At 44.2% G+C, this 57,671-nt stretch carries 42 protein-coding genes, 1 pseudogene and 1 riboswitch (1 of these 44 running past the window's edge); of the genes and pseudogenes, 35 read left to right on the top strand and 8 right to left on the bottom strand.

Annotated features, from left to right (window positions below; all coding sequences use genetic code 11):
* From G337_RS0111620 to G337_RS0111570, 11 genes are all read left to right on the top strand, one after another.
* Positions 1 to 381: the 3' portion of a cytochrome b gene (locus tag G337_RS0111620; RefSeq protein WP_028864034.1), read on the top strand. Its footprint begins 144 nt before the window's first position; only the last 381 of its 525 coding nucleotides appear in the window; its start codon lies beyond the left edge, outside the window; its stop codon occupies positions 379 to 381.
* Between the two features lie 236 nt (positions 382 to 617).
* Entirely contained in the window at positions 618 to 3,464 is a 2,847-nt protein-coding gene (locus G337_RS0111615; RefSeq protein WP_084605347.1) for a cation-transporting P-type ATPase, read from the top strand.
* A gap of 494 nt (positions 3,465 to 3,958) precedes the next feature.
* The gene (locus G337_RS0111610; RefSeq protein ID WP_028864032.1) at positions 3,959 to 4,507 is read left to right on the top strand and encodes a hypothetical protein; all 549 of its coding nucleotides are present in this window, start codon (positions 3,959 to 3,961) and stop codon (positions 4,505 to 4,507) included.
* Between the two features lie 196 nt (positions 4,508 to 4,703).
* Positions 4,704 to 5,276, top strand: a complete 573-nt coding sequence (locus tag G337_RS0111605) for a class I SAM-dependent methyltransferase (RefSeq protein WP_028864031.1) — start codon at positions 4,704 to 4,706, stop codon at positions 5,274 to 5,276.
* 107 nt (positions 5,277 to 5,383) lie between these two features.
* On the top strand, positions 5,384 to 6,250 hold the full coding sequence (locus G337_RS0111600) for a hypothetical protein (RefSeq protein WP_028864030.1): 867 nt from the start codon (positions 5,384 to 5,386) through the stop codon (positions 6,248 to 6,250).
* A 94-nt stretch (positions 6,251 to 6,344) separates the two neighbouring features.
* The gene (locus G337_RS0111595) at positions 6,345 to 6,872 is read left to right on the top strand and encodes a metal-dependent hydrolase (RefSeq protein ID WP_028864029.1); all 528 of its coding nucleotides are present in this window, start codon (positions 6,345 to 6,347) and stop codon (positions 6,870 to 6,872) included.
* Positions 6,873 to 6,946: 74 nt separating this feature from the next.
* Positions 6,947 to 7,510: a hypothetical protein gene (locus G337_RS0111590; RefSeq protein WP_051303188.1), complete on the top strand. Its 564-nt coding sequence runs from the start codon at positions 6,947 to 6,949 to the stop codon at positions 7,508 to 7,510.
* A 178-nt stretch (positions 7,511 to 7,688) separates the two neighbouring features.
* Positions 7,689 to 8,636: a LysR family transcriptional regulator gene (locus G337_RS0111585; RefSeq protein WP_028864027.1), complete on the top strand. Its 948-nt coding sequence runs from the start codon at positions 7,689 to 7,691 to the stop codon at positions 8,634 to 8,636.
* A gap of 250 nt (positions 8,637 to 8,886) precedes the next feature.
* The gene (gene deoC / locus G337_RS0111580; protein WP_028864026.1) at positions 8,887 to 9,663 is read left to right on the top strand and encodes a deoxyribose-phosphate aldolase; all 777 of its coding nucleotides are present in this window, start codon (positions 8,887 to 8,889) and stop codon (positions 9,661 to 9,663) included.
* Between the two features lie 302 nt (positions 9,664 to 9,965).
* Positions 9,966 to 11,297, top strand: a complete 1,332-nt coding sequence (locus G337_RS0111575; protein ID WP_028864025.1) for a hypothetical protein — start codon at positions 9,966 to 9,968, stop codon at positions 11,295 to 11,297.
* A 146-nt stretch (positions 11,298 to 11,443) separates the two neighbouring features.
* Positions 11,444 to 12,571, top strand: coding sequence for an ABC transporter substrate-binding protein (locus G337_RS0111570; protein WP_028864024.1), 1,128 nt, complete (start codon positions 11,444 to 11,446; stop codon positions 12,569 to 12,571).
* Positions 12,572 to 12,668: 97 nt separating this feature from the next.
* On the opposite strand, the gene G337_RS0111565 is transcribed toward G337_RS0111570, so the two are convergent.
* Positions 12,669 to 14,261: an alkaline phosphatase gene (locus G337_RS0111565; protein WP_028864023.1), complete on the bottom strand. Its 1,593-nt coding sequence runs from the start codon at positions 14,259 to 14,261 to the stop codon at positions 12,669 to 12,671.
* 783 nt (positions 14,262 to 15,044) lie between these two features.
* Here G337_RS0111565 and G337_RS0111550 point away from each other — a divergent pair.
* Positions 15,045 to 15,839 (top strand): substrate-binding periplasmic protein, encoded by a 795-nt coding sequence (locus tag G337_RS0111550; RefSeq protein ID WP_028864022.1) that lies wholly within the window; start codon positions 15,045 to 15,047, stop codon positions 15,837 to 15,839.
* An 80-nt stretch (positions 15,840 to 15,919) separates the two neighbouring features.
* Here the strand turns inward: G337_RS0111550 and G337_RS0111545 are convergent, their stop codons facing one another.
* Together G337_RS0111545 and G337_RS0111540 are read right to left on the bottom strand one after the other, a co-directional pair.
* The gene (locus tag G337_RS0111545; protein WP_028864021.1) at positions 15,920 to 16,474 is read right to left on the bottom strand and encodes a zf-TFIIB domain-containing protein; all 555 of its coding nucleotides are present in this window, start codon (positions 16,472 to 16,474) and stop codon (positions 15,920 to 15,922) included.
* A gap of 164 nt (positions 16,475 to 16,638) precedes the next feature.
* Positions 16,639 to 17,514: a LysR family transcriptional regulator gene (locus G337_RS0111540; protein ID WP_028864020.1), complete on the bottom strand. Its 876-nt coding sequence runs from the start codon at positions 17,512 to 17,514 to the stop codon at positions 16,639 to 16,641.
* A gap of 118 nt (positions 17,515 to 17,632) precedes the next feature.
* Here G337_RS0111540 and G337_RS0111535 point away from each other — a divergent pair, with 118 nt between their 5' ends.
* A complete protein-coding gene (locus G337_RS0111535) occupies positions 17,633 to 19,015 on the top strand; it encodes an MATE family efflux transporter (protein WP_051303185.1) in 1,383 nt (460 codons plus the stop codon).
* A gap of 181 nt (positions 19,016 to 19,196) precedes the next feature.
* Positions 19,197 to 19,952 (top strand): type 2 periplasmic-binding domain-containing protein, encoded by a 756-nt coding sequence (locus tag G337_RS0111530; protein WP_028864018.1) that lies wholly within the window; start codon positions 19,197 to 19,199, stop codon positions 19,950 to 19,952.
* Positions 19,953 to 19,979: 27 nt separating this feature from the next.
* On the opposite strand, the gene G337_RS0111525 is transcribed toward G337_RS0111530, so the two are convergent.
* Positions 19,980 to 20,975 carry a D-alanine--D-alanine ligase gene (locus tag G337_RS0111525; RefSeq protein ID WP_028864017.1) on the bottom strand — a complete coding sequence of 332 codons (996 nt, stop codon included), beginning with the start codon at positions 20,973 to 20,975 and terminating at the stop codon, positions 19,980 to 19,982.
* A 260-nt stretch (positions 20,976 to 21,235) separates the two neighbouring features.
* Between G337_RS0111525 and selD the strand changes: the two genes are divergently transcribed.
* Positions 21,236 to 22,303 carry a selenide, water dikinase SelD gene (gene selD, locus G337_RS0111520; protein ID WP_028864016.1) on the top strand — a complete coding sequence of 356 codons (1,068 nt, stop codon included), beginning with the start codon at positions 21,236 to 21,238 and terminating at the stop codon, positions 22,301 to 22,303.
* A 2-nt stretch (positions 22,304 to 22,305) separates the two neighbouring features.
* Complete coding sequence (mnmH, locus tag G337_RS0111515) at positions 22,306 to 23,394, top strand: tRNA 2-selenouridine(34) synthase MnmH (RefSeq protein WP_028864015.1); 1,089 nt, start codon at positions 22,306 to 22,308, stop codon at positions 23,392 to 23,394.
* 56 nt (positions 23,395 to 23,450) lie between these two features.
* On the opposite strand, the gene G337_RS0111510 is transcribed toward mnmH, so the two are convergent.
* Both G337_RS0111510 and G337_RS0111505 read right to left on the bottom strand, forming a co-directional pair.
* Positions 23,451 to 24,029, bottom strand: coding sequence for a cytochrome b (locus tag G337_RS0111510; protein WP_245597659.1), 579 nt, complete (start codon positions 24,027 to 24,029; stop codon positions 23,451 to 23,453).
* Positions 24,030 to 24,577: 548 nt separating this feature from the next.
* Positions 24,578 to 24,829, bottom strand: a complete 252-nt coding sequence (locus G337_RS0111505; protein ID WP_028864013.1) for a hypothetical protein — start codon at positions 24,827 to 24,829, stop codon at positions 24,578 to 24,580.
* A gap of 488 nt (positions 24,830 to 25,317) precedes the next feature.
* Here G337_RS0111505 and G337_RS27710 point away from each other — a divergent pair, with 488 nt between their 5' ends.
* From G337_RS27710 to G337_RS0111415, 17 genes are all read left to right on the top strand, one after another.
* Positions 25,318 to 26,178 carry a hypothetical protein gene (locus G337_RS27710; RefSeq protein ID WP_051303183.1) on the top strand — a complete coding sequence of 287 codons (861 nt, stop codon included), beginning with the start codon at positions 25,318 to 25,320 and terminating at the stop codon, positions 26,176 to 26,178.
* A gap of 151 nt (positions 26,179 to 26,329) precedes the next feature.
* Positions 26,330 to 27,100 (top strand): substrate-binding periplasmic protein, encoded by a 771-nt coding sequence (locus G337_RS0111495; protein ID WP_169719625.1) that lies wholly within the window; start codon positions 26,330 to 26,332, stop codon positions 27,098 to 27,100.
* Between the two features lie 101 nt (positions 27,101 to 27,201).
* Entirely contained in the window at positions 27,202 to 27,972 is a 771-nt protein-coding gene (locus tag G337_RS0111490; protein ID WP_037027372.1) for a substrate-binding periplasmic protein, read from the top strand.
* A gap of 242 nt (positions 27,973 to 28,214) precedes the next feature.
* Positions 28,215 to 28,433, top strand: coding sequence for a hypothetical protein (locus tag G337_RS0111485; RefSeq protein WP_028864010.1), 219 nt, complete (start codon positions 28,215 to 28,217; stop codon positions 28,431 to 28,433).
* Positions 28,434 to 28,822: 389 nt separating this feature from the next.
* Entirely contained in the window at positions 28,823 to 29,602 is a 780-nt protein-coding gene (locus G337_RS0111480; protein ID WP_028864009.1) for a TIGR01458 family HAD-type hydrolase, read from the top strand.
* Between the two features lie 212 nt (positions 29,603 to 29,814).
* A riboswitch (purine riboswitch) is annotated at positions 29,815 to 29,916 on the top strand.
* Between the two features lie 85 nt (positions 29,917 to 30,001).
* Positions 30,002 to 31,327 (top strand): NCS2 family permease, encoded by a 1,326-nt coding sequence (locus G337_RS0111470; protein WP_037027370.1) that lies wholly within the window; start codon positions 30,002 to 30,004, stop codon positions 31,325 to 31,327.
* 14 nt (positions 31,328 to 31,341) lie between these two features.
* Positions 31,342 to 31,905: a xanthine phosphoribosyltransferase gene (locus tag G337_RS0111465; protein ID WP_028864007.1), complete on the top strand. Its 564-nt coding sequence runs from the start codon at positions 31,342 to 31,344 to the stop codon at positions 31,903 to 31,905.
* Between the two features lie 354 nt (positions 31,906 to 32,259).
* Positions 32,260 to 32,460 (top strand): hypothetical protein, encoded by a 201-nt coding sequence (locus G337_RS0111455; protein ID WP_028864006.1) that lies wholly within the window; start codon positions 32,260 to 32,262, stop codon positions 32,458 to 32,460.
* A gap of 219 nt (positions 32,461 to 32,679) precedes the next feature.
* Entirely contained in the window at positions 32,680 to 33,330 is a 651-nt protein-coding gene (elbB, locus tag G337_RS0111450) for an isoprenoid biosynthesis glyoxalase ElbB (protein ID WP_028864005.1), read from the top strand.
* 66 nt (positions 33,331 to 33,396) lie between these two features.
* Positions 33,397 to 34,863 (top strand): glycogen debranching protein, encoded by a 1,467-nt coding sequence (locus G337_RS26120; RefSeq protein WP_245597658.1) that lies wholly within the window; start codon positions 33,397 to 33,399, stop codon positions 34,861 to 34,863.
* 84 nt (positions 34,864 to 34,947) lie between these two features.
* On the top strand, positions 34,948 to 35,484 hold the full coding sequence (locus G337_RS29190; protein ID WP_245597657.1) for a hypothetical protein: 537 nt from the start codon (positions 34,948 to 34,950) through the stop codon (positions 35,482 to 35,484).
* Between the two features lie 231 nt (positions 35,485 to 35,715).
* Positions 35,716 to 36,027, top strand: coding sequence for a two-CW domain-containing protein (locus G337_RS26115; protein ID WP_037027369.1), 312 nt, complete (start codon positions 35,716 to 35,718; stop codon positions 36,025 to 36,027).
* Between the two features lie 271 nt (positions 36,028 to 36,298).
* The gene (locus G337_RS0111435) at positions 36,299 to 37,144 is read left to right on the top strand and encodes a transcriptional regulator (protein ID WP_028864004.1); all 846 of its coding nucleotides are present in this window, start codon (positions 36,299 to 36,301) and stop codon (positions 37,142 to 37,144) included.
* Between the two features lie 13 nt (positions 37,145 to 37,157).
* Complete coding sequence (locus G337_RS0111430; protein WP_245597656.1) at positions 37,158 to 45,398, top strand: type I polyketide synthase; 8,241 nt, start codon at positions 37,158 to 37,160, stop codon at positions 45,396 to 45,398.
* Positions 45,391 to 47,847 (top strand): PfaB family protein, encoded by a 2,457-nt coding sequence (locus G337_RS0111425; protein ID WP_028864002.1) that lies wholly within the window; start codon positions 45,391 to 45,393, stop codon positions 47,845 to 47,847. Before G337_RS0111430 ends, G337_RS0111425 begins: the two co-directional genes overlap by 8 nt.
* 18 nt (positions 47,848 to 47,865) lie before the next feature.
* Entirely contained in the window at positions 47,866 to 53,679 is a 5,814-nt protein-coding gene (locus G337_RS0111420) for a hotdog fold thioesterase (protein WP_028864001.1), read from the top strand.
* Positions 53,680 to 53,770: 91 nt separating this feature from the next.
* Positions 53,771 to 55,366 (top strand): PfaD family polyunsaturated fatty acid/polyketide biosynthesis protein, encoded by a 1,596-nt coding sequence (locus G337_RS0111415; protein WP_028864000.1) that lies wholly within the window; start codon positions 53,771 to 53,773, stop codon positions 55,364 to 55,366.
* Positions 55,367 to 55,432: 66 nt separating this feature from the next.
* Here the strand turns inward: G337_RS0111415 and G337_RS29570 are convergent.
* Together G337_RS29570 and G337_RS29565 are read right to left on the bottom strand one after the other, a co-directional pair.
* A pseudogene (locus tag G337_RS29570) lies at positions 55,433 to 55,724 on the bottom strand (tyrosine-type recombinase/integrase); the annotation flags it as partial.
* Positions 55,706 to 55,969, bottom strand: coding sequence for a site-specific integrase (locus tag G337_RS29565; RefSeq protein ID WP_028863999.1), 264 nt, complete (start codon positions 55,967 to 55,969; stop codon positions 55,706 to 55,708). The gene G337_RS29565 and the pseudogene G337_RS29570, both read right to left, overlap by 19 nt.
* Before the next feature lie 364 nt (positions 55,970 to 56,333).
* Here G337_RS29565 and tolA point away from each other — a divergent pair, with 364 nt between their 5' ends.
* Both tolA and G337_RS0111400 read left to right on the top strand, forming a co-directional pair.
* The gene (gene tolA, locus G337_RS26110) at positions 56,334 to 56,798 is read left to right on the top strand and encodes a cell envelope integrity protein TolA (protein WP_051303182.1); all 465 of its coding nucleotides are present in this window, start codon (positions 56,334 to 56,336) and stop codon (positions 56,796 to 56,798) included.
* A gap of 494 nt (positions 56,799 to 57,292) precedes the next feature.
* Complete coding sequence (locus tag G337_RS0111400; protein ID WP_028863998.1) at positions 57,293 to 57,670, top strand: hypothetical protein; 378 nt, start codon at positions 57,293 to 57,295, stop codon at positions 57,668 to 57,670.
* The last annotated feature ends 1 nt before the right edge of the window (position 57,671 follow it).

Below are 57,671 nucleotides of genomic sequence, written 5' to 3'. Positions count from 1 at the left end.
CTGGGTTTTATTGTTTTAACTGCTGCAGTTTTGAGGCTGTTTTGGCGTATAAAAGAAGGGGCGATATCAAGTGTCTCTGAAATGTCTAAATGGCAGTCTGTTCTTTCAAAGTCTGTTCACTACCTGCTGCTAGCAGCTACTATCGTAATGCCGGCTTCAGGTCTGATGCTGAATATCGGCGGCGGCAGAGCCACTGAGGTATTTGCTATTCAGGTGCTGGCTGCTGGTGAGAAAATTGGATGGTTATCTGGTGTCGCGCATTTTGTACATGTGCAGGCAGTTAATATCATAATCGTCGTTTTTATTCTGCATGTGGCCGGTGCTTTGAAACATGAAATAATTGATAAAGACGGTACGCTTAGTCGTATGTTTGGACGCTAGTTGTGCAGCACGCATAACCAGGTGCTCAGTGGAAAAAGCAAAACTGCAGGCACTAGCTTCTCAGGTACAAAACTTTGAGGCATACATATATTGAATTTTTAAAAAACAGATCGTCGAATTAGCTTTTAATTCATTTCATCCCTTGTTTAGACTGCGTTTGCGTATAACTAAATATGCAGTCTAATATACTGTTATACACTTTAGAATCGAACGTGTTTCAAGAAAAAGGTATTCAGATGAATGACTTTCTTACGTGGGGATTTGATGTGCTGCGCAGTGAACAGCTGATTGTGCCGGCTGTGCTGCTGGTGTCGGTAGTTCTAGTGATTGTTGTTACCCGGGAGTTATATAAATCACAGAAAAAGCCGGGCAATGCTTCACAAGAAGCGCTGTCGAGATCAGAAAACTGGCATATAAAAAGTGCTGAACATGTTTTAGATATACTTGTTACAACTTCTGACGGCCTGTCTAAAGAAGAGGTTTCCAGCAGACTTGTTAAACACGGGGCGAATCGGCTGCCCGATCCGAAGACTCACAGTGTATTAATTCGTTTTTTATGTCAGTTTCATAACGTGCTTATCTATTCACTTCTGGCCGCCAGTTTAGTGACTATGATGCTCGGACACTGGCTTGATGCCAGCGTGATTCTGGCTGTGGTTGTGCTTAACGCCTTGATTGGATTCCTGCAGGAAGGCAAAGCGGAAAACGCTTTGAAAGCAATACGGCAGATGCTTTCTTTAAATGCCGTTGTTATGCGTGAGAGCCGGCAGACAACGATCCCGGCAGAAGATCTTGTACCTGGTGATATTGTACTGCTGCAGTCAGGTGACAAGGTGCCGGCAGACCTGCGTTTATTCCGGGCTAAGGGACTGCAGATTCAGGAGTCGATGCTCACCGGCGAGTCGATGGCGGTGGAAAAGAATATTGAGCCCGCCGCCCGGGAGTCTGTGATCGGCGACCGCCGCTGCATTGCTTTTTCCGGCACCCTTGTTACCCATGGCCAGGGTATGGGAGTAGTGGTTGAGACCGGGGCACAAACCGAGATCGGCCGCATCAGCACACTGGTCGCGGAAGTGCACTCTGTGACAACGCCGCTGCTGCGTCAACTGGCTCAGTTCGGGCGCTGGCTTACTGCTGCCATTGTGGGGCTTGCTGTCATTACTTTTGTTTTCGGCTCGCAGGTTAGAAATTATGCCGCTGCGGAAATGTTTCTTGCTGCGGTAAGTCTGGCGGTAGCTGCAATTCCCGAAGGATTACCTGCCATTATGACTATTACGCTTGCTATTGGTGTACAGCAGATGGCCCGGCGAAATGCCATTATCCGCAGACTGCCTGCAGTTGAGACGCTGGGGGCTGTAACGGTTATCTGCTCAGATAAGACCGGTACTCTGACTCGTAATGAAATGACCGTGCGTACCATTGCCACCGCCTACAGCCAGTTTGAACTCGGCGGCACGGGGTACGATCCCCACGGGGTAATTTCTCCGGCAGACAGAGATGTGCCGGCAGCTGAGAAAAACCTTCTGCTGGAAGTCGTGCGGGCTGCGGTGCTGTGCAATGATGCATCGCTGGAACAAAGCGGCACAGAATGGCTTGTAAATGGTGATCCGATGGAGGGAGCGTTGTTAATAGCTGGTTTAAAGGCCGGACTGGATGTTGAATCTGAGGGTAAATTATACCCGCGTACTGATCTGATACCTTTTGAGTCTGAACACCGTTTTATGGCAACGCTGCATCACAGGCACACTGGTGATGCCTTTATTTTTCTTAAAGGAGCTCCTGAACATGTTTTGCAAATGTGTGCTCAGCAGAGAACCGTTGACGGCGATCGGCCTCTGCAGAGCAGTTACTGGTTGAGCCGTATTGAGGAGATGGCACAGCAGGGGCAGAGGGTATTAGCGATAGCCCTTAAGCCGGTAAGCTATGAACAGGTGGAGCTCAAGTTCAGTGATGTTGAAAATAATCTGATTATGCTGGGCATGTTCGGTTTGATCGATCCGCCTCGCGAAGAAGCCGTTAAAGCGGTGCAGGTCTGTGCCGGGGCCGGCATCCGGGTGAAAATGATCACCGGTGATCATGGCGGTACAGCACGCGCCATTGCCTGTCAGCTTAAGCTGGTGAATGCCGATGATGTACTTACCGGGCAGGAACTTGAACAAATGAGCGAGGATGAGCTGAGGAAGCGGGTGCAGGATGTTGATGTGTATGCCCGGGTAAACCCCGGACATAAACTGCGCTTAGTAAAACTGCTGCAGGAGCAGGACTTGATTGTGGCAATGACCGGTGACGGAGTAAACGATGCTCCGGCTTTGAAGCGTGCCGATGTGGGTACTGCCATGGGGCATAATGGTACGGATGCCGCCAAGGAAGCCGCTGAAATGGTACTGGCCGATGATAATTTCGCATCAATTACACATGCAGTAGAGGAGGGGCGTACGGTATACGATAATATTAAAAAGGCCGTCTTATTTATCCTGCCGACCAATGGCGGTGAAGCTTTGACTATTCTGGCTGCTATTTTATTTGGTTTTCACCAGCTGCCCTTAACACCTGTACAGATACTCTGGGTGAACATGATCACGGCTGTTACCTTAGCTTTGTCGCTGGCATTTGAGCCGCCTGAAAAGAATGTAATGCAGCGTCCGCCGCGTGATGCCAATGAACCTATGCTTACAACTCATTTAATCTGGCGGGTTGTATTTGTCGCCGTGGTTATGATGAGCGGCACATTCGGGCTTTTTATATGGGAGATGGAGCAGGGGGCTAGTGTAGAGTACGCACGAACCGTCGCGGTGAATACACTGGTTATGTTTGAAATTTTTTATTTATTCAATTCTCGTTATATTTCAGACTCGGTACTTAACTGGGCGGGATTAACAGGCAGCCGTTATGTGCTGACAGCTATTGTTGTGCTGCTTATATTTCAGCTTGGCTTTACTTATCTTGCACCAATGCAGACTTTATTCGGCACAACTGCAATTGGTTTTTATGTCTGGCTGCGTATTCTGCTGGTCTCTTCCTCGGTATTATTCCTAGTTGAGCTGGAGAAACACCTGGTGCGCTGTATTGCTAAACAGAGATAAAGGTCTGATGGTGAAAGGTTTTTGTCGCTGGGTGAGCAAGTAGTTAAATAACGAGTGATTTCAGTTATTGTTAATATAGCAGGAGGACGCTTAACGACGGTCATCGTTTCTGTTAAAAACAAAAAGCCCGCAAAAAAACACCAATCTATGCACTGTTGTTTATGACACTATTCTTATCCACTTAACCGGAATTAACTAATGGAGGATCTGTTGACAATATTGAGAAACTAAAAAGTCTACAGTGAACTTTAAATGGCGCCAAAAACTCAATTACCATTTTGTATACACCTCAATAAATAGACTTATCGCTCAATTTAATCAGTTGGTTATTAAAAACATAACTATCTGTTGAACATCAATCAAATATAAATTAACGTGCGTTTCGTTATTAAATAATCAGCCTGAAAATGAGTAATTTCACAGCCTTGATATTTTTAACCAACAGACTCCCTATTTTAGTGGGAGCAATATTTTAAACTCACAAAGGAATGAAAATGAAAGTTATCAAAAGCACATTAGCAATCGCAACATGTTTATATTTAGCAGGATGTGCATCAGGGGCACAATTACAAAATATGGTATATCAGGGAGAACAAAAGGTCTATCCAGCTGAGGTGCAAAATAATTTAGCGTTATCATCGGTTTCTGGTGGTGAAGAAACGAATCCTGTATGGACATCTGAAATAAGTGATGAGGCATTTTCTGGAGCAATTAAACAAAGCCTTCTAAAACAAGGGCTTTTTTCTGATGATGGTAAATATAGTTTAGCAGTGAAAATGGTCGAGATAGATCAACCAAGTTTTGGATTTGATATGACGGTAACAACCAAAGTTCAATATACTCTCACAGAGACACTAAGTGGAGTTGTTGTTTTGGATGAAGCTGTTGTTGCTCCTCACACTGCAACAGTTGGTGATGCTTTTTCTGGTGTAGAAAGACTAAGACTGGCAAATGAAGGTTCAGGTAAAAAAAATATTGAGCTCTTATTAGAAAAACTCGCAGAATTAAAAATTGAAAATAATCAAATCACTTTGGTGCAGTAAAATATAAGTTCCTGTACTTGAGTGTTTACACTTACACTGTTTTTTGAAGGTCTGAAAAACAGTGTTATTGAAACCAATAAAATTAACATTAACGAGATAAATAACACATAAAAGAAATTTCAAGCAGACAAATTACAGCAAGCTGTTTATCGTCAACTAATATCCGCGCATATGCCAAGTCGACAGAGGAAATCTAATGAGTTTCTATAATGACTCTGAGAACGTAGAAAAATATATAGAGATGTGTAAAGACTATGAGGGTAGTAATATCTATCAATCGTTAAAGAAACACCTGAATGATGGAAAAACTATCCTTGAACTTGGCTCCGGCCCTGGTTTTGATATTCCATTTTTAAATGAACATTATCAAGTCACTGGTTCAGATCTATCCGATGAATTTTTAAGACGCTGTAAAAATAAATTTCCAGCTATTTCATTTTTAAAGCTTGATGCGGCAGATATTGATGTCAGAGAGCAATTCGACTGTATATATTCAAATAAGGTGCTTCATCATTTAACGCAAGATGAGCTGGCGTTATCGCTCTTACAGCAAAAGAAGGCTTTATCGACTAATGGAATTATTGCTCATTCCTTTTGGATCGGAGATGAAAGTCAGGAAATGGAAGGTTTGCTTTTTACTTATTATCGTAAAGAACAGCTTATAGAGATTATATCTGAGCATTTTGAAATATTATCGACCATGGACTATCAGGAGTTTGAAGAATCTGACTCATTATTTGTAATAGCACAGTTAAAAGTACAGGGATAACAAGGTGCCGCAAACTGTCTAAAGTCTGTGAGAAGTGTTGTTTATAGGCAATTAACCGGACACGTAACAGTTGATTATGTTTCGCTGCATTGCCTCCTGGAAAATTTATGAAAAGTATTCTAAATATCAGCAACGGTGACTGTGCTGTTGAGATTATGAAAAAGGCAGGTATCCCCGGTATATTCCTGCCTTGGCGCGATGTGCTTCATGAAGGGCCAGTACCAGATAATTTACCGCTGCCGGAGCTGTCAAGAGTACGGGCACAGTTCATTACTGATCGCGGCTGGGGAACGGCTGATGAAATTAGCGAAAGTTTTATACAAAGAGATAATGAACTTAGCGCCTTCAGAGAATACAACAAAGTCATTTTATGGTTTGAACATGATCTTTATGATCAGCAGCAGCTGATACAGATACTGGACTGGTTTCAGCAAAATATCAGTGAAGAAATTGAGCTTTCAATAATCTGTACTGAACAGTATTTAGGCTGCCTTTCCCCTGAAAAATGGTACGGGCTGTTAAATACGGATACTTTAGTGCTGCCGTTTCTGCAGGGGGCTGTTATCAGGATGCTGCAGGAGTATCCAAGCTGTTCAAGCGGATTATCTAGAACTGCTGAACAAGCTCTAAAAGTACTCTCGGATGGTAAAAAGCACCCGGAAACTCTATTTTCCTGCACTCAAAAGCTGGAAGAACGAATATTTTTAGGCGATGCCGGCTTCTGGGAAGTTCTCCATGAATTATTAGAATCTAGTCCGCCTTTAATAACTCTTTCTCAAGGAAAAGAACTAACACTGCCTGCCGGCAAAGAGCTGGAGTTGAGCATCACTTCTGCTGGTTTGAAAGTATTAGCAGGTAAAATGAACTGGCTTGATATTTCACCTCTGGAGCGCTGGTCTGGTGGTGTTCATCTAAAACCCGGTAATCTCTGGTGCTGGGATCCAGGGGCTAACTCAATAGTAAAAAGAGCTTAATAAAAGCAGTAGAGAGGACAAGTTTTCACTTTGTTTGAGTTTTGTTTAGCGCTGCTATATTTGCCTCTTATCGTATTTATTATATGGAGAACACATGCCGTTTACCCCGTTTCATATGGGCCCGGGAATAGTTGTTAAATCACTGCTTCAGGGCAGTTTCAGTTTAATGGTATTCGGCTGGGCGCAGATAGTGATGGATATTCAACCTTTGCTGGTAATGCTTACCGGGGAGGGGCACCTGCATGGTTTTTCGCATACATATATCGGTGCGCTGCTGCTTGCTGTTTTTTCTGCCCTGACTGGAAAGTATTTATCTGAAATCGGCTTATTTATCCTTGCCGTCAACAAAAAGCAGCGGTTAGAAATTCTATGGCGGGTGTCTTTTCTCTCCGCGTTTATCGGTACATTCAGTCATGTGTTACTTGACAGCATTATGCATTCGGATGTTGAGCCGTTTTATCCATTTAGTGCAGATAACCAGTTCCTGGGGTTAATCTCAGTTCAAGCTTTACACAAAGTATGCTTGTACAGCGCCCTTGTCGGCGGCATTCTGTATTTTACCATTAACTGGGCCCTTAAATTTTACCAGGAAAAAAATCGGACAGGGAAAAACAGTTCTTGAACGGATTGGTTTTTAATGCCTGATGAGGCTAAGCAGGTGAGGTTGAATTGACTGGAAGATACGATTGGAATCCAATGCCCCATAAGGTAGACATTAGCTGCCCGTCCTGCGGCGGGCATGCTGTATTCGAATTTGCCGAAGTAGTAAAAATCACTCTAAAAAAGGATGTGCAGTTTTTCGAACAAAGTGAGCTGTTTGACTATTACATGTTTAAAGATTCATGCGGTCATAAACGGCACGGCGCTGTCTATTATGCAAATCTACATGGAGGTTCAACATCCGCTATAAGTGATCTGCCTGAAGGCTATCAATCTGAAAATTGGAAACACTCTAAGTACCTGATCAGAAGTCACGGCACAGATCTAGGCGCATTCTGCTGCGCTCACTGTCAGGCGAGAGAACGCTATATTTTACAATGGCCTGATGATGCTTATTATTCTATTAATTACAAAGGTGAAACGCTCTGGGCGTTCAACCGTGAATCAAGTATCGATTTACGAGACTACATTGCATCGAAACTGCGGAAAACGGAAAATTATAAATGGGCCAATTTTCTGCTGCACGTACCAGCAGTATTTAAAAAACAAAATGCGCGTGACAAGGTAGTAAAACAAATCAACAGGCTGCTGACTCGATAAAAATATAACAGGGCCAATTACGCTATTGCCAGCTGACTGCCGTGAACTGCAGATCCGCTAATAAATATCCCCGCCTGCGTTTGTTTTATCTGTTTAATAATTTGTTTGCTAAGAAGTTGCATCCCTGTCCATAATCTAGTTAACTACGCTTTTTTTAGTGTGAACACAGGCAGTTATAATGAAAGAGTTTTTACAGCATAAAGCCTATCAAATGGTATTTTTTAATGCTTTAGCTACCAGCGACAGCCTGACTAAGGCGGCAGAGATGCTTAAAGTTTCCGTCTCCCATGTGAGTAAGCAGCTTAACAGCCTGGAAGAAGATCTGGGGGTTCAGCTGATCAACCGCAGTACCCGTAACCGCAGTCTGACAGAAGAGGGCAGACGTTATGCGGAATACTGCGCGCAGATCGTCTCCCTTATTCAGGAGGCTGATACGCTGGTGACAGATACCCGGGATGAAATTTCCGGTCATATTCGCCTGGCCTTGTCGCGTTCTTTCGCCACACTGCATATTATTCCTGCCTTAGATAAACTGCAGAAAAAATACCCGCTGCTGACCATAGATGTCAGCCTGTTTGATCATAAAGTTGATATGCTGGCGGAGGAGATTGACCTGTGGTTCACTACCTATGAAGATATCAGCGAAGGTTATGTGGCTCAGCGTATAGCCGATACCCGCTTCCTGCTGCTCGCTTCCCCTGAATACCTGCAGCTTAACGGCACTCCGCAGCATCCGGATGAACTGACCCGGCACAATTGTGTGACTTATCACAGCAAGAGCCGCAGCTGCAATCACTGGTCCTTTGCTCGAGGAGATGAAGAGTTCAGCATCAGTGTATCGGGCAACTACCGTGTCAACCTGGCCGAAGGGGTGAGAGATGCGCTGGTGGCCGGTAAAGGCATAGGTTATCTGGCAAGTTATCTGCTTACCGACGAACTGGAGACGGGTAAGCTGGTGCAGCTTTTACCAGACTGGCGTGCCAATCAAAAAATGCCGGCTTATGCAGTCTATCCGCGCAATAAGCATCTGCCGGCTAGAGTCAGAACGGTTATTCACTTCCTGAAAGACAGCATTGGAAATCCGCCATACTGGGACAAAGCATTAGCCAAGTGGGCGCGGTTTTAACTGCGCGCTGCTTTCTAAGCTGCAGTGTAAATTCATAACGTTTTCTCTATGGAAAAGCTGTTTCAACTAAAAGACTATGGGACAGCTGACTTAAATTATCTATTATAACTTCACATCGCAGGCGGGCCAGACGGACAAAAGATTCTTTCCTCTGAAAAATGCAAGCCTACTGTTATTTTAATAATTTCGGCGTTTATCTGTATTTGGCTGACACCAGAGCAGACTAAACGCCTCTTTGGAGATATGATTCATGAGTGATTTAAAAGCATCTGCACTAAAAGCAATTAGCCTGATTGACCTGACTACGCTTAACGAAAACGATACAGATCAAAATGTAATCGCATTGTGCCATGATGCTAAAACAGCTGTTGGTAATACTGCTGCAATCTGTATCTACCCGCGTTTCATTCCTATTGCACGTAAGACTCTAAAAGAGCAGGGCACACCGGAAATCAAAATTGCGACAGTAACTAACTTCCCGCACGGCAACAGTGACATTGAAATTGCGGTAGCTGAAACAAAAGCTGCTGTTGCTTACGGCGCTGACGAAGTGGATGTTGTTTTCCCTTACCGCACACTTATTGCTGGTGATGAGCAGCTGGGTTTTGAACTGGTTAAACAGTGTAAAGAAGCCTGTGGTGAAGTATTACTTAAAGTGATCATCGAGACCGGCGAGCTGAAAGAAGAGCGCTTAATTAAACGTGCCAGCGAAATCTGTATTGAAGCCGGCGCAGATTTCATCAAAACTTCTACGGGTAAAGTACCAGTTAATGCAACACCAGAAGCTGCTGCAATCATGCTTAATGTAATAAAAGATATGGGTGTTGCCCAGCGCGTAGGTTTCAAACCAGCGGGCGGCGTACGCAGCGCAGAAGATGCTAAAGCATTCCTTGATATGGCTGCCGAAATTCTGGGTCAAGACTGGATTGATGCCGATCATTACCGTTTTGGTGCTTCAAGCCTGTTAACCAGCTTACTTAATACTTTAGAAGTGAGCGAGAAGGTTGCAGATCCAGCTGCATACTAATTAGCTGTAAAGGGGGCCTAAGGCCCTCGTTTTACGGCCGAGGGAAACGGGACCAGAAATGCCGCCTGTTTCCCTTAAACTTCCTATAAATTCAACCTGATACACCAATTCGTAAAATTCATCTCTTAGTCTTCCAAGAGGTTCAAACTGCTGTTCCAGTTTATGCTCTCTGGTTGTTTGAAAAGATTCGTCTTTCCAATTTTTAATCTGCTAATTACCCTGCGAAAAGTAGACACATTGTTTAATTAGGCTTATACCAAAGAAGAGGCTAAAAACAGTTACGGCGGGGGAGTAGTGTAAAAATGAATACGGTTTTTAAAGTTGTTGCTTTTATCTTTTTATTCCTGGTAGTCATTATCATTATTCCGGCTTTTATTCCCGATGAAGAATATACGGAGGGTGTAAAAAACTGGCTGCATCAAGCTAATAACCCGCCTGTCATTCCTGAGCAGTTAAACCGTTTTAATGCTGTTGTCGGGTTTAATGTGGAAGAGGGGAAAGATATGTTAGTGCAGGGCGCATCACTCGTCCATGAAGAAAACACACGTTTGCAGGGACCCCGCAGCTCTGATTATCAGCTGCCCGAACAAAATGACTACTGGACAAATCCTCCTCTCAAGATATCCACACAATTATCGGAAATGTCTTTTTCGGAATTATTTGAGCAGAGCCCGACGCTATGGTTATCAAAAAATGAATCCCGCTATAAGGGGCTGCTCAGCGCTAATCATATTTTACTGGAACGCTTCAGGAAATTAATCACCATTGAACAGTACAGTTACAGTTTGAAGCCCGATATTAACGGGCCGTTTATCCGCTATAGAGCATTAATTGCGGTAAAAAAACTTAATAACCTTTCCATTATTTATGAATATAGTTATGCAGATAAAAGCACGGCACTTAAGCGCCTGCACAGAAATATTACATTTTCTCGATTGATGATGGCGCAGTCGGCAAGCCTGCTTGATAAAATGATTGCTGTGGTATTTCTGGATACGGATCTGAAAACGTACTCTGCCCTGCTGGACTTAAAAACAGATAATGCGCCGTTTAACTCCATTGCTAATTTAAGTGATGCAGAAAGGACGCTGCAAAATGCCTATATAGGTGAGTTTTCAGCATTGTCGACTTCGTTAGATATTGAAAATTTATATTCTTCAGGCGAGCCTGGGATTCTTGAGCAGCTGCTTTATAAATTTTATTTAAAACGTAACAGGCTGGAGAATATGTCCTACGAGAATGTATGGCAGTACAATCTAAAACAAGAGGGGATGAGTTTTGCTGAGCGTAAACAGATGAATAAAAAACGCAGCGAAGCACAAAGATCGTGGTGGGAATATTTTCAGGATCCCCTTGGCTCTATCCTTGTGGATATTGCTATGCCGTTGAACTCTAAACCTTTATCTAGAAGCGACCATATCGATGCAAAAATCTCTCTGGTAAATATTAAAAATGATATTTACTCAAAGGCGCTTAGTACTGCAGAGATTGAAAGTTACATTGAGGATCTTAAAGTGGATATTAATCCGGCTTATACAGGAGCAAGTCTTAGCTGGGATGCAGAAAATAGAGTGCTGTCTTTTTCTATTCCTGGTTATAGTGATGATGAGACTCCAAGCGTAACGCTCAATTAGAACACGAGATCTGCAAAATGAGCAGTGAGACTCAGCTGCATCAGTCATAGAGGTATATACCCAAGCCGCTTGAATCTGCATCTTCAAGTGATTTGGGTATACATTCCTACGCAGGGAAACGCGTTAAGTACAAAAGGAGGAAGGTGATGAAAAATAAACATTATTTCCTGATTTTATGTTGTTTTTTATTGCCGTCTGTCATTTCATCTGGCGCATCTATGAAAGTTACTTTTATTAACCCCGGCGTTTCTGTCGAAAATAATCAGACAGGCAGTTTTTGGTATAATGTCAGTGCTTTTATGAAGGCGGCCGCAAATGATCTGGATATTGATCTTGAAGTGCTCTATGCGGAAAGAAATCATCTTAATCTTGACAGGCTGATGGAAAAAGTTAAGAGCAGAGAGCAAAAGCCTGACTACTTAATCATAGTTAATGAGAAAAATCGCGGTACAGCTCAATTAGAAATCGCAATGGCGGCAGGTATCAAAACATTTATGATGTTGAACGCTCTCACAAAGAGCGAAGAGATTGAAAAAATGGGAGTTCCCAGAGGGAAGCATGCAAACTGGATTGGCTCACTTGTGCCTGATAATTATTATGCTGGTTATCAAGTAGCTAAAACACTTATTGACAAAGCTCTGCAGTCAGACAAAACAGCCAGTGATGGAAAACTGCATATTCTTGGTTATGCCGGTGATTTTGTAACACCGGCTGCAGTACTACGCAATAAAGGATTAAAAGCAGCAGTCTCTGAATACCCTAATGTAGAATTAAAACAACTTCTTGTTGCGCACTGGTCAAAAGAAAAAGCCTACCACAAAACAATCGCGATTTTTGCCCGATACCCTGAATTGAGTGTTATCTGGGCTGCCAATGATCCTATTGCTTTAGGTTCGTTGAATGCATTAGTGAAATTAGGAAAATCGCCTGGAAAAGAGGTATTTGTCGGAGGGGTGAATTGGGACCCTGAAGCATTGCAGGCGATCAAGGAGAATAAACTCAGCATAAGTATGGGGGGGCACTTTATGACCGGCGGCTGGGTCCTGGTACTGCTTTATGATTATCATAACGGCAAGGATTTTGTTGAAGAGGGCGCTGTCCTCGACATGAAGATTTTTGATCCGCTCGATTCTAAAAATATTGATCAATATCTGCAGAAGTTTGCTTCGCAGCAGTGGGATAAAATTGATTTCAGAAAATTCAGCAAGGTACTTAATCCGAATATAATAAAGTACAACTTTTCGGCATCTGCCTTGCTGGAACAAGCACAATGAGTAATGGACTCTGTTTTTAATTCACTGCCGTGCAGAGCGCTGTCTATTGAAGACTTGTGAGCAAGAAACAGCGCAGAGAGTGGGAATAACGAGGTAACTACTCTTTAGTTTTTACAGCCTTAATAAGTAACTTACCGATATCGGTATGGTGGGACAGGCTTGAAAAAGCCGATGTGATATTTTCTGATCCATAAGCGATGACCGCTACCGGTGTATCGGTATGGGTGCCGGTTGACCAGACAATATTCTGCTGTTCACTGAGTGCCCGGCCGATTAAATCTTTGCGGATTTCTTCGCCGTAAACGTAAAAGGCTTTAAAATCATTAACTTTAGGAAAAGTTTTGGCTTTAAGGTAAGAATGTTCAGGATCATGATAGTGGTTTTCTTCATTAGCTAAAATATCTGCAGCTTGTGTCCTGCTAATTTTAAACTCGCTATTAGCATTAACCAGTGCCTGTAATGACTGCGGGGATTTATCTGTTTCAGCAAATGCCGCCATAATATCGGCAAAGCTTTTCTTCTGTGCATAGAGCTTATCTAGAACATCAATAGAGCCGAAGTTAAAATTTGGTTTGTAGTCTTGATTTTTAAAAGCGGTGCCGCTGCGTTTTTCAGCCTTCGGCGTATTTGCACGTGAATAACTAAAACCAAAACCGCCGGTTTCATGGTCGGCTGTGACCACTAATAAAGTGTCGTTACGCTCTTTTATCCAGTCATAAACATACTGCACTGTTTCATCAAATTTAAGCATTTCATGGAGCATGGTACCCGCATCATTATCATGTCCGGCCCAGTCAATTTGACCGCCTTCAACCATTAAAAAGAAACCCTTGGGATTTTCTGCCAGTACATCAAGTGCTTTAGCCGTCATCTCTTTTAAGCTCGGCATAGTACGCGAAGCTGAATGTTTAGTACTGCTGTAAGTTATACCGTCCTGCATGCCGGAATAGGCAAATAAACCGAGTAGTTTTGTGCTTTCGGATGCGGCTAATGTCTGACGGGTATGAACAACTGAATAACCTGCGCTCTGTGCTTCTGTCAGCAGATTTTTTTCATCTTTACGTTTTGATTTGATTTTTATCCTGCCGCCGGTCTGCTCAAGCAGCTGCTGGTAGAGTTCCCCCTTAGCATTGACTGATTTGGGGATCCAGTAACGCAGTCCGCCGGATAACATAACATCAACACGGTTGGCCAGCATATCTTCGGCAATTTTACCTTCGAGTGAACGATGCGGCTGGTGCGAGGCAAAAGCAGCCGGCGTTGCATGTGTCAGACGTGTATCGGAAACCAGGCCGGTAGATTTACCCTGTTTTTTGGCTGTCTCTAAAACGCTTTCCACGTGATTACCGTCAATATCAATGCCGACTGCCTCTGACGGTGCATCTACGCCAGAAGCTAAGTGTGAAGCAGAGCAGGCAGAGTCCACGACTAGTGCATCAGCAGGGCTGTGCAGCGACATGCCTAATACGCCGTTATCAATCAGTGTTTTAATTGCGGTATCCCGGCCGTTATAGATTGAGTGTGGTGCTTTACGTGCATACTCTTCCAGCAGACCGATCTGCCCCGGCCCCATGCCGTCACCGATCATTAAGATTACATTTTTAACTGGGGATTGAGCAAAGGCAAGGGAACTGGCCAGGCATAAAATGATCGCAACCGCCGTTTTGGGGACTGCTTTAATATTTCTCATAAATATTCCTTATTGATTAATAGTGTTCACAATCATGATGTTAATGCAGGAATATGACTGATTTATGACAAAATTTGTATGTTGCCCATTCTTGGTGAGTGATTTAAATTTCGTGTTTATTATAGCTTTATACCGAACTGGTGCAGTCTAATCAGGCAGAGATAATTATTTCTATCAAAACAGATGTGAAGCTGCTTATGTGTAGACGGTAATGTTAGGTAATTAATTTAAGTAATTGAACAATTTGTGATGAGAGGTGTATTTCACACCCGCTTAACTTGTAATAATTGCTGTTAATCAGTCCGTTAATTGAAGATATCTTCTACTTTAAGCGGATAAGTTATTTAAGCTGTAATTATTCATTATTCTTTCTGCGTACAGAAAACAGGAGTTTATTATGGATTATGTTTCTATTAGCATACTTAGTATTACTGGTGTTATTTTTGCTTATATGATGTACTTTTTTATTGATGTGATTATTAAATCGCATCATGAATAATAAAGATGATCTTAGTAAGGTAACAAACACCCAGTTTATGTTTTATAAACTGGGTGTTTTTCTATACGCGGTTTAAGATTCAATATGCGCAGCTGTTTTCTTGTGGTTAAGTTTGATTTTGACTGCAGAGCACAGCTGCGTCCATATGGCAGAAAAGGAACAATAGTTGGTGTTATTTAACAGCTGTAGTACAAATACCTCTATCGGTGCAGTTTTAATGCTTGATCATATTCATTTATTGGCCAATTCTTAATTTTATGAAGTATCAATTAAGGGCCGGCACAATGTTGTTACGAACAGCTGTTTTGTATTTATGTTGTGTGTTTTTTCATGTCGAAGCCGTGCAGCTGACTATCGCCTATGAAAATAAAGCGCAGCCTCCTTATTATATGGGAAATAACGATTCTGTTCCTAAGCTTGAACCCGGCATCACCGTGGAAATGATACAGATGCTTGAGCAATTAATTCCCGGATTAGAAATTAAACTGCTTCGCCGCCCTTGGCCCCGCTGTTTAAAGGAGCTTGGTGCGAACTCCGTAGACGGTATTTTTAATGCGAGTTATAAAGCTGAACGTTTACAAGCGGGCTGGTATCCTACCAGCGACGGCACTCATAGCGGCCCGTTAGATACATCTCGTCGAACAATTACCATTGCTTACTCACTGTATACTTTAAAAGATTCGTCACTAAGCTGGGACGGGCAGAATTTTACAAATTTAAAAAATTCGAAGATTGCAGCCCCTTTAGGTTATTCAATTGTCGGGGATTTAGAGAATAAAGGGATCGCTGTAAAAAAATCATTGAGCACTAGAATGACTTTTGAAATGCTGGTGCGCAGACGGGTCGCAGGGATAGTTGTACAGGAGGTGACGGGGGATGCGATATTACAAGCATACCCTGAGGACTATCAGCAGGTAGTAAAGGTAACTCCTGTTGTCGCGGTTAAACCCTATTATTTAATGTTATCGCATGGCTTTGTGCATAAGCATCCGCAGCTGGCACAGCAGATATGGGATACTCTGCGTGTAATAAGAGAAACTCAGTTTTATGAGATTGCCTTAAAATATCTGCCCCGGTAATCAGGATTGTTTTAATATTGTAACGGAGCTTTCACTAGTTCCCACACAGAGTATGGGAACGGGTATAGTTTTACTGCTGATTATTTTTCTGCAGAGTAGGGGTCTTCAGCTAGAATATAGGCTCTTAGATCTGCTTTTTGTTCCTGTTTGTCCAGCCATTGACGAAACTCTTTAATTTTTGTGTAGTTTTCTGCTCCGAATTTTTCCAGATAAATATCGGCAAAATTATCCTTGGCACTCTGCTCTCTGATTTTATTCTGCCAGTGCTGAGAAATAACCGAGTTCAGGGAGCCTGCCAGCCCCTCTTTTTTCAGCAGCTCCCATTCTCCTGCATCAAGCCATAGACCGCCGGCATTGGCACTGTAGTCAATGCGGTGTTCAGTAGCGGATGAAATTTTGAATTTGCGCATTATTGTTCCCGTCGACGGGCATAATAACGCTTTTTTACTGTCAGTGCCGTCCTCTTGAAAAGAGCATTGTTCAGAAAACTGATATTCAGGATTTCTTTCTTTCCAGGAAACGTAATCTTCAATTAAAATCCAGTTGCCCTTACATGATGTGCAGGTATGAGCACGAAACTGACCTTCGATAAAACTTGGCTCTAGGGAGCCGACATTACAACTTGTACAATCCATTATATTTTCTCACTTTACAGCTGGCTTCTTAAATTTGCCGTCAAGCTTACATCACTGAATTGTTCTTGCAAGGTAAAGAAATAAAAACTGCAGATCTGCAAAGATTAATCATTTATCTGTACAAGTTGATGATTTTAAAAGACTCTATGGTTAGCGGCTGTTGATTAATTGAATATATCTTCTATTTCCGACAGCATCCAGTTCATTACCGGCCCAAATCCCTGATCTAAACGTTTTACCACTCCCATTTCTACCAGTAATGAATCAGTAATATTTTTAGTCGACAGCTTGGTTAACTGCTCGCTGTACCACTGCTCATTGGCTATGTGCTCGGGTACCAGTGCCCAGCCGAGACCGCGGATCACCAGGGCAGTTATGTAGTAGTAACTGTCGATATGCCAGTGGTTAGAAGAGATCGCTTTTGCCTGTGTGACGCCGGTGCGGTCGCAGATCACTAGTTGACGATAGTGGTTGAGCTGTTCAGGTGTCGGTTCATTAACTGCTGCTAAAGCATGGGCGGGTGAGACGATCAGTGAATGGCTGAACTGACCAATCGGCATAAACTCTAGAGTATCAGGCAGGGTTTTTAAGTGAAATAAAATGCCTAAATCAGCCTTTTTCTGATCTACCCACAGTGGTATATCTTCCTGAGAGCCGTTGATAATGGTCATTTTTAACAGAGGAAAGTTTACAGCAGTCTGTTGAAAAAACTCTTCAAAGGCCGCGATCGGCACCGCCTCATCCATAGCGACAGTAAAAGAAATTTCCTCACCGCTTGATACAGTTAATGCACGTGACTGCAGACGCCGGCATTGTCCTAAAACTGCTTGTGCCTCAATAAACATATCTTCACCGGCCGCTGTTAACTGCGGCAGCTTTGCACTGCGGTCAAATAAAACAAAACCCAGATCTGCTTCTAAATTTGCAACCGCGGTGCTGACACGTGACTGGGCTTTACCCAGCTGTCGTGCTGCCGCTGAAAAAGAGCCTTGTTTTACTGAAGTTACAAACGCCTCTAACTGATCCAGTGTCCAGTTCATATTTTCTCCTAAGCTGCGTCACTTTGTTTATCTATCTGAATATCGGATGGATACTAACTTTTATCAATCTGGTTTTAAAGGATAATAGCATCACTCTAATTTATAGAAAGGGTTGAATGTGGAAATCATCGCAGCACAAAACAACAAAACACTCACTACATCCGATAAGGCAATTACGCGCTTATTCTGGCGCTATGCGGTCCCGTCGGTTGCCGCTATGCTGGTTAACGGCCTTTATCAGATTATTGACGGTATTTTTGTCGGTCATTATGTTGGTTATCAAGGCCTGGCTGCTATTAACATGGCCTGGCCGATTGTATTTGTAGTCAGCGGCTTAGGTTTGATGGTTGGAATGGGCGGCGGTACTTTAATTTCAATTAAACGCGGTCAGGGGGATAATAACAGCGGCTCTCAGGCGTTGACGGCGGCATTTATACTGATGTTTCTGCTTGGTATTATTTCTTATACTGTATTGTCACTTTTCGGCGCTAGTTTACTGCAGGTGCAGGGAGCCGTGGATATCACTTTCGAACTTGGATTACAGTATGTAACCGTTCTTGCCCAGTATTCGCTGATCACTATCGGCGCTTCCTCTTTACCTATGCTTATCCGCAATGACCAGAGTCCGAATATTGCCACGGGCTTACTGGTATCTGGTGCCGTCATTAATATCGTTTTAGATTACCTGTTTATCGGAGTGCTGGACTGGCAGCTGCAGGGAGCCGCTGCAGCCACAGTCGCTGCACAGCTGATTGTGTGCATCGGTGCTTTAATATATTTCTGTTCATCACGTTCTGCATTAAGAGTTAGACGCGGCGGGTTAAAATTCAACCCTAAGCTAATATGGCGGATCATTACTCTGGGCGCTTCATGTTTAGTTATGTATTTATATACCAGTTTTATTGTTGCTCTGCATAACCGTCTGTTTATGCACTATGGTACGCCCTTAACCGTTGGGGCTTTTGCTATTGTAGGATATTTAATGACCCTCTATTACCTGCTGGCGGAAGGTTTAGCCGAAGGTATGCAGCCCCCGGTTAGTTATTATCACGGTGCTGAGCAGTATCAAAATATAAAGAGAATAGTGCTGCTGGCCGTTAAGGTTGTGGTGGCATCCGGATTAGTCTGGCTGTTAGTGCTTAACCTTTTCCCTGATGTTTTAATCAGCTTGTTTAATAAAAGCAATGCAGCTTTAACAAACGAGACAATCACAGGGATCCGCCTGCATCTGTTTGCTATGTGCCTTGATGGTTTTATTGTTTTAGCGTCCGTATATTTTATGGCGGTCGGCAAAGGGGTAAAAGCGCTGACTATATCCGTTAGTAATATGCTGATTCAGCTGCCTTTTCTCTATTTCTTACCGCAATGGTTAGGTGTCAGCGGAGTGTGGCTGGCATTACCTTTATCAAATATTGCTCTGTTTATCATTGTTGCACCGCTTGTATGGCAGGATGTACATAAACGCAGGCGTCCGATGGAGGCCGCTGCCGGCTGTTCTTAACGCGGTTTCTAGACTCTGTGATTGATAACATTATATTGATTTGTTACTGCTAAATATTAAATATGCGACTGCTGCACAATGCTAATGATGTCTTGCATGGTAAATTAACAACTTGTTTACATTCCTGCGGGCACGCAGAAACAGTTCATAGTAGAATAAGCGCAGAGATTACAGATAGAAAATGGCTTCTAAAAGATTAAAGCAAACATTACCCGGTATTGTGCTGCTGATACACAGCCTGCCGATCGCGGCTTCGGCTGCACCGCAGACAGTAATAACCTGGACAAGTGAAATCTGGCCGAAAGTGAGTCAGGAGAATAAACGCGGGGCCTATTTTGATTTATTAAAAGCTGTTTACCCTGAGCCGCAGTTTGAACTGGTGCATAGATTTCTACCCTATAAGCGCGGAATTAATTTTGTTCGACAAGGGCGCATGGATCTGTTTTCCCTGTGCAGTCCGGTCAGCGGCTTTATAAAACCGAAATATGCCTGGGCGCAGGAGAGTATAGGAGTGCTTTTTGATCCGCAGGTTATCAATAACTGGCAGGGAGTTACATCGCTTGATAAGCACACCGTTACTGTGAATAAAGAGATAAGCATATTACCCTTTGTGCAGAGTATTAATGCAAAACTTATCAAGACCGACAGCCGCGCAAGATCACTTACGCTGCTGCAGAAAAACAGGGCGGACTTTTTTCTCGGTTTTAAGATTAATATTGAGTTTGAGCTAAACAAAAGCAGCAGGATCAAAATGCAGCAGTACAAGTTTCAGCCGCTGCAGGTTATCAGCTGTTATCCTGGTTTTTCATCTTCCGCGAAGGGCTTAAGATTAAGCCGCTTATGGGATGAGGGAATCGAAAGACTGCATAACTCCGGTGAACTTAAAAAAATATATCAGAAATGGCAGCTGGAGTATCCGGGGGGTGATGCGCAGTAAACTTTACTGCGCGGCTGTTAAAGCAGATTAAACCAGCTGCCCTTTGATACTGCTGTATAGAAACTCGGAGAAGTTATCGCCATGATGCTGGAGCATTTTAGGGAACATAGAAATCGGAGTTAAGCCCGGAAATGTATTAATTTCATTGAGCAGTATTTCATTGTCCGGCGTTAAGAAGAAATCGATACGCGACAGGTGGCTTAATTTCATGCCTTTAAATACTTTTACCGCATAGGCCTGGATCTGCTGACAGATCTCTAAGCTGATTTCGGCTTCAATTTTTGTTTCAGCCTGACTGTTTGATGCGTATTTTTCATCGAAGGTATAAAAGGTATTATCCGCGCAGATGATTTCTCCGGGTTTAGTCGCGATAATCTCACCGTTTAACTCATATACAGCAACTTCGAGTTCACGGGCATTAATGGTTTTTTCTACCACGACATAAGGCGAGTAAGTAAAAGCTTCCTGCAGTGAACTGCTCAGCTGCTCCAGAGAGTCAACACGATAGCAGCCCACTGAAGAACCCTGCGAGGCCGCTTTAATAAATACCGAACCCCACTCCTTTAATGCCGACTCTGCCTGTGCAAGCGCCTGCTCATTATAATCATTAAGAAAAAGGTAAGGTGTGTTGGGAATATCCAGTGCGCTGAACCACATCTTGGCGGTAACTTTGTTGAAACAGTTACGGCTTGCTTCGGAATTACAACCGAAATAGGGCAGATTAATCAGCTCTAAATAGGATTGAATATCTCCAGTCTCACCTGGATAACCATGAATACAGGGAATAACGTAATCAACAGGCCACGGCTCTTTATCTGCAAAACGGATCTGTCTGCTGTTAGTGAGTTCGCATTCATCTCCCTCCTGGGTGCGGTATTGTCCATTACTGTCCAGTTCAACGCGTAATACATTAATATCAGCAAGCTTAGCAAGAGACGTTTCAAAAAAATTTGCTGACAGCAGTGATATAGCATGTTCATCACCGCCGCCGCCGCATAATAAAAGTAGATTTATCTGGCTCATTGTTACCTGATCTCCGACATATATAAATAATTTTCCGTTACTATGGCGCAATCGATATTTATTGCAATCTGTTTTGATTTCAAAGGTGAATTTACATCTGTTTAGCCCTGTATAAGACTATTTTTTGTACCGTTAAGTTAGATAATCTACAGGCAGAGACAAGGCTGCGGCTGTTTTTCAGCATAAATAGTGCATTGAACTTTGTAACAGCCCCGCAGTTGAGTACAATCAGGTCTCAATAATTCGATAAAGGTACAAAAATGCCAACAGATCATGAATCAAGTGATATACGTTTAACTCAGTACAGCCACGGTGCTGGATGCGGCTGTAAAATTTCTCCAAAAGTATTAGATGCAATGCTGCAGTCTGCACTTCCTAAGTTTCAAGATCCGAATCTGCTGGTGGGTAATGAAAATAAGGATGATGCGGCCGTTTATGATCTGGGTAACGGTACCTCTGTTATCAGTACCACTGATTTTTTTATGCCTATCGTTGATGATGCCTTTGATTTCGGTCGTATAGCCGCAACTAATGCAATCAGCGATATTTATGCCATGGGCGGTAAACCTATTATGGCAATCGCGATTCTCGGCTGGCCGGTTAATAAGCTTGACGCTTCCATTGCCGCTAAAGTGATTGACGGCGGTCGCGCCGTCTGCAGTGAAGCGGGCATATCTCTGGCCGGCGGACACAGTATTGATGCGCCTGAGCCGATTTTTGGCCTGGCTGTCACCGGCATAGTACCGACCAGTAAAGTGAAGCAGAATAGTCAGGCTAAAGAGGGAGATTTACTGTTTTTATCTAAACCTCTGGGCATCGGCATTTTAACAACGGCAGAGAAAAAAGGCCTGTTAAAAGCGCAGCACAAAAACCTGGCGCGCGATACTATGTGCCTGCTGAATAAAGTCGGCGCTGAATTTGCCGGATTAGATGAGCAGGGGGACGGTGTCAGTGCCATGACCGATGTTACCGGCTTTGGTTTATTGGGCCACCTTTCGGAGATTTGTGAAGGCAGCGGTTTGTGTGCTTCAATCGACTTTTCCGCTGTACCGATCTTAGAAGCTGTGAGCGATTATGTGGAGCAGGGCTGCGTGCCCGGCGGTTCGCACCGCAACTTTGACAGTTACGGACATAAAGTGAGCCCGCTTAGTGATATGCAGAAAACTATATTATGTGATCCGCAGACATCGGGCGGCCTGCTTATTTCGGTGGCGCCGGATAAGGCGGCACAGCTGATGGAAACGGCTGAGCGGCATTCGGTAAGCCTGCATCAGATTGGTACTATGCATCCGGCCGCACCTCAGCAGCCGATTATTTCAGTGGTCTAACAATGAATCAGACAGATCAACAGTTATTTCGTTCGTTATTATTATCTGATACGCCGTTTATTGACCTGCGCGCTCCGGTTGAGTTTCTTCAGGGCGCTTTTCCCGGCAGTGTTAATTTACCGCTAATGACGGATCGTGAACGCCAGCTGGTGGGGACTTGTTATAAAAACAGCGGCCAGGAGGCGGCGATTGTGCTCGGTCATCAGCTGGTTGAGCATGATATACAAAATAGAATCAATGCCTGGGCTGAATTTAAACAGACCAACCCCGGCGCCTGGCTTTATTGTTTCAGAGGCGGCTTAAGATCGCGCTTATCTACTCAGTTTCTTAAAGACAAGGGTACTGATATTAATATTGTACCGGGCGGTTACAAAGCACTGCGTCGTTATCTTATTGAAGTAATTGAACAGGCCTGCGAGCAGCCGCTGATAATTGTCGGCGGTAATACCGGATGCGGTAAAACTCTGCTTATTCAAGAGCTGGATAACGGGCTGGATATTGAAGGCCGGGCTAATCACCGTGGTTCAAGTTTTGGTAAACAGGTGACCCCGCAGCCGAAACAGATAAGTTATGAGAATCAGCTTGCGGTTGATATTCTAAGAATATTTGAGCACAGCAGCTCACTGGTTATCGAAGATGAATCTCAGTCAATCGGTACAGTTCATGTACCGCTGCCGCTGTTCAGCAGTATGAAAACTTCACCTATGGTGGTGGTTGATGATCCCTTTGAGGTTCGTCTGGAGAGGCTGCGTTTTGAATACTGCACTTCTATGACTGAGAAGTTTATCCGTGCTCTAGGTGAAGAGGCGGGCTGGCAGGCCTATGATGAATACCTGCATCGCGGTATTTATGGTATCCGCAAGCGTTTAGGATTAGAGAAATTCAACACTCTTAATGTCGTTCTGGAAGAGGCATTAAAACAGCAGAAAACAACCGGCAGTACACAGGGACACCTTAACTGGATAACCCAGGTTCTTAATGATTATTACGATCCTATGTATCGCTTCCAGCTTGATAAAAAGGCCGAGAGAATACAGTTTAAGGGAACCTACCAGGAGGTTAAAGACTGGCTGACAGCTAAGCGCAGATAAAAAGCAAAAATCGGCGCGCCTTTAAATTCATGTGCGCCGATTTTAAATATATAAAGTTATTGTTTTGATTGAATGTAAGCGATTGACGGACCAACCATTCGGTGCATAGTATTATTCTTCTTTATGAAGTGATGATGCAGAGCCGCACCTGCATGCATCAAAACAACGAGTGAAAGAAATGCACAGCCGAATCTATGCACCATAAAGAAGAACTCATTAACAGCAGGGTTAGTGATTATATTATCGACTGGAAACAGCCAGAAGAAAGAATATTCATGTTTTACCATTAAGAATCCGCTGATTAATACAATGAACATCAGAAAATACAGTAGCGAGTGAACCAGCTTAGCGATTTTATGCTGAGTAGTATTGCTCAGCTCTGAACTCTCTATCGGTTGACGAAAAAATTTCCATATATAACGAAGAATAAAAAGTCCGCTGGCTGCTGTTGCCAGCGACATATTAACTATCGATAAAAAATGGAATACTGCAGGGTGGGAATCTATGACTAAATGCATAGCGTAACCTGCAAATGACGCATATATTATTACTATTGCCATAATCCAGTGAAGTGTTCGAGATAAAAGGTCGTAATGAGTATTCATGGTATTTTGCTTATCCTTTTTTGAACTCACAAATGCGCCTATCCAATAGGTGGTGTTGTTGTGATGTTTTTGTGCTGTCAAAGGCGATTTATACACTAGATATTTTGCTTTAGTCAATGTTGTTTTTGATGTTAACCCTTATTTTATAAGTGATTGATGATGTTTTTTTGAAAGTATGAAATAGCTGTAAGGAATTTTTTAACAGCAGAACTTATTGTATGTCAACATAAGGTCAATGCTGTTTTATTATCTGTATTTAAAACAGGTTTTGAGCCGCTAATACCAAACTGATTAAGTAAATGGCCAGTTTTAGGCGTAGGAAAAATCAATACTAGCAAGGCATTAATTGATGTAACTAGTGATTCTAATTACGAAATTAATAACGAAGATAGGATTGATTTTAACCAGCATAAAAGATCAGATACTTATTCTGATTGGTATAACTGTATTGTGGAGTTGGAAAATCTGTGCTGTTCAATAATAAAAGGCAGTCTGCTGTAACGGAAATAAGTTACAGCAGACTGCCTTTTCTGCTTAGGTTATAGCGCTATACCTTTTGTCCAGGTACAGCGCTGGTTTTACGTGGGGATCTTAATCTGCTGCAGTCGTCTTAGATGACGTACTGTTCTAGCCGCTCGATCCTTGTTCGGATAAGTTGTCTGCAGCGCATAACCTTGATTATCCAGGCCGATATCTTTCAACATATGCGCACTGGCATAAAAGGGCTGGAATTTGACTCTGCGGTAACCGCTGCGGATCCGTTGTGATTCAGTATAGATATCAATTTTGATCAGCAGTGTCGCTAGTTTCAGGTAGATTGATTGAGACATAAGATCTCTCCTCTTTTGGGTTTAAAGAGGGACGCAGATAAAAAGCAGTTTATTACAAAAAGAGTTGTTCACTTAATGAGCCGCTTTCTATCCGCGGCCCGAAGTTGTTTTAGGGTACGGATCTATTGCTTATCTAATGTCTTAACAGCGCACAGGGTGCAGGCCGTAAAGTCAGCAGTACAAGAATGCAACGTGTTAAAAAGATATAAATGAATCATGTTGCCTCCTTTGTTTAACAGCAATAAATCTAAAATAATGATGGATAACCTGTTGAATGAACTTCCAGTCAATGAGTTACGCTTTGAATCTTAACCGGTTATGTAGAATAATCAAGCATTTGTTTATGTATATTTTATAAACCCTTTTCTTTTGTTTTTGCGGGTGCATAATCAGTTTTGGATTTTGGTTATTTCAATTCAATTCTTATAACAATTTAATCTTAAATCCGCTTACCTGCCGGCCGATAGCGTGAGGAGGAGGAGTTTGTTATGGATGTTTCAACCTTAGCCTTAAACGTGCAGTCCCTTACCGACCTGACATTTCAGCTCGAGCCACAGGCGCTGACCTCTGCTGCAGAAACAGAAAGTATTGCTGACTATCCGTCGGAGATTACTTTACAGGCAGAGCTGCTGGTAATGAAGCTGCTGATAGAGCATATGACAGGTAAAAGTATCGAATTGTCTGAACACCGGTCTAAACCAGAGAGCCGTGTATCTGCAGTGCAGTCAAGCCGTTTGTCGACATTAACCGTACATGGTCAGGTTGAGTCTCTGGAGGGGCAGTCTGCTGCGCTTGATTTTGAAATAACGGCAGAGCTTAATGTGAATATGTCGCGCCGTGAACTGCAGATGAATGAAACCTCTGAACTGCAGCTGACCGATCCTCTGGTAATCAACCTCGGTCGTGAGTTTGCGGATCTGGACAATGCGAAATTTCACTTTGATCTTGATGCTGACGGAGATAAAGACTGGGTGCCTAAACTGGCCGCCGGCTCGGCATTTCTTGCATTAGATAAAAATGCTAACTCTAGAATTGATGACGGCTCGGAGTTGTTCGGCCCGCAAAGCGGTAACGGTTTTGTGGATCTGGCAAAGTTTGATGACAATGCGGATCAGGTCATTGACAGCAGGGACAGTGTATATGCGCAGCTGAAAGTCTGGCGCCCCGGCGGGGAGCTGCTGGCGGCTGCTGATGTTGGTATATCTTCTATTTCACTGCAGGCGGTGCAGGATGTTCGCGAGTACCGGAATGAGCAGGGACAGTTATTAGGGATGGCGCAGAAAAGTGCTGAATTTACCCGGGAAAACGGCAGCACTGGCCGTGTCCAGCATATTGATATGATGATCTGAGACCTTTGCTTATCAAGGCTGATTACTACTTTCTCTGTTGAGTTAGAAATGTATGTTTATCATCAGGCTGAAACGCTCTCGAACAATAAAGAGCGTCTATACTTTTATCTGTCAGTCCTTTGCTGAAACTCTTAAGCTCAGAGAAAATATTATGAGAAGAATAGTTTTTTTGCTACTGCTTATGCTGCTTGCCGTGACCGCAGATGCCAAAGCTTTTATCAAAGTTGCCAGCGGCGAATGGCCGCCGTTTTCAGGTAAAAATTTAAAACATGGCGGTTTTTGCGGCCATGTTACTACAGAGGCTTTTAAGCTGGCCGGCTATCAAACGCAGATCAAATATTACCCCTGGAAGCGTGCTTTAAGTGTAACTGCAAATGCCGATTCTGATGTTAGTCTGTGCTGGATAAAAAGTGCTGAAAGAGAAAAATCGTTCATTTTTTCTGCCCCTATGATGACTCAGAAGAAAGTGTTTTTTTATAAAAACGATTTAGTTTTCGACTGGTCTTCAATTGCTGATTTAAAAGGTTACAGCATAGGTATAGTGAACGGTTATTCCTACGGACAGGTGTTTGATCAGGCAATAAAAGATAAAACACTATATACAGAAACGGTGACCAGTGATCATCAGAATGTTAAAAAACTTATGCTGGATCGTGTTGATTTAATTATGGTGGAAATGGTGGTGGGATACACCATATTGAATGAGTCATTTGCCCCCTCTAAAGCGCAGATGATTACCAACCATCCGAACCCGATCTATGAATCAGATTATCATTTAATGATATCCAGGAAGCTGGCGCAGAGTGAGCGTCAGAGAATACAGGCTGACTTTAATAAAGGGCTGAAAATGCTCAAAGATTCCGGCAGATATCAGGAGATGTTCGACTCTATGCTGCTTGGCGGCTATGACAGCGAACAGTAGCTGGGTATCTGTGCAGTTAACTCTCTTTTTTATCAGCAAAGAGCATCTATACTGTTAGCAGTTACAATTATGATAAATCCCTTAAGCTCAGAGTAGATATTATGAGAAGAATTCTTTTTTTCGTACTGCTTATGCTGCTTGCAGCTTCCGCCCGTACAGAAACTATTATCAAAGTTGCCAGCGGTGAATGGCCGCCGTTATCGGGTCAAAATTTAAAACATGGCGGTTTTTGCGGACATGTTACTACAGAGGCTTTCAAGCTGGCCGGCTATCAAACGCAGTTTAAATATTACCCCTGGAATCGAGCCTTAAGCGTGACGGAAAATGCTGAAGCCGATGTCAGCCTGTGTTGGATAAAAAGTGTCGAAAGAGAGCAGTCCTTTCTTTTTTCAGAACCTATGATGACTCAGAAGAAAGTCTTTTTTTATAAAAATGATTTTGTCTTTGACTGGTCCTCTATTGAGGATTTAAGTAGATACAGCATAGGTATAGTAAACGGTTATTCCTATGGAGAGGTGTTTGATAAAGCGATAAAAGAAAAAGTACTGAACACAGAAACGGTGAACAGTGATCTGCAGAATTTCAAAAAACTGCTTCTTGACCGGGTCGATTTAGTGATTGTGGAAATGGTTGTTGGTTACACAATTTTAAATAAATCCTACCCCCGTTCCAAAGCACAAATGATCACTAACCATCCCAATGTAATCTATGAGTCAAATTACCATTTAATGATATCTAAGAAACTGCCGCTGCCAAAGCGTCAGCAGATTCAGGCTGATTTTAACCAGGGGCTGAAAATGCTTAAAGAATCTGGAAAGTATCAGCAGATGTTCGAATCAATGCTGCTTGGCGGCTACGACAGTGAGCAGTAATTGTTATTAAGATCCCTTATTTCCTGTTTAGAAATACTGGTTATAAAATAAAGCTGTTTAAATCGAATTACTCTATAGGATAGGCTTATTTATACCTGTTTCCGGCCGATATAGTTATATAGGAAGCTTATTAATATCAGTCCGTTTAGTGAGAATATCCATCCGGGAAATACTGCTTGCAAATTATTTTAATCAATACAGCTGCCCGGGTATTTATACGTACTGGTATAAAGGGGGGAGTTATGAAAAATGGATCTAAATATCAGCAGCTGCACAATAATACTCGAGTTGCTATCGCATTATTATCTTTTGTCGGGCTGCTTGTCGAAGGCCCTTTATCAGACTTTCTGGTCATGCTGGCAATTATTTTGTGGTTATGGCAGCCGGAACTGTCCAGATGGCTGCTGTATGTATCGAAGAAGTATAAACAGGCAGTCAGTCATCAAACTGTGCATTTCTAAGTCCTCTTAACTTGTATACCCGTTACCAATCAAAGTGCATTTATCGGTCACCCGCTCGGATACCAAGACAAGGCGTAGCATGATGACCTTTCGAGAGATTAACTGCGTTAATCCTCTATCGGTAGGATTAAAATAAAGACTTTAATCCTTAAATGGCTGGCCCTTATCGAATACTGTAACGCAGTATTGGTTTTCGAGCGTGTGACCCACGGGGCAAGCCGAGAGGCAAACATCTTCATTGTTGTGAAGTCTCGATTTAACCCGTTAGATCTTCACCTTCACGCCTAGAAGCTGCCCACCTCTCGACTTGCTGATTTTTGCATATTGAATGATAACGGGTATATATTTGCTTCTATACTGTAAACAGGCTTGTAAGAGGAACTACGGTTATGATAAAAGGCCTTTTTATCGATTTAAGCGGTGTGCTGTATACGGGAACTAAAGCGATACCCGGGGCTGCAGATGCGCTTGCCAAAGCGCGGCAAAGCGGCCTGCAGCTGCGCTTTGTTACCAATACTTCGCGGTTAACATGTAAGCAGATTTTAACAGATTTAAAAGCGCTGGGTTTTGTACTGCCGGATGCTGAACTGTTTACAGCGCCTGTTGCAGCTCATGCCTGGCTGCAGGAAAAAAAACTGCGTCCTTTCTGCCTGATCCATCAAAACATTCAAAGTGAATTTTCAGATCTTATTCAGAGTAATCCTAATGCAGTTATTATCGGTGATGCCGAGCAGGACTTTTGTTATGACAAATTAAACCGCGCTTTTCAGTTATGTCAGCAGGGGGCTCCTTTGCTGGGTATCGGCTGTAACCGTTATTTTAAATTAGATGAGCAGCTGTTAATGGATGCCGGTCCGTTTATTAAAGCGATTGAATATGCCGCATCAACCCGGGCGGTGATATTAGGAAAACCCAGCGCTGATTTTTTTCTACAGGTACTTGCTTCAACAGATCTGCAGGCGGATCAGGTCTTAATGATCGGTGATGATATCTACGGTGATGTTGAAGGGGCAGTGCAGGCCGGACTGCAGGGCTGTTTAGTTCATACGGGAAAATACCAGCCGGGTGATGAAAATAAAATCAGCCTGGAGCATATTCATGCGGCTTCAATTGTTGAGGCTGTGGATTATGCTTTGTTACAGTCAGAAGTTGTACCGTCTGATATTTGATCTGAAACTGCAGAATAACAGCTGTTTTTTTAAACGTATTAAAAGCAGGATGGGTAAAGTAGGTTATATTGATGTGGCCTGCAGAAACAGCGTTGATATTCTCTGAAGCCTTGGGAGCCGTTGACTCTTTGAACTGCAGAGAAAAGGACATTTTCCCTTGACGATTTTCACGGCTTAAAAATAATTGACAATTTACAGCGTGTTATTATGATGCCCGTCACACAATGTAACGTTGTATAATCTTGGCGATATGGGCCATAAGTCTCTACTCTGATACCGTAAATTTCAGAACTACAATGGAACAGGTTAATTACTTGTCTGTTTTGCCTGCCTAATTTTCCTAACCAAGTTTTATACTTCGAAATATTGTCTCTTAAACAAACTATATATGGGTTTTTAATGGACAAGTACTTCCTGCTCTCTGAGCGCGGCGCCACTGTAAAAAATGAAATGTATGCGGGGATGATAACCTTTTTAGCGATGAGTTATATCCTAGCCGTTAATCCGGCTATTCTCGGCAGTATTGACGGTATCGATAGAGGCTCAATCTTTACAGCTACTGCAGTATCGGCCGCACTGGCGACATTTATTATGGGGGCATTTGCCAAGTATCCGATAATGTTAGCGCCGGGTATGTCAATGAACGGTTTCTTTAAAGCAATACTGCTCGGCGGGGGTATATCTCTGCTCTGGCACGAAGCACTGTTTGCTATTTTTTTGTCGGGCTGTATCTATCTGATTCTGAGTTTAACACCGGCCAGAAAGCTGATTATTGAAGCGATTCCTGAAGATCTTAAACTGGGTATCTCTGTCGGCTTAGGGCTTTTTGTTTCCTTTCTCGGCTTGAAAAATGCCGGCATTATTGTCAGTGATCCGGTTATTTTAGTCAGCCTGGGTAATGTTTATGATCCTAAGGTATTTATTGCCTTAATCAGTGTCTTTATCGCTATCGGTTGTATGGTACGCGATATAAAATTAGCGACGGTTATCTCTTTTCTGGCGGCCATTTCTCTAAGTCTTTTAAGTGATCTGTTTATCGGCAGCAGCCTGATTACTCTGCCCGGACAGCTTGTTTCCATGCCGCCAAGTTTAGCGCCGACATTCGGCGCTGTTTTTGAGTTTTCGCATATGAGCATTCCTAAACTAAGTGATCTGATCTTTCTGGTTATTATCTTTTTTATCGTAGATTTCTTTGACGGACTAAGCACTATCGTCGGGGTTGGTAAAGATGCGGGAATTATTGATAAAGACGGTAAAGTGCCGAACGCAAAGTCCGCGCTTGTTGCTGATTCCGGCGGTACAATTATCGGTACGCTGTTAGGAACTACCTCAATTACCGCATATTCAGAATCTGCAGTGGCTTCATCATTAGGGGCAAAAACCGGTATCAGCGCATTAACTGCCGCTGCTTTTTTTATTCTATCTGCTTTTTTATTCCCGGTTTTTTCAATTTTTACCACCGCAATCGTATCACCTGCACTTGTTATTATCGGTATTTATATGATTAAAAACTTAGCGAACGTGCAGTGGCATAAGAAAGAATCTGCCGTACCGGTATTTTTTATTATGGTATTCAGCCTGCTTACCTTCTCACCGGCTAACGGTATGGCTATGGGTTTTATCAGTTACTGTTTTGTTATGTTAGTTCAGGGCAAAGGTAAAGAAGTTCATTCACTTATATACTGCCTGGCGGCCTTGTTTATTGTTTATTTAGCACTTGCTTAACTTGGGAAATTAAAATGAATCTATTACAACAAACTATCCAGAAAAAAGGTAAATCTGTTAATAATACGGCACTTGATGCGAGTGATTTTTTAACTAAACAAGTTGATATAGAGCTCCTGGACTGGTGTGCTGAACAGCTGGCCGCTTATTTCAAATCCCGTAATATCAGTCGAATTCTCACCATAGAAAGCGGCGGTATTGCTGTTTCTACATTAACCGCGCTAAAGCTGAATGTGCCTTTAGTTGTGATGAAGAAAAAGCGCAGCATTTTAGATACTGAGCCGCTGTTAACAACTTCTGTGCATAGCTTCACCAAGAACAGCACCTATGAGTTAAACTGCAGTGCGCAGCATATTAATGCCGGTGACCGGGTGTTATTTATCGATGACGTATTAGCACACGGCAATGCGGTACAGGGGACGCTTGATATTATTAAACTTGCCGGTGCCCAGCTTGCCGGTGTGGGGGTATTGTTTGAGAAGTCATTTCAGGCCGGGCGGGATATGCTCGATAAGCAGGATATTGAAACCTTGTCACTCGCTAAAATTACCTCCCTGGATAACGGCATTCATTTTTAATCATGCCTGATTAATTTACCCTGCGGGTTAATGCCGACATTAACTGCAGAGCAGCGGCTGCTTGTACCGCTTAACTGCCCGAAGTAAAAATATTGACAAGGATGTCTGTTTTCCACCGTTTTGCTTCTCTGTACAAACCCTAACTCCCTGATATAAAACCCGCCTGCCTCGCTTATTTATCAAATCAATATTAAATAATTAGAAGCGCGTCAAATTTGCCGTTATATTTAATTGATACGATTGCTGTGTACAAAGCAGTGGAGCTTTAGTTCCATCTGTAAAACGGAGAAATATTCAGCTTACAGGCTGAACAGTAATTTTAAAAAACTAAAAAAATGAAAAGAAGGATATGTTATGACAAAGACTATTTCCTGCCCTGATTGCGGCGAAAATGTTGAAACATCTGGGAAAGTGGAATGTTTATGTGAGAAAGACTGGTGCTCCGGGCACCGCTGCGGCGCTAAGTATATACCTCGAGACTACAGCTGCGAATGCGGCAGCACCGGCATGACGGCCATCGCCAGACAGTATATTGAACGCCATAGTAGAGACTAATCCTCCCGGACAGGTATCCTTCGTAATCAGCGTCGGATACCTGCTTAGAAGATAAATGTTTTATCTGCATTTTGATTTATTATTTTTGTACAGCCTTCAACAGAATTTCCTCATAACTATCTAATTTTAAAAGTATGTAATGTGTAATTATCCAAGAGACAGGCGCTTTGAAAAACATGCGGGAGCGTATTAATTAAAATACTATAGGAGAAGTTGTAAATGAAAAATAAGGTAGCAGTAATTTTAGCCGGCTGCGGGGTATATGACGGCTCAGAAATTAACGAAGTTGTATTAACACTTTTAGCGCTTGAAGAGCAGGGAGCTGCCTATCAGTGTTTCTCTGTCGATATTAATCTTTATCATGTTATTGATCACCTTAGCGGACAGGAGGTGGATCAAGTAAGAAATACATTATCAGAATCCGCACGTATCGTCAGAGGCAAGGTAAAAGCTTTAACTCAGCTGCAGCAGAGTGAATTTGGCGCTCTGATTGTGACGGGTGGTTTTGGGGTTGCCAAGAATTTATCTGATTTTGCCGTTGCAGGCAGCGAGTTTACTATCAATGAGCAGTTTGCTGATGCGATGAGTTCTTTTCGAGATGCGGGTAAACCTGCCGGATATATGTGTATCGCACCTGTACTTCTGCCTAAAATATACGATCATATTCAATGTACCATAGGCAATGATCCGGCAGCTGCCGAGGTGATTAATTCTCTTGGGGGAACTCATGTCAGCTGTGCTGTAAATGATATTATTGTTGATGAAAAGCACAAGGTAGTGACAACACCTGCTTATATGCTGGCTGACAGTATTTTGAGTGCTAAAGGCGGCATAGATAAACTGGTTGGCAAAGTGCTCTTGCTGATATAAGAGTAACTGCACACTTGTTAATTATTATTTAAACAGAAAATAAGCAGCCTCAGCTGGACAGATAGTATGATAAGTGCAGACAAGTATGAATTATACCCGGGTAAACCCCATCCTATTGGTGCGAGCATCGACCGTGACAAGGGCGGAGTTAATTTTTGTCTGTATTGTGATGAAAGTGTTTTCTTTGTTGAACTGCTGCTGTTTAAACAGCATGATGATCTGCAGCCGGATCAGGTTATCCGCTTAGATCCTCTAGTCCACCGCAGCTTTTATTTCTGGCATATCTTTATCAAAGGTCTGCCGGAAAGCAGCTATTATGCCTATCGTGTTGACGGTCCGTATCAGCCGCAAAGGGGGCATATTTTTGATAAGCATAAAGTATTAATTGACCCTTACGCTAAAGGTATCAGCCGCAGTTTATGGCGCCGCGAAGATGCCTGCCGACCCGGGAGTAATCTGCATACTTCCATGAGAAGCTGTATTGTGCCCTTAACAGATTATGACTGGCAGGGGGATCGGCCTGTTAATCATCCGCTTAACGAAAGCATTATTTATGAGATGCACGTTGGTGGATTTACCCGCTCGCCCAGCTCTAACGTCAAGCATCCGGGCACTTATTCCGGGCTGATAGAAAAAATTCCTTATCTACAGAAACTGGGTATTACGGCGGTTGAGCTGCTTCCGGTATTTGAATTTGACGACAGCCATGCACGTTATGTCAACGGCCGTAAGTTAGTAAATTACTGGGGCTACAGCACCGTCAGTTTTTTTGCGCCGCACTCCGGGTACTGTGTGAACCCGCATGCTGCTGGACCCGTTGATGAATTCAGAGATATGGTTAAAGCACTGCACAAAGCCGGTATCGGGGTGATCCTTGATGTTGTATTTAATCATACCGATGAGGGTAATCATCTCGGGCCGGTTTATTCATTTAAAGGTCTGGCTAATGACAGTTATTATTTTTTAGTTGAACAGAGTAAAAAATTCTATTTCGATTATTCCGGCTGCGGCAATACCTTCAAGTGCAATCATCCTATTTGTGAAAAGTTTATTATTGACTGTTTAGAGTACTGGGTTTCTGATATGCATGTTGACGGTTTTCGTTTTGACGAGGGCACGATTTTAGCGCGTGATGAAAACGGTACTCTGGTTGCTCACCCGCCGGTGGTGTGGGGTATTGAGCTGTCTGAGACGCTGGCTGACAGCAAAATAATTGCCGAAGCATGGGACGCCGGCGGCGGCTATCTAGTCGGCTCCTTTCCCGGTCACCGCTGGGCTGAATGGAACGGAGTTTACCGTGATGATGTGCGTGAATTTGTACGTGGAAAACCCGGTATGCTCGGCGTGCTGGCAGGACGAATATCCGGCAGTGCTGATATTTACCAGGATCAGAATGAACTGCCCAGCAACAGTATCAATTTTATAACCGTGCATGACGGTTTTACGCTTTATGATCTGGTTTCATATAACCATAAACATAATCACGCCAATGGTGAAGATAACCGTGACGGTGCTGATCATAACAGAAGCTAGAACTGCGGTATCGAAGGACCCACAAGGGATAAAAAAATCAAAACACTGAGACAGCGCCAGATTAAAAATTTTGCGGCAGTTCTGATGCTTTCCAAAGGTGTGCCGATGTTTGCCGCCGGTGATGAAGTGTGCCGGACACAGCAGGGCAACAACAATGCCTATTGTCAGGATAACGAAATATCCTGGTTTGACTGGGATTTAGTGAAACAACATAAAAGCATGCTGCAGTTCTGGCGGCGTCTGATCATTTTTCGCAAATCTCATCCGCGTTTGTTTCGCGATCGTTTTTTCGACGGAGAAGTTAACCGGCGCGGCCTGGCGGATATAACCTGGCACGGCTGCCGGCTCGGTAAACCGGGCTGGCATGATCCCCATGGATTAGCCCTGGCAATGACCTTAGGTGCGCGCCGCGAGGGGCAGGATATGCATATTATGTTTAATATGTACTGGTATATGCTTGAATTTGAACTGCCTAAAGTAAAAGGAAAAAAGTGGTATTATGCTGTTAATACCGCGTTAACCTCACCCGAGGATATTGCTGAAATCGGTAAAGAAAAGCGCCATAAAGGCAGTTTTTGTAAAGTTGATGCGCGCAGTGTAGTTGTTTTAATTTCCAAGTAAAAACTAATTTCAGCTTTGTGAGAGCAGACGGACTATGAAGTGTAAAAACGTGCACATAAGCTGATAAATTAAACTTTTCTTTTAAAAAAATACAGCAGAACAGTATTTAAAGGCTGCCGTGCTTTATACTCGAGTAACTAGTATCAGAGCATGGTTAAGCTTTTCTGAGTTATTTGCGCAGTGGTGCGCGTTGCGTTATAACAGAGTTATATCAGCGCACAGGGAAAATGAATGAAGGAAAAGTTACAAAACTGCTGGCAGATAATGGACTGCGGACGAGAAAAAGGCGGTGTTAATGCAGCACAGCTGGGTGAATGTATTGCCGCTAAACAGCAGCTTGTACACAGCTGCTGGGCGGCAGCCGGTACTTTCTGCAGTGGAGAAGTTCAAGGCACAATGGCGCAGAAAATAGGCTACTGTACCTGCTGCCGGGTACACAAGCTTTACAATCGTTCATTAGGAGAAAAGGGGCAGGAAGTAAGGCGCTCTTTTCCTGAAGAAGAGGTGCAGTATAACAATCTGCTGCTTATGCAGCCGGTTTAGTAATCTTGTGTGTGAATATAAAATGTTGTAAATGTATAATGCTGCCTGCGTCAGGCACAAACTCGCAATGTTTGATTATGAATGCTGAATTTTAATCATAAATAACCATTCTAAAACGTCTCACGGCGTTTTTTTGTGCCTAAAAAACATCTCTTATCACATAAAGTGTAAATTAAGTTTCGGGTGATTGTATAGGGTGTGATACCTGTGTATATTACTGCTTCTAATCACGTCGTAAGCAGATTACTCACTTAATTTAAGTAGTTTATAAATGCCCAAACAACATAAAAACGCAACCACTACACCGGAGATGCGTGCTTTTATCCATGAATCAGATCTGGCAACTGCGGTATTAGCACGCCTGTTGAAAGTATCTGAGTCAACGGTGCGCAAATGGCGCAGGCGTGCCAGTACTGATGACGCTTCGCATATTCCCAGGCAGTTAAATACCACTTTAAGCCCGGCGCAGCAGTATGTAGTTGTGCAGCTGCGCATACGTTTTAAACTCTCTTTAGATGAATTGTTAGCCGTGTGCAGACAGTTCATCAATGCGAATGTCTCGCGTGCCGGCCTGCAGCGCTGTCTTAAACGCCACGGTGTTTCCCGTTTAGCGGATATGGACTCTTTTGATGAAAGTGAGAACAGTGAAAACTATGTGCAGGTTGCTGTCGAAGAGAATTTATCCTGCGAAGTGCTTAATTCGGTTATCAGCCCGCAGGGTATGTCGGACTTTTTAAATCAGATGCGTCAGCAGCTGGCTCAGCAGGGGGGCAAGCAGGTACCGGAAAGCATGAACTGTGAGTTAAGCAGTCTGGATGTAGTACAGGTTTATTTAATCCCCCTGCCGGAATTTTCCCCTCAGAAGCAGGAACAGAAATCTAAACAGCAGCGTCTTTTAATGGCCCATGATCCGGACAGCTGCTGGATATATGTTGACCTGTACGACGATGATGAATATCAGGCCGCCCAGCGCTATATCAGATATGTTCTGAAAAAAGCGCCGTTTCATGTCCGCCGCCTGCTGGTCAGAAACTACAACGAATTTTTAAGCCGTTTTCGCTTGTTAGATAAAAAATCTAGCAGATTAAAAACATCTGAAAATGCACATAAGTCATAACTGGAGTAATCACATGACTAAGCAGAAAAAATCAAACAAGCAGACACCAAATAACTCAACAATAAGCGAGCATGCTTTGAACGAAGAAAAACAACTAAATTCACGCTTACAGGAATGCCCGATTGCCATTGTCGGTATGGCATCAGTATTTGCTGAAACTAAAAACCTCGAGCAGTTCTGGGACAACATTGTTGAGTCAGTCAACGGTATTAAAGATATTCCTGAAGACCGCTGGGCGATTGATGATTATTACTCCAGTGACAAAAAAGCCGCTGATAAAACCTACTGCAAACGTGGTGGTTTTCTTCCGGAGATTGACTTTGATCCGATGGAATTCGGCCTGCCGCCGAATATTTTAGAGCTGACCGATATTACTCAGTTAATGTCATTAGTGGTTGCCCGTGATGTATTAGCCGATGCCGGTATCAGTGATGAAAATGCCTACGACCGTGACAAGGTCGGGATTACCCTGGGAGTCGGCGGTGGTCAGAAACAGATTGCGCCTTTAACATCACGTCTGCAGGGCCCGGTATTAGAAAAAGTATTAAAAGCCTCCGGTGTCAGTGAAGCTGACTGTGCTGTAATTATCGATAAATTTAAAAAAGCCTATATCCCCTGGGAAGAAAACTCATTCCCGGGCATGTTAGGCAATGTCATTGCCGGGCGTATTGCTAACCGTTTTGATTTAGGCGGTACAAACTGTGTGGTTGATGCCGCCTGTGCCGGTTCATTAGCCGCAATTAAAATGGCTGTCTCTGATCTGCTGGAATACCGTTCGGAAATGATGCTTTCCGGCGGCGTGTGCTGTGATAATTCACCGTTTATGTATATGTCATTTGCTAAAACGCCTGCATTTACCGATGGGGAAAATATTCGTCCTTTTGATGATCACTCTAACGGTATGATGATCGGTGAAGGTGTAGGTATGATTGCTATGAAGCGTCTCGAAGATGCTGAACGTGACGGTGACCGGATTTATGCTGTAATTAAAGGGATCGGCAGTTCATCAGACGGGCGCTTTAAATCAATTTATGCGCCGCGTCCAGAGGGGCAGGTGAAAGCACTGAAACGCGCCTATGCCGATGCTGGATTTGATCCGTCTACCTGCGGGCTGATTGAAGCGCATGGTACGGGCACTAAAGCCGGTGATGCAGCTGAATTCAGCGGTCTAAATATGATGTTCAGTGAAAACAACGATCAGAAGCAGCATATTGCGCTGGGCTCGGTTAAATCACAAGTCGGCCATACTAAAGCGGCCGCCGGTACTGCGGGGGTAATTAAAGCCGCTCTGGCACTGCATCATAAAGTCTTACCGGCAACCATTAATGTTGACAAACCCAATGTTAATTTAGATATTGAAAATACGCCTTTATATATTAATAACGAAACGCGCCCGTGGATGCCGCGTGCCGACGGTATTAAACGTCGTGCCGGTATCAGCTCTTTTGGTTTCGGCGGCACAAACTTCCACTTTGTTTTAGAAGAGTATAAAGCTGCGCATTCTGGTGCCTACCGTTTAAATGAAGTGGCACAGACAATTATTATCAGCGCCGCTGACAAAGTGGCACTGCTGCAGAGTTTAAACAGCTGGCGTGAAAAACTAGCCGTTGATGTCGATCTGCAGCCTTTTGCTTTTAATGCATTAGTCACTGAAAATCCGTTAAAAACGCCGGATCAAAAAACTGCGCGCTGCGGTTTTGCCGCTAAAAATGCGCAGCAGGCACTTGCCGCTGTTGAGCAGATTATTAAGCAGCTGGGCAGTGATGATAAAACTTCCTGGAGCAGACCATCTGGCATCTATTACCGTGAATCAGGTTTAGATTCAGCCGGTAAAGTGGTTGCACTGTTTTCCGGTCAGGGCTCGCAGTACGTGAATATGGGCCGGGATCTGGCCTGTAACTTCCCGTCTGTTTTAGCGGCTAACAGCGCTATGGACAGCCAGTTCAGCGCTGCCGGTAAAGCGCAGCTGTCATCCTTTGTTTACCCGATCCCGGTCTTTGATAAAGACAAAGCTGCCGCACAGGAAAACAACCTGCGTTTAACAGAGCATGCACAGCCTGCAATTGGTACCTTTAGTGTCGGTTTATACAATACCTTTAAACAGGCCGGATTCAGTGCCGATTTTACCGCTGGACACAGTTTCGGCGAGTTAACTGCATTATGGGCTGGCGGTGTTTTATCAGAACAAGACTACATGACTTTAGCACGCAGCCGCGGACAGGCAATGGCCGCACCGCAGGATGAAAACTTCGATGCCGGTACTATGGCCGCTGTTGTCGGCTCGCCTTCTGGCGTTGCAGATGATATTAAAGACATTAAAGACGTGTCGATTGCTAACTATAACTCTAACAATCAGGTAGTGATTGCCGGTGTAAGCAGCCAGGTAGTAGCTGCTGTTGAAGCCCTGCAGGCTAAAGGTTATAAGGTAGTACCGCTGCCGGTTTCAGCGGCATTTCATACCGAATTAGTCGGGCACGCACAAAAACCGTTTGCGGATGTGATTGACAGTGTCGAGTTCAAAGCACCGCTTATTCCGGTTTTTGCTAACGGCACTGCGCAGGTTCATTCAGATAAACCGTCTGAAATTAAAGACAGTCTGAAAAAGCATATCCTAGAGTCAGTTCATTTTAATGATGAGATTGATAATCTTTATAATGCCGGCGGACGTATCTTTATCGAGTTTGGCCCGAAAAATGTGTTAACTCGTTTAGTAGATAATATATTAAAAGATAAAAACGACGTAACGACCATTGCGCTTAACAGCAGCCCTAAAAAATCAGCCGATCTGCAGCTGCGTTTAGCGGCCGTGGAAATGGCTGTATTAGGTTTATCACTGAATGATATTGACCCGTATAACGCGGCAGCCCGTCCGACAACGCCGCCGAAACGCTCGCCGCTGGCTATGAAGTTAAGCGGTGCTGCCTATGTCAGCCCTAAAACCAGACAAGCATTTACTGATGCCTTAAATGACGGCTGGCAGCTGACTGCGCCGCCGCAGCCGGAAAAAGTGGTTGTTAAAGAGGTGATCAAAGAAGTTATTGTTGAAAAAGAAGTTGAGAAGATTGTTTACGTGCAGGCTGACGGTACACCGCTTGCTAATGCTGCTCCTGCAGGCGGCGCTGATAATGCGCAGCTGGCAGAGTCAATTGAACAAAGTGTCAGTCAGTTTGTAAATCATCAGCAGCAGCTGTTAAATGTACACCAGGAATATATGCAGGGGCCGCAGGAGTATGCTAAAACTTTCGATAATGTCTTACAGGCGCAGGCAGGTGCTGCTGAGCTGTCGGAGAGCCTGGAAAAAACATTAAGCATGTACCATGACTTCCAGTCAGAAACATTACGTGTGCATGAAACTTACCTGAACAGCCAGACCGATAACATGCAGCAGATGCTGTCTGCATTACCGGATCAGGTGCATAAGTCTACTGCCTCAGCTCCTGTGCAGGCTCAGCCTGCACCAGTACAGAGTGTATCTCCTGTCGCCGCACCGCAGGCTGTTAAAGCTGCGCCGCTGAACATGCAGGAACAGCTTAAGAAGACCCATCAGACTATTGTGAGCAGCCAGGCCGTTAAAACGCCGCTGACTGCAGCAGCACTGGTTCACGCTCCTGAAGTGGTTGATGTTAATAAAATTCAGACTGTGATGCTGGATGTCGTAGCTGATAAAACCGGTTACCCGGCAGAAATGCTCGAACTAAGCATGGATATGGAAGCGGATTTAGGCATTGATTCAATTAAACGTGTTGAAATCCTCGGCGCGGTACAGGATGAAGTTCAGGACCTGCCGGAATTGAATCCTGAAGATCTTGCCGAGCTGCGCACCCTGGGTGAAATTGTAACCTATATGCAGTCTAAAGCACCGACTGTATCTGCAGCACCAGCTGTGCAGACTGCACCGGTTACTCAAGCAGCACCGGCCGTGGATGTCAATAAAATCCAGAGCGTGATGCTGGATGTGGTGGCTGATAAAACCGGCTATCCGGCAGAAATGCTGGAACTAAGCATGGATATGGAAGCAGATTTAGGCATTGATTCCATCAAGCGTGTTGAAATCCTCGGTGCTGTGCAGGATGAAATTAGTGACCTGCCGGAACTGAATCCGGAAGATCTGGCTGAGCTGCGCACTCTGGGTGAGATCGTAACTTATATGCAGTCAAAAGCTCCTGCTGCTTCACCTGTTAGTCAAACTGCAGCACCTGCTGCTGTAGTTGATCTGAACAAAATCCAGACTGTAATGCTGGATGTGGTTGCCGATAAAACCGGTTACCCGTCGGAAATGCTGGAACTAAGCATGGATATGGAAGCGGATTTAGGTATCGATTCTATCAAACGTGTTGAAATCCTTGGTGCGGTGCAGGATGAAGTTCAGGACCTGCCGGAGCTTAATCCGGAAGATCTTGCCGAGCTGCGCACTTTAGGTGAAATCGTAACCTATATGCAGTCTAAAGCTCCAGCCGTATCGACTGTGCAGACTCAAGCTGTACCGGCCGTGGATGTCAATAAAATCCAGACGGTAATGCTGGATGTGGTTGCCGATAAAACTGGTTATCCCTCAGAAATGCTGGAACTAAGCATGGATATGGAAGCGGATTTAGGTATTGATTCTATTAAACGTGTTGAGATTCTCGGCGCGGTGCAGGATGAAATTGCTGATCTGCCGGAACTGAACCCGGAAGATCTGGCTGAGCTGCGCACTCTAGGCGAAATTGTTACTTATATGCAGTCAAAAGCACCGGCTGCTCCGGCCCAAAGTGCACAAATAGTGCCGATTAATATATCAACCGGTGCACTGCTGGATTTAGAAAATATTCAAAGTGTGATGCTTAAGGTGGTTGCCGATAAAACTGGTTATCCTTCAGAAATGCTCGAACTGAGTATGGATATGGAAGCGGATCTGGGTATCGATTCAATCAAGCGTGTTGAGATCCTCGGCGCAGTGCAGGATGAAATCACCGACCTGCCGGAACTGAACCCGGAAGATCTGGCTGAGCTTAGAACGCTCGGTGAAATAGTCAATTACATGCAGTCAAAAGCACCGGCCGCTGAAGTGGTTACCACTCAGGCAATGCAGGAGCCGCTGATAGTAAAACCTGTGAGCATCGATTTAGCGCAGATTGAAATTGTGATGATGGACGTGGTGGCCGATAAAACCGGTTACCCGGCGGAAATGCTGGAACTAAGCATGGATATGGAAGCCGATCTAGGCATTGATTCAATCAAACGCGTGGAGATCCTCGGCGCCGTTCAGGATGAAATCACCGACTTACCGGAATTAAATCCAGAAGCACTGGCTGAGCTGCGCACTCTGGGTGAAATCGTTACTTATATGAATGAAACGGTTGAAAGCAGTTCGCTGGTTTCTGCTGAAATTGTGCCGATTACGACCAGCAGTAAAGTACAGCTTGATTTAACAAAAATTCAGTCTGTGATGCTCGATGTAGTGGCTGATAAAACCGGTTACCCGGCAGAGATGCTGGAACTAAGTATGGATATGGAAGCGGATCTGGGCATAGATTCAATTAAACGTGTGGAGATATTAGGCGCAGTGCAGGATGAAATTCCACAACTGCCGGAGCTTAATGCCGAAGCCCTGGCTGAACTGCGTACCTTAGGTCAGATTGTTACTTATATGAATGAACAGACTGATACACAGGATGACAGTTCTGCGGCCGCGGCAGCACTGCCTGAAGTTATTACTGAGCTTCCGGCCGTTGATTTTCAGCCGGCACCAAGTGCAACGGTTGTTATCAAGCACCTGAATGCTGTTAAAAGCATCGAAGCAAATGTAAACGGTGAGAACCTGCTGCTGGTTGATGACGGTGAAGGCAGCTGTGTACGTCTGGCGGACAAATTAACTCTGTCAGGCTGGTCTGTTACGGTATTAAAACCGTCCTGGGTGAAAACGGTAAGTTCAAAAACTTTTGCTGAAAAAGTTAATGTTATTGAGCTGGCTGAGCTTGATGAAAAAGAGCTGACTGCAGTTTTAGCAACGCAGGATATCTGGAGCAGCATTATTTATCTGCACCCTAAAAGTGATGTTAGCGGTATTGAATATCCAGTAGCTTATAAACAGGGTCTACAGCTGGCCTTTTTATTAGCAAAACTGTCCGGGCTAGGGAAAAACAGCAGTGCTGACAATAAAGATGTCCGGTCATCATTTGTGGTGTTAACCCGACAGGGCGGTGCTTTTGGTGTAGACAATAACGAACTTAACTCCGATTTAGTGCAGACTGGTCTGACTGGTTTAGTGAAAACATTAGCCCATGAATGGCCGAATGTATTCTGCCGCGCGATTGATGTAGCGGCTAAGTTTGCCGCCGACAAAGTCGCAAAACTGATTGTCGAAGAGTTAAATGATGCTGATACAAAGACCGTTGAAGTTGGTTTTAATAATAACGGCCGTTTAACCCTGGCTGCAGAAAAAACGGACAGCTACGCACTGGCTGCCGGTAACAGTATAAATTGTGATTCTGTATTTCTAGTCAGCGGCGGAGCAAAGGGCGTAACTGCACACTGTATTATCCGTTTAGCGAAACAGTATCAGTCGAAGTTTATTCTGTTAGGCCGATCCAGCTACCAGAGTGACGAGCCGAGCTGGGCCGCAGGAATTGATGATCAGGCTGAGCTGAAAAAAGCGGCTATGCAGTCGCTGCTGGCCAGTGGTGAAAAACCAACACCGGTGAGAATTTCTGCCTTTATCCGTCCTGTTCTGGCTAATCGCGAAATCAAAGCAACATTAGATGCCGTGGCAGCCGTCGGCGGTATTGCGGAATACGTCAGCGCCGATGTGACAGATGCAGCCGGTGTACAGGCCGCAGTTGAACCGATTACTGATCTGTGGGGGCCGGTAACTGGACTTATCCATGGTGCGGGGGTTTTAGCTGATAAATTTATTGAACAGAAAACACTGGCTGATTTCGAAGCGGTGTACAGCACTAAAATTGACGGTCTGTTATCTATGCTGGCATGTTGTCAGCAGGAGCAGATTAAGCATTTAGTATTGTTTTCATCGGCAGCCGGTTTTTACGGAAACCCGGGACAGTCAGACTACTCGATTGCAAATGATATTTTAAACAAAACAGCTTACCGCTTTAAAGCACTTAACCCGAGCGCTCAGGTACTGAGTTTTAACTGGGGGCCCTGGGACGGCGGCATGGTAACACCGGAGCTTAAACGTATGTTTAACGATCGCGGTGTGTATATTATTCCTTTAGATGCCGGTGCTGAGCTTTTATTAAATGAATTAGCGGCTGACAGCAACCGCTGCCCGCAGATCCTAGTCGGCAACGATATGGGCGGGGAGCCGGAGCCTGAAAGTGCGCCGTTAAGCGAACTGCAGAATGACAAAAAAAAGGAAACTGCTGTAAAAAAGCCGTTAGTTAGCCGCTTATCTAAAACTCTTTTAGCGGTTAACAATCCTTTTATTGCAGATCACCAGATTGGTGAGAATCAGGTTTTCCCTACCGTCTGTGCACTTGCATGGATGGTGGAGGCGGCAGCTGAAACCTATACAGGTTACAGCTGTGCCGGTCTGCGCAACTACAAACTGTTCAAGGGCATTATCTTTGACGGAGCGCAGGCTGAAGATTATTTTATCGATTTGAAATTAGTGTCTGACAGTGAAGATCTGTTAAGCGTTGAAGTTAAGGTAGGCAGCCAGAAGACGGCAGAGCGATCGGTGTTTCATTACGGTGCAACACTGCTTCTGAGCAGAACGAAAGCAGATCTGCCGCTGTATTCTGGTGAACTTCCGGCGTTGAGCACTGAGAAACAGAAAAGTGCCTGTGAGCTGTATGAAAACGGCACACTGTTTCACGGCCCAAGTCTGCAGGGATTCAGCGCAGTTAATCACTGTGATCAGCAGGGTATACTGCTGAGCTGTCTGATTGACGGTTCCGCAACCGGGCTGCAGGGTGAGTTTGATGTGCAGGTAAATAATGTTTTTGCCAACGATTTAGTTTATCAGGCGCTGCTGGTCTGGGTGCGTAAACAGTTAGGTTTAGGCAGTCTGCCGAGCAGTACTGCCGCCTGGACGGTTTACTCGCAGGTTCCAGTTGATCAGCCTTTTTACGTGAAGTTGACAGTGACAGCACAGAAAGGCAAAAAAGTCATTGCCGATGTACAGATGATTAACGCTGATAAACAGATCATGGCCGCGGTAACAGGCGCGCAGGTGACTGCCAGTGCAAATCTTAATGATCTGTTTAAACGTCCTGAGCTGAGCAGTGCTTTACAGGCTGATAAGCATGACTGAGTTTAAGTCTATTAAGACAAAGTTAGCGGTTATCGGTTTTGATGTGCAGCTTGACGGTTTAGCTGATATTGATCAGGTTGAAGCTGCCTTGTATCGTGGTGAAGTGCATCGTGGTGAAGTGTTTAATGCTGCTGTTTCACTACAGCAGCATGACAGCAGCGTTGATTTATGCAGAGTGTCAGCTGAATGTGTACTGCAGGTTAATAAGCTTATCTGCAGTGATGCCGCTGTGATTATGATAACGGACAAAAAGCAGATCTGCCTGCCGCAGAGTTATTTCAGCACTCATAGTGTCTGCTGTTTAGCAGATGCGCTGCAGCTTAGTGAACAGATTATCAGTGAACATAATCTGCCGGTTCTGATTCAGGCCTCGAATCTGCCTAGTCATCCGCATAGTCAGGCAGAGTTTGCTCAGGACAAAGCGACTATCAGTTTTGCGCAGGATTTTGAAGCTTACGGTTCAAGCCGCGGTGTGAGCAGTGTACTGCTGGCTAGTGAGTCCTTTGCCGCTGCTCATAACAGTTATGTTTATGCTTCGATTAATTCACTGGTCAGCAGCCGTACTTTATCTGATGCTGAGAATGTAATTAAAAGATCCTTTGCCGACTGTGCGGTTAACAGCGCAGATATCAGCACCGTGGAAGTTTCCGCTTCAGCTGACTGTGAGCTTAGAGATATTGAACAGCAGGCGCTGCTTAGTGCTTATCGATGTGATAAAACACTTAATACTTCAATCAGCTGCGCTAAAAGCGTGCTTGGCGAAAACGGTCTGTTATCAGAGCTGTTAAGTCTGATAAACACGGTATTTGCCCTGCAGCAGCGTTATCGTCCTGCTGTTAAAGAGTGGACTGCACCGCGGTCTGAGCTGCTTGAAAACTGGATGGATTCACCGTTTTACCTGTTTAATCAGGCTGCGCCGGTTTTCCCTAATGCGCATAACAGTCCACGTTATGCCGCCCTTAGCTGTGTAAATAAAAACAGTTATACACATATTATTGCCCAGGAAAACAGTGATCAGCAGGTGCATCATAATGGTTTTAACGCCAGCTCTGCACAGTCTCTGTTTATTGCTGCCGCTGACAGTAAAGCGGATCTGCTTAAACAGCTCTCTGAACTGACACTAGAGACAGATTTAAAAACCTTAGCTAAGTCTTTGTATCAGAAATATGCAGCTAAGCCCGACTCAGTTTATAAAGTGGTGCTGATTGCAGAATCTTCTGAGGAGCTGGCTAAAGAGTTAAGTCTGGCGTTAAAAGGAGTAGCTGATGCATTTGCGAAGCAGGGCGACTGGAAAACACCCAAGGGCAGTTATTTCAGCAGTCAGCCGCAAAGCGGTGGTAATGTCGCCTTTTTATATCCGGGGATCGGCGCAACCTATATTGGATTAGGCCGGGATCTGTTTCATCTCTTTCCGGAAATCTATCCCAGCGTGATTGCGCTGGCGGCTAATATCGGCGCCAGTTTAAAAGATCAACTGCTTAACCCGCGCTCGGTAACTGCTTTAGATTTCAAACAACTTAAACAGCGGGATTTAGCGCTGCGTAATGAGCTGGCTAATATTGCCGAATGCGGTGTTGGTTACGCCTGTGTATTCACTAAAATATTCGAGCAGGTTTTTGCTGTCAATGCAGATTATGCCTCGGGATACAGCATGGGTGAAATCAGCATGTTTGCAGCATTAGGCTGCTGGCACTCGCCGGGGTTGATGAGCGCGCGTTTAGCTGCTTCTGATACTTTTAACCACCGCTTATCGGGTGAGCTGCGTGCTATTCGCGAATTATGGGATCTGCCGGATGTCAGTGACGGCACCTTTGAACAGATCTGGGAAACCTACAGCATTAAAGGTACTTTAGCGCAGGTCAATGATGCTATTGCCGCCGGGGAGCGGGTTTATGTCACCATTATTAATACCCCGGACAGCTTAGTGATCGGCGGTTATCCCGATGACTGTTTAAAAGTGATTAAACGTCTGGGCGTTCGTGCTATGCCGCTGAATATGGCTAATGCGATTCACAGCGCACCAGCTCATGCTGAATATCAGAATATGCTGGATCTATACAGCATGGATGTGACTGAGCGTATTAACAGTAAAATGATATCCAGCTCCTGTTATCTGCCTATTCCGCAGCATAAAAAGGCGATTGCAGTAAGCATCGCTAAATGTCTTTGTGATCCGGTTGATTTTCCGCGTCTGATTAATACCCTGGCCGCTAAAGGTGTTTCGGTATTTATTGAGATGGGGGCGGGGCGTTCGCTATGCAGCTGGACTGATAAAATATTAAAAGAAAATCCAGATGCAGTTGAGCACCTTAGCGTGCCGGTAAATGCCAAGGGCACAGATGATCAGCTCACCTATGCACGGGCTGCTGCAAAACTGCTTAGTTTTGGTGTGAAAATCAATTTAGACAGTTTTTTCTACGGCTCAATTATTCAGCCGCTAAAAGATTAAAAAATACAGAGAGAATTTATGGAAAACATTGCAGTCGTCGGTATAGCAAATTTATTTCCCGGCTCAGACAGGCCGGAGCAGTTCTGGCAGCAGCTGCTGGATAAGCAGGATAACCGAGAACAGATCAGCGCAGCTGAAATGGGTCTGGATCCCGCTAAGTATTACGGTAAAAAAGGCGACACTGACAAGTTCTACTGCATGTACGGCGGTTATATTCGCGGCTTTGAGTTTGATGCCGGCCCGTTTGTGCAGTACGGCTTACGGGAAAGTTACCTTAACCAGCTGGACGATCTTAATAAATGGGGCTTATATGTTACCCGGCAGGCATTAAAAGATGCCGGTTACTGGGGAAGTGAACAGCTTGATAACTGCGGACTGATTTTAGGTAATCTGTCTTTCCCGACGAAATCATCTAACCATCTGTTTCTGCCTTTGTATCACCATGTGGTGGAAAATGCGCTGCAGCAGTTAACTTCAGACAGTTTTCAGCTGGCTAATTTCACTAAAGCTAAGCAGGTTCATCCGGATAACGCGTTAATCGCCGGTTACCCGTCGGCACTGTTAAGCAGAGCTGCCGGACTCGGCGGCAGTTCATTGTCACTTGATGCCGCCTGTGCATCATCCTGCTACAGTGTTAAATTAGCCTGTGATTATCTGCATACCGGCAAGGCTGATATGATGTTAGCCGGTGCAGTTTCCGGTGCGGATCCTATGTTTGTCAATATGGGTTTTTCTATTTTTCAGGCCTTCCCGGCTAACAATACCCATGCGCCTTTTGATAAAGACTCGCAGGGACTGTTTGCAGCTGAAGGTGCAGGCATGATGGTATTAAAACGCCACAGTGATGCGCTGCGTGACGGTGATAAAATCCATGCGGTTATTAAAGGCGGTTCGCTGTCTAATGACGGTAAAGGCGAGTTTGTATTAAGCCCGAACTCTAAAGGCCAGGTCCTGGCTTATCAGCGTGCTTATCAGGATGCGCAGGTTAATCCTGCTGACGTTGATTATATTGAATGTCATGCAACGGGCACGCCGAAAGGCGACAAGGTTGAACTGACTTCCATGGAGACCTTCTTCAGTGAGTATCACAGTAAACCGCTGCTGAGCTCGGCTAAATCGAATCTCGGGCACCTGCTCACGGCCGCCGGTATGCCGGGCATGACCAAAGCGATCTGGGCATTAAATGAAGGCATAATTCCAGCTACTATCAGTTTAAAAAATCCGATCAGCTCTAAAAACGGTTATTTTGATGCGGCCCAGATGCCGACGGAGTCAGTATCATGGAACGTTCCTGAATCGAAAACCCGTACTGCCGGTGTCAGTGTATTTGGTTTCGGCGGCAGTAATGCTCATCTGGTTCTACAGCCGGGTAATACGCCGCTGAGCAGCAACAGTATCAAGGCAAAAGCGCCACAGCCTTTATCCATTATCGGCATGGACTGTCTGTTCGGCAGCGCGAAAAACCTAAACGAATTTAAAACCCTGTTAAACAGCGATCAGACGACTTTTCGTGAACTGCCGCCAAAGCGCTGGAAAGGCCTGGATTTAAATCCGAGAATTAAGCAGACATTAGGTTTAAGCAAAGCGCCGAAAGGCGGCTATGTAGAAAGCTTTGATATCGATTTTTTACGTTTCAAAGTGCCGCCAAATGAACAGGACTGTCTCATTCCGCAGCAGCTAATGATGATGAAAGTTGCAGACAATGCGGCTAAAGATGCCGGTCTTAAAGAGGGCGGTAATGTTGCTGTATTAGTGGCGATGGGCATGGAGCTGGATCTGCACCAGTACCGCGGACGGGTGAATTTAAGCTCGCAGATTGAAGAAAGTCTGCTGCAGCAGGGCATTCACTTAACAGCCGCTCAGCAGGAAGAATTAACCGCAATTGCTAAAGAGAGTATCGCTTCAGCGGCACAGTTAAACCAGTATACCAGCTTTATCGGCAATATTATGGCATCGCGGATCTCGGCATTATGGGATTTCTCAGGGCCGGCATTTACTGTTTCCAGCGAAGAAAATTCGGTATACCGCTGCGTAGAGTTAGCGGATAACCTGTTCCAGACATCCGATGTTGAAGCTGTGATCATCGCCAGTGTCGATTTAGCCGGTTCACTGGAGAATATCAGCTTACGCCAATCTTACGGCAGCGTTTCTGAAAACGCGGCAAACTGCCCCAACCTCCTGGATTCACAGCAATGGATCGTAGGCGAAGGCGCGGGTGCATTTGTGCTTAAACCAGGTAAGGAAGTTGAAGCGCAGCAGGTTTACGCCAATATTGATGCCTGTGTATTCAGCACGGGAACGGATGCAGGCGCAATTGAAAAGAGCATAGCTAAAGCCTGCCGGACAGCCGTTGTAGAGCCGTCATCAGTTGACTCGGTGGAAGCTTTTGCCAGTGGTTTCAGCGCTGACAATCAGGCAGAGAAAGCCGCTTTTGCGGCCTGTTATGCAAATGCGCAGATTGACAGTGTTAAACGCCAGGTAGGGCACCTGTTCAACGCATCGGGCATGGCCAGTATTATTAAATCGGCACTGAAGCTGGATCAGAGCACAACAGCTGCTGTCATAGCAGTTAACGGCTTAGGTAAAGATTTAAGCTGTGCGCATCTGATTTTATCGTCGACAAATTCACAGCATCAACCCGCCGTTTACAGCGAAACTAAGAAAAAACTGTCTCTTGTTAAAACCATTACCTTAGGCGGCACTGATATCAGAGAGGCAATTCTGAAAGAGCAGGCTAATCCTGTATTTACTGCGGTGCGCCAGCAGATTAACGGCAGACAGTTAACAGCGCTGTCTAACCCTAATAATTTAAGTGCGTTAACCATTAACCGGGAATTATTAACTGCCGCTGCCGAACCTTTTACACCTAACAATACTCAACAGCCTGTACAAACAGGCCGAGGTGCAGACCCTATGAATCACAGTTCAAACAGTGAATACAACAGTGTGATCAGTAAAACCACTAAAGAGATTGCCCAGCAGACTAAAACGCACCAGGCATTTATCCGCTCCCGTTTGGCGGCCGAGCAGCAGATTGCTAAACTGATTGAGCTGCAGACGCAGGTGCTGGCTGGGTCGCCTTTAACTACAGCGCCGAATGCATTGCTTAGTGCGGCTCCTGCTTTGCAGACACCAGGTTTTCAAATAAAGGGCAGTTCAGGTTACGCTTATCCGCCGCTCAATTTAGTTGAGCGTTTTAATAAACCTAAGCAGGTGATCTACGATACGGCAGATTTAGTGGAGTTTGCAGAAGGTGATATTGCTAAAGTATTCGGCAGTGAATATTCTATTATCGACAGCTATGCACGCCGCGTACGCCTGCCGACCACAGATTACCTGCTGGTAACACGGGTTACCGACCTGGATGCTAAGGTTAATGAATATAAAAAATCTTATATGGCAACGGAATACGATATTCCTGTAGATGCGCCGTTTTTAATTGACGGTCAGATCCCCTGGTCGGTATCGGTTGAATCCGGTCAGTGTGATTTAATGCTGATCTCCTTTATCGGTATTGATTTCCAGAATAAAAGTGAGCGTGTTTACCGTCTGCTTGACTGTGAATTAACTTTCTTAGAAGAGATGGCCTTCGGCGGTGAAACCCTGCGTTATGAAATTCATATCGACTCCTACGCGAAAAACGGTGAACAGTTGCTGTTCTTCTTCCATTACGACTGTTACGTTGGTGATAAAAAAGTACTGATTATGCGCAACGGCTGTGCCGGTTTCTTCACCGATGAAGAGCTGGCTGACGGCAAAGGAGTTATCCATAACGACAAAGACAAAGCGGAATTTGCTAATGCGCAGAAATCTTATTTTAAACCGCTGATCAGTAATGACCGTACCCTGTATGGTTATGACGATATGATGAAACTGGTTAACGGTGATATTAGCGGCTGTTTCGGACCTGAATATGATCAGCAGGGGCGTAACCCGTCACTGAAATTCTCATCGGAAAAATTCCTGATGATTGAGCGTATCACTAAAATTGATCCACGCGGCGGCCACTGGGGACTGGGTTTATTAGAAGGGCAGAAAGATCTGGATCCGGATCACTGGTATTTCCCGTGTCACTTTAAAGGTGATCAGGTGATGGCCGGTTCATTAATGTCGGAAGGCTGCGGACAGATGGCGATGTTCTTTATGCTCTGGTTAGGCATGAACAGTGAAGTTAATAATGCGCGTTTCCAGCCGATGGCCGGACAGGCACAGACAGTTCGCTGCCGCGGTCAGGTTGTTCCGCAGACTAATACTCTGACATACCGCATGGAAGTCACCGAAATGGGCATGTCGCCGCGTCCGTTTATCAAAGCGAATATTGATATTATACTCGACGGTAAAGTGGTTGTTGATTTTAAAAACCTCTGTGTGGAAATTAAAGAGCAGGATGCGAATTCGCCTTACCCGGTAACACTGCCGAATAATGTGGTGCGGACATTAGGTTCAACCAGTGTTTCAGTTGACAGTGCATTAACGGAATTAGAAAAACATATTGAAGATATCGACAGTGCCGCTATTCATGAGCTTGAAAATAACCTGATAACCGATGAACGCGGTGTGCAGCCGTTTAAGCATGCACAGCGTCCTTTAATGCGTGTGGAATCAGATTTAAGTGCACATCGTGAAAAAGGCGTGGTGCCGATTAAACATTTTGAAGCACCGCTAGTGGCCGGGCAGAACCGCACTCCTGATCAGGTCCCGTTTACTCCCTGGCATATGTTTGAGTTTGCTACTGGTAATATCTCAAAATGTTTCGGCCCTGACTTTGATGTTTATCAGGGACGCATTCCGCCGCGTACTCCCTGCGGCGATCTGCAGGTTGTGACTCAAGTGGTGGAAGTAAAAGGTAAACGCCTGGATCTAAAAAATCCGTCCAGCTGTATTGCAGAGTATTATGTACCGCATGATGCCTGGTACTTTACTAAAAACAGCGTAGATAACTGGATGCCTTATTCACTGATTATGGAAATTGCACTGCAGCCGAACGGTTTTATCTCCGGTTATATGGGCACCACGCTTAAATATCCGGAAAAAGATCTGTTCTTCCGTAACCTTGACGGCAGCGGTGAACTGCTTAAGAAAATTGATCTGCGCGGTAAAACTATTGTCAATAAATCGGTTTTACTGAGCACCAGTATGGCCGGCGGCGCGATTATTCAAAGCTTTACTTTTGATCTGCTGGTTGACGGTGAAACCTTCTATAAAGGTAATGCGGTATTTGGTTACTTTAGTGCTGAATCTCTGACTAACCAGTTAGGTATTGATAACGGTAAAATCACCCATGCCTGGTTTGTTGATAACAATACCCCGGAGGCGCAGATTGAACGCTTTGATTTAACTAATAAACAGCTGCCGTTCTTCCAGGCGCCGGATGCTAAACCGCATTACCGTTTAGCAGGCGGACAGATGAACTTTGTTGATACGGTGTCAGTTGTTGAAGGCGGCGGTAAAGCCGGACTTGCCTACATTTATGGTGAACGTACTATTGATGCCAGTGACTGGTTCTTCCGTTACCATTTCCATCAGGATCCGGTAATGCCGGGGTCACTTGGTGTGGAAGCGATTATCGAGCTGCTGCAGACCTATGCATTGAAAAATGATTTAGGCGCGCAGTTTAGTAATCCGCGCTTTGCAGCGCCGCTGACTAATGTTATCTGGAAATACCGTGGTCAGATCACCCCGCTTAATAAACAGATGAGCTTAGATGTGCATATTACTGATATCATCCGTGAATCTGGTGAAGTACGTTTAGTTGGTGATGCTAACTTATCCAAAGACGGCCTGCGTATCTACGAAGTTAAAAACATCGTATTGAGTATCGTCGAAGCATAAACGACGGCTGCAGTACTGCATGAAAACAGTGCTGCATATAAGGAATAACAATTAAAAATCGCGGGTTTAGCCTGCCATTTTCAGGAAAAATATGTCAGCTTTAAGTTTTAACAATAAAAATCAGATCAACTGGGCGTGGCAGGTAGAAGCCGCTGCGGTTAACAGCGAAAGCAGTGAAATCAGAAAACGCTTAATGGATTTAAAAAAACCGGTTTACCTTGCACAAAACGGTGCCGGTTTAGGGTTGAGCCAGGAAGTTTCCGCACAAGGAACTGAGGCAGTACTCGCGTTTGCCCAGGCGCTTAATCCTGAAGATTTAGGTGATGCCGCATTTAAACAGCAGCACAATGTTAAATATGCCTATCACGGCGGTGCAATGGCTAACGGCATTGCTTCCGTTGAACTGGTTATCGCTTTAGGTAAAGCAGGTTTTTTATGTTCATTTGGTGCTGCCGGTTTAGTGCCCGATGTGATTGAAGATTCAATTAAACGTATTCAGGCGGAATTACCGAACGGCCCCTTTGCGGTAAACTTGATCCACGCACCTGCTGAAGAAGCATTAGAGCGCGGCGCCGTTGAACGTTTCTTAAAACTCGGTGTAGATACCGTTGAAGCTTCCGCTTATTTAGGACTGACTGAACATATCGTCTGGTACCGTTTAGCAGGATTATCGGAAAATGCCGACGGTACGGTTAATATCGGCAATAAGGTAATTGCTAAGGTATCTCGTACTGAAGTAGGCCGCCGTTTTATGGAGCCTGCACCGCAGAAGCTGGTTGATAAACTGCTGGCGCAGGGCAAAATTACTCCGCTGCAGGCTGAGCTTTCAAAACGTGTACCAATGGCCGATGATATTACTGCAGAAGCGGACTCCGGCGGTCATACGGATAACCGTCCGTTTTTAACCCTGCTGCCGACTATTATTACTCTGCGTGATGAAATCCAGGCGCAGTACAATTTTTCTCCGGCGCTGCGCGTTGGTGCAGGTGGCGGTATCGGAACCCCGGAAGCCGCCTTGGCCGCCTTTAATATGGGCGCAGCTTATATTGTGCTTGGTTCGGTAAACCAGGCTTGTATAGAGGCGGGAGCTTCTGAGCATACCCGCAAATTATTAGCCGGCGTTGAAATGGCCGATGTAACTATGGCACCCGCTGCCGATATGTTTGAAATGGGCGTAAAGCTGCAGGTAGTAAAACGCGGCTCGATGTTTGCCATGCGTGCCAACAAGCTTTATGACCTGTATATGAATTATGATTCAATTGAAGCGATTCCGGCTGCTGAACGGGAGAAAATCGAGAAACAGATTTTCCGTCAGAACCTTGATGATGTCTGGGCAGGTACTATTGACTTTTTCCATGAGCGGGATCCGGAAATGCTGGCACGCGCACAAAGCAGTCCTAAACGTAAAATGGCGCTGATTTTCCGCTGGTATTTAGGACTGTCTTCACGCTGGTCAAATATCGGCGAAAAGGGCCGTGAAATGGATTACCAGATCTGGGCCGGTCCAAGCTTAGGCGCATTTAACAGCTGGGTGAAGGGCACTTATCTGCAGGAATACAGTCAGCGCAAAGCCGTTGATGTTGCACTGCACCTGCTTAAAGGCGCAGCATACCTGCAGCGGGTCAACCAGCTTAAACTGCAGGGAGTGAGTTTAGAGCAGAGTCTGCTGGGTTATTCGCCGGAGTAGGTTGTGTAGTTTGGAATTTAATGAACAAAGCCTCGCAGCCTGCGGGGCTTTTTTGTATCTGACGTTTTATAAATCAGAGAGCGGGCTGCGTACACAATTAGCGCCTGCCTGCAGAACGTGTGTGTAAATTTGAGTGGTACGAATATCATTATGCCCAAGCTGCTCCTGTACGGTTCTGATATCTGCGCTGCAGCAGATGCGTAGCAAAAGAGTGCCGCAAAGTATGACAGGTTACATTTTTAAAAATCTGCACTCTTTTAGTTGTACTTCTAATGCTTTTCTGCAAACTTGTCTCATTGATATGATGATGTCTAAGGTGATCAGGTTCTGGAGCCCTACTTAGCTGATTTGACGGGAACTCTCTTTATATAAAAAGACCGGAGCATTCAGTGCTAATGCCTGAGTGTTTGGTGCGACGCCGCGTTTATTGGCAAGGTAGGATAACAACTGCTCAACTTCTGTGCTGTTACATTTTATCGGGTGCTGCTGATGATGAAAATTGATAAACGCTTTTATCCAGTAAATATAATTTTCAATGGTCCGTTTTGCATAGCGTTTTAATCTCATCATTTCAGTAACCGAATTTAAAAATGGTGGCGGCATATTATTTTTCCAATCTAAAAAAAACACTGTTTGCGTATACAGTGTAGGTCATGTTCCGTGTTTCCACCGTAAATACGGAACTTTTCCGCCTTTCTACAATAGATAAATCCTATTACAAAATATAAGTGTTTGATAAACAGCATTAAGAAATGTAAGCTTTGTTTTTATTATAAATTTTTGATGGGCGCCTTTCTTGTGGAAACACGGAAGTTTTCCGTCTAATAAGATGTTAGCTGTCAGGTATATTGATGCATCTAGATATCGGAAATTTACTTTTAAGTAAAAACAGAAATTGCTATTACGCTCTCACGGCACTAGACGTATTTGTCTGGTTAACTTTATTATTAAAATCAAAGAAATAAATATGAAAATACAAAATATATTTAAACCTGTATTTATTGCACTTATATTAACGGGCAGTTATGGCTGTAGTTTAAACAATAAGGTAGATAAATCTGTCACAGAAAAAGAGTATTTACACCAAGCTGAACTTGATAATCAGATGGAAAGGGCGTTTGATAGCGAGCTTTCCAATGCACAAAATTCGAAACAGCTTTCTGAAATAAACTTTTACCAAGACTTAATTCAAAAAAAAATAGGTCGAAATTGGCGAATAGATCCTTCTATGAAAGGTAAGACATGCACGCTGGCTATTCGAGTTTCGGTAGATGGTCTTGTCTTGAGAGTTAAGCCTAATCGTGGTGATGTAAAAGTATGTGCTTCTGCTAGAAATGCTGTAATTTCGGCTGGAACACTACCCATTCCGAATGATCCAGTAATTGCAGAGCTATTTCGTGATTTTGATATTACTTTAGAGCCAAACATATAACATGTATCAAGAAGTGGAGTTTACCTTAAATACAGCTAACAAGGCATTTAAACGGAACTAAAACAGTGGGTTACGTTTCGCTTCGCTACACATTTTAACCCACTATTTTAGTCCGCTTAACGCGGCGTTAGTTGCCCCCACGAATCTAAAAGAAATTTAGGTTACTTGGTGTGGTTTTAAACTCAAAGGTCAGGCGTTTTGAACCGGTGTGTTTTCGCCTTTTGAGTTGTTTAGAGTTTATCAATTTGAGCTTTATAAAAGGCTCAAATTCATCGGTTTAGTGTGTCGTGGCGGTGGGTGCAAACGCACTTCACTTCTGAATACGCGCCGAACTTAAATTAGCGTTGGTTGTTTGTTTCAAGTAAGCAATCAACTAACAAATCGTTTAATCGGACGCATTACGGCTGGTCATTATTTTTGCAAAGAGAAAGCCCGCAAAAACAAAGCCAGCCTTCAGCGCCGTTTAACGCGGGCGTTAGCCATCAGGTGTACTTATGGAACATCAAGTATATTTCGAAACCAATATATTCAGTGACTATTCGTTGGAAAATGAGCAAACAGGTAAGGCTATCAACTTAGCTAAATGGCTTTGTAAAAGGCTTCCTAGTGAATTGAGTGCTGATTATTTAGGTGAAGACTGGGGATGTCAGCTCTTCTTTTCGGAGCCTTACGCTTCTGCTGTTGAAGTTTCGTGTGGCTTTGTTGAAAATAATGCTTATAGCATTGCTATAAAAGCCGAGCAGAGTTTCTTTGAGCGCATTTTAGGTCGTAATAAAAATATTGAAAATGCAATTCAACTTAAAGATATATTCGATAAATTCTTACACGAAAATTCGGATATATATAGCGTTGAATGGGTCAATAATGGCTAAC

This window comes from Psychromonas aquimarina ATCC BAA-1526 (genome assembly GCF_000428725.1).
Lineage (GTDB): Bacteria > Pseudomonadota > Gammaproteobacteria > Enterobacterales > Psychromonadaceae > Psychromonas > Psychromonas aquimarina.
This window is presented reverse-complemented; position numbering and strand designations above follow the sequence as displayed.

Coding starts and splice junctions, on each gene's coding strand:
- G337_RS0111615 (WP_084605347.1), top strand. CDS start 618: ATGAATGACTTTCTTACGTGGGGATTTGATGTGCTGCGCAGTGAACAG.
- G337_RS0111610 (WP_028864032.1), top strand. CDS start 3,959: ATGAAAGTTATCAAAAGCACATTAGCAATCGCAACATGTTTATATTTA.
- G337_RS0111605 (WP_028864031.1), top strand. CDS start 4,704: ATGAGTTTCTATAATGACTCTGAGAACGTAGAAAAATATATAGAGATG.
- G337_RS0111600 (WP_028864030.1), top strand. CDS start 5,384: ATGAAAAGTATTCTAAATATCAGCAACGGTGACTGTGCTGTTGAGATT.
- G337_RS0111595 (WP_028864029.1), top strand. CDS start 6,345: ATGCCGTTTACCCCGTTTCATATGGGCCCGGGAATAGTTGTTAAATCA.
- G337_RS0111590 (WP_051303188.1), top strand. CDS start 6,947: ATGCCCCATAAGGTAGACATTAGCTGCCCGTCCTGCGGCGGGCATGCT.
- G337_RS0111585 (WP_028864027.1), top strand. CDS start 7,689: ATGAAAGAGTTTTTACAGCATAAAGCCTATCAAATGGTATTTTTTAAT.
- deoC (WP_028864026.1), top strand. CDS start 8,887: ATGAGTGATTTAAAAGCATCTGCACTAAAAGCAATTAGCCTGATTGAC.
- G337_RS0111575 (WP_028864025.1), top strand. CDS start 9,966: ATGAATACGGTTTTTAAAGTTGTTGCTTTTATCTTTTTATTCCTGGTA.
- G337_RS0111570 (WP_028864024.1), top strand. CDS start 11,444: ATGAAAAATAAACATTATTTCCTGATTTTATGTTGTTTTTTATTGCCG.
- G337_RS0111565 (WP_028864023.1), bottom strand. CDS start 14,261: ATGAGAAATATTAAAGCAGTCCCCAAAACGGCGGTTGCGATCATTTTA.
- G337_RS0111550 (WP_028864022.1), top strand. CDS start 15,045: ATGTTGTTACGAACAGCTGTTTTGTATTTATGTTGTGTGTTTTTTCAT.
- G337_RS0111545 (WP_028864021.1), bottom strand. CDS start 16,474: ATGGATTGTACAAGTTGTAATGTCGGCTCCCTAGAGCCAAGTTTTATC.
- G337_RS0111540 (WP_028864020.1), bottom strand. CDS start 17,514: ATGAACTGGACACTGGATCAGTTAGAGGCGTTTGTAACTTCAGTAAAA.
- G337_RS0111530 (WP_028864018.1), top strand. CDS start 19,197: ATGGCTTCTAAAAGATTAAAGCAAACATTACCCGGTATTGTGCTGCTG.
- G337_RS0111525 (WP_028864017.1), bottom strand. CDS start 20,975: ATGAGCCAGATAAATCTACTTTTATTATGCGGCGGCGGCGGTGATGAA.
- selD (WP_028864016.1), top strand. CDS start 21,236: ATGCCAACAGATCATGAATCAAGTGATATACGTTTAACTCAGTACAGC.
- mnmH (WP_028864015.1), top strand. CDS start 22,306: ATGAATCAGACAGATCAACAGTTATTTCGTTCGTTATTATTATCTGAT.
- G337_RS0111505 (WP_028864013.1), bottom strand. CDS start 24,829: ATGTCTCAATCAATCTACCTGAAACTAGCGACACTGCTGATCAAAATT.
- G337_RS27710 (WP_051303183.1), top strand. CDS start 25,318: ATGGATGTTTCAACCTTAGCCTTAAACGTGCAGTCCCTTACCGACCTG.
- G337_RS0111495 (WP_169719625.1), top strand. CDS start 26,330: ATGAGAAGAATAGTTTTTTTGCTACTGCTTATGCTGCTTGCCGTGACC.
- G337_RS0111490 (WP_037027372.1), top strand. CDS start 27,202: ATGAGAAGAATTCTTTTTTTCGTACTGCTTATGCTGCTTGCAGCTTCC.
- G337_RS0111485 (WP_028864010.1), top strand. CDS start 28,215: ATGAAAAATGGATCTAAATATCAGCAGCTGCACAATAATACTCGAGTT.
- G337_RS0111480 (WP_028864009.1), top strand. CDS start 28,823: ATGATAAAAGGCCTTTTTATCGATTTAAGCGGTGTGCTGTATACGGGA.
- G337_RS0111470 (WP_037027370.1), top strand. CDS start 30,002: ATGGACAAGTACTTCCTGCTCTCTGAGCGCGGCGCCACTGTAAAAAAT.
- G337_RS0111465 (WP_028864007.1), top strand. CDS start 31,342: ATGAATCTATTACAACAAACTATCCAGAAAAAAGGTAAATCTGTTAAT.
- G337_RS0111455 (WP_028864006.1), top strand. CDS start 32,260: ATGACAAAGACTATTTCCTGCCCTGATTGCGGCGAAAATGTTGAAACA.
- elbB (WP_028864005.1), top strand. CDS start 32,680: ATGAAAAATAAGGTAGCAGTAATTTTAGCCGGCTGCGGGGTATATGAC.
- G337_RS26120 (WP_245597658.1), top strand. CDS start 33,397: ATGATAAGTGCAGACAAGTATGAATTATACCCGGGTAAACCCCATCCT.
- G337_RS29190 (WP_245597657.1), top strand. CDS start 34,948: ATGCTTTCCAAAGGTGTGCCGATGTTTGCCGCCGGTGATGAAGTGTGC.
- G337_RS26115 (WP_037027369.1), top strand. CDS start 35,716: ATGAAGGAAAAGTTACAAAACTGCTGGCAGATAATGGACTGCGGACGA.
- G337_RS0111435 (WP_028864004.1), top strand. CDS start 36,299: ATGCCCAAACAACATAAAAACGCAACCACTACACCGGAGATGCGTGCT.
- G337_RS0111430 (WP_245597656.1), top strand. CDS start 37,158: ATGACTAAGCAGAAAAAATCAAACAAGCAGACACCAAATAACTCAACA.
- G337_RS0111425 (WP_028864002.1), top strand. CDS start 45,391: ATGACTGAGTTTAAGTCTATTAAGACAAAGTTAGCGGTTATCGGTTTT.
- G337_RS0111420 (WP_028864001.1), top strand. CDS start 47,866: ATGGAAAACATTGCAGTCGTCGGTATAGCAAATTTATTTCCCGGCTCA.
- G337_RS0111415 (WP_028864000.1), top strand. CDS start 53,771: ATGTCAGCTTTAAGTTTTAACAATAAAAATCAGATCAACTGGGCGTGG.
- G337_RS29565 (WP_028863999.1), bottom strand. CDS start 55,969: ATGCCGCCACCATTTTTAAATTCGGTTACTGAAATGATGAGATTAAAA.
- tolA (WP_051303182.1), top strand. CDS start 56,334: ATGAAAATACAAAATATATTTAAACCTGTATTTATTGCACTTATATTA.
- G337_RS0111400 (WP_028863998.1), top strand. CDS start 57,293: ATGGAACATCAAGTATATTTCGAAACCAATATATTCAGTGACTATTCG.